The sequence below is a fragment of the Stenotrophomonas sp. Steno-Z4 genome, from assembly GCF_056393145.1.
Genome location: NZ_JBWJPC010000007.1, coordinates 1 through 57671, shown reverse-complemented (window position 1 = coordinate 57671; position 57671 = coordinate 1). Strand labels below are relative to the sequence as shown.

Genomic DNA, 57671 nt, shown 5'->3' with positions numbered 1-57671 from the left:
TGAGACGCTTCGGGCCAAGGAAGCAGCCGAAGAAGCGACCCGCGCCAAGAGCGAATTCCTGGCGAACATGAGCCACGAGATACGTACGCCGATGAACGCCATCATCGGCATGTCCCACCTTGCGCTGCAGACCGAACTCGCGCCACGGCAGCGAAACTACATCGAAAAGGTGAACCGCTCTGCCGAAGCGCTGCTGGGCATCATCAACGACATCCTGGACTTCTCCAAGATCGAGGCCGGCAAGATGGGGATGGAGCGCCTCGACTTCCGGCTGGAGGACGTACTCGACCACGTAGCCAATCTGGTGTCGATGAAGGCGGAGGATAAAGGGCTCGAACTTCTGTTCAGCTGCGCTGCGGACGTCCCTACGGCGCTGGTCGGCGACGCGCTTCGTCTTGGCCAGGTGCTGCTGAACCTGTGCAGCAACGCGCTCAAGTTCACCGAGCGTGGCGAAGTGATCCTGGGCATTGAAACCGCGGCCCGCACCGAGGACGGTATCGCGCTGCACTTCTGGGTGAAGGACACCGGCATCGGGATGACCCCGGAGCAATGCGCCCGCATGTTCCAGTCCTTCAGCCAGGCCGACGGTTCGACAACGCGCCGGTACGGCGGCACCGGGCTGGGGCTGGCGATCTCGCGCACCCTGGTGGAGCTGATGGGTGGCCGGATCTGGGTGGACAGCATGCCGGACCAAGGCTCCACCTTCCACTTCCATGCGCACTTTGGCCTGCAGGCGGACCCTGCCCCGCGCCGCATGTTCCGGGCGGAGGAACTGCAGGGGCTGCGCGTACTCGTGGTCGACGACAACGCGGCCGCGCGCGAGATCCTGTCGACGATGGCCAGGCAGTTCGGGCTGGAGGTGGATACCGCGCGCAACGGCACGCAGGGGCTGCGCATGGTGCGCCAGGCCTACGCAAAGCAGCTTGCCTACGACCTGGTACTGATGGACTGGAAAATGCCGGCGATGGACGGCGTGGAAGTCGTCCGCAGGCTGCAGTCGCTCAGCGAGGGCGAGGCACCGGCGGTCATCATGGTGACCGCCTTCGGGCGGGACGAAGCGATTGCCGAAGCGGCGACCACCGGGGCGCGCCTGAAGGGTGTGCTGACCAAGCCGGTTACGCCGTCAACCCTGCTTGAGTCGATCGGCCAGGCACTCGGCACGGGCACCGTGGGCGATGACCGCATTGAACTCAAGGCGTCAGCCGGTTCAACGCGGTTCGAGCAGCTGCGGGGTTCGCGTGTGCTGCTGGTCGAGGACAATGAACTGAACCAGGAGGTTGCGCGCGAATTCCTTGGCCAGGCGGGCATCGAGGTCACGTTGGCGGTCAACGGGCAGGAAGCATTGGACATCCTGTCGCGCGAATCCACCTTTGATGGCGTGCTGATGGACTGCCAGATGCCGGTGATGGACGGCTACGAGGCGACCCGTCGCCTGCGCGCCCAGCCGCGGTTCCAGCACCTTCCCATCATCGCCATGACCGCCAATGCGATGGCAGGCGACCGCGAAAAGGTCCTGGCCGCTGGAATGGTCGACCATATCGCCAAGCCCCTGCGCATGGAGGCCATGTTTGCCTGCATGGCAAAGTGGATCGGCACCGACCGCGCCTCCAGTGCGGCGTCCGCGGTACGCGTCAGCGACCCACCCGCTTCCGCGTTCCCCCACATCACGGGCATTGATGTCGCCCGGAGCCTGGCCGGCGTCGATAACGATGTGAAGTTCTACCGGCGCCTGCTGGGCCTGTTCCGGACCGAGAACATGAGCTTCCTGCGCGATTTCACCCGGGCCCTGCGCGAGGGCGATGCCGAAGCCACGATGCGCCGTGCCCACACGCTTCGAGGGACGGCCGGAACCGTGGGCGCCATTGGCGTGGCGGAAGCGGCGGCCAGGCTGGAAAGGGCATGCCTCGACCGCGCCGACACGGACAGCCTGGAAGCCCTCCTTGCCGAGACGGCGGGGCGGCTGCAGCCGGTACTTGACGCAATTGCGTCGGCAGGCATCGATGAACGCCAGACAGCAGCCGACGCTCCCGTGACTGGCGTGCCAACGGCCGCTCCCGGGCCAGCCGCAGCGCTGCTGCTGGCGCGACTGCGCGCGCTGCTGTCGGAGAACGATGCCGACGCCCAGGAGGTATTCGAACGCCTCACGCATCAACTGCACGCAGAAGGCAATCCATTGGCGGCAGCGTTGGCGCCAATGGCCCGCTTGATCGACACCATCCGGTTTGGCGAAGCGCTTGACTGTCTGGATGCAGCGATGCGCGCCGATGGGCCATGACCCGTTTCGGCAGGGCGCAGCGGGGCAGAGCCCCGCGCTACCGGGTGGTTACTCCCACTCGATGGTTGCCGGCGGCTTGCCGGAAATGTCGTACACCACGCGCGAGACGCCACGCAGCTCATTGATGATCCGGTTGCTCACCGTGCCCAGGAAGTCATAAGGCAGGTGCGCCCAGTGCGCGGTCATGAAGTCGATGGTTTCCACCGCGCGCAGCGCGATCACCCACTCGTACGCGCGCGCGTCGCCGACCACGCCCACCGACTTCACCGGCAGGAACACCGCGAACGCCTGGCTGGTCTTGTCGTACAGGTCGGCCTTGCGCAGCTCATCGATGAAGATCGCATCGGCCTTGGCCAGCAGCTCGGCGTACTCACGCTTCACTTCGCCCAGGATGCGCACGCCCAGGCCCGGGCCCGGGAACGGATGGCGGTAGACCATGCTGCGCGGCAGGCCGAGTTCGACGCCGAGGCGGCGCACTTCGTCCTTGAACAACTCGCGCAGCGGTTCCACCAGGCCCAGCTTCATGTGCTCGGGCAGGCCGCCGACGTTGTGGTGGCTCTTGATCACGTGGGCCTTGCCGGTCTTGCTGCCGGCCGACTCGATCACGTCGGGGTAGATGGTGCCCTGCGCCAGCCACTTGGCGTTGCTGAGCTTGTTGGACTCTTCATCGAAGATGTCCACGAACAGGTTGCCGATGATCTTGCGCTTGGCTTCCGGGTCGCTCACGCCTTCAAGCTTGGCGAAGTAGCGGTCGGCGGCGTTGACGCGGATCACCTTGACGCCCATGTGCTCGGCGAACATCGCCATCACCTGGTCGCCTTCCTGCCAGCGCAGCAGGCCGGTGTCGACGAACACGCAGGTCAACTTGTCGCCGATCGCCTTGTGCAGCAGCGCGGCCACGACCGACGAATCGACGCCGCCGGACAGGCCCAGGATCACTTCGTCATCGCCCACCTGCTCGCGCACGCGCGCGATCTGGTCGTCGATGATGTTGGCCGCGGTCCACAGGGTCTGGCAGCCGCATACGTCCACCACGAAGCGGCGCAGCAGCGCCTGGCCCTGCAGGGTGTGGGTCACTTCCGGGTGGAACTGCACGCCGTACCAGCGCTTTTCCTCGTTGGCCATCGCGGCCACTGGAATGCGATCGGTGGTGGCGGTGATGGTGAAGCCCGGGGGTGCCACCGAGACGTGGTCGCCGTGGCTCATCCACACGTTCAACTTCGGCTCGCCGCCATGGTCGCTCAGGCCCTTGAACAGCGCGTCCGGGTGCACGACGTTGACTTCGGCATGGCCGAACTCGCGCTGGTCGGCCGCTTCGGTAGCGCCGCCGAGCTGTGCGGCCAGGGTCTGCATGCCATAGCAGATGCCGAAGATCGGCAGCCCGCTGTCGAACACTTCCTGCGGCGCGGCCGGCGCGCCCGGCAGCGTGGTGGATTCGGGGCCGCCAGACAGGATGATGCCCTTGGCGCCGAACGCGGCGATGTCCGCCGGGTTGTGATCCCACGCCCAGATTTCGCAGTACACGCCGAGCTCGCGGATGCGGCGCGCGATCAGCTGGGTGTACTGCGCGCCGAAATCGAGGATGAGGATCTTGTCGTTATGGATGTTGGTCATGGCGCCCGGCAATGCTGGATGGAAAACGGAGAAACGAAAATCAGGCAACGAATGGCAGATAGAGAAAGAGGAACGGGAATCAGCTTCCTCGTTCCTCTTCGCTCATGCCGCGTCAGGCGCGGTAGTTCGGCGGCTCTTTGGTGATCTGCACGTCATGGACGTGGCTCTCACGTTGGCCGGCGCCGCTGATCTTGACGAACTTCGGCTTGCTGCGCATGTCTTCGATGGTGCCGCAGCCCACGTAGCCCATGGTGGCGCGCAGGCCGCCCATCAGCTGGTGGATGATGCCGCCGACCGGGCCGCGATACGGCACGCGGCCTTCGATGCCTTCGGGCACCAGCTTGTCGGCACTGGAAGCATCCTGGAAGTAGCGGTCCTTGGACCCCTTCTCCATCGCCGCCAGCGAACCCATGCCGCGGTAGCTCTTGTACGAACGGCCCTGGAACAGCTCGGTTTCACCGGGCGATTCCTCGGTACCGGCCAGCAGGCCGCCGATCATGATGGTCGATGCACCGGCGGCCAGCGCCTTACCGATGTCGCCGGAGTAGCGGATGCCACCGTCAGCAATCAGCGGAATGCGGTCCTGCAGCGCTTCAGCCACCAGGTCGATCGCGGTGATCTGCGGCACGCCGACACCGGCGACCACGCGGGTGGTGCAGATCGAGCCCGGGCCGATGCCGACCTTGACCGCGTCCGCGCCACTGTCCAACAGCGCCAGCGCGGCTTCGCCGGTACAGATGTTGCCACCGACCACCTGCACCTGCGGGAAGTGCTTCTTGACCCAGCTGACGCGGTCCAGCACGCCCTGCGAATGGCCGTGCGCGGTGTCCACCACCAGCACGTCCACGCCGGCAGCGACCAGCGCTTCGACGCGGCGATCGGTATCGCCGCCGACGCCCACCGCGGCACCCACCAGCAGGCGCGTGGCGACGTCCTTGGCGGCGTTGGGGTAATCGGTGTTCTTCTGGATGTCCTTCACGGTGATCAGGCCGCGCAGGGCGAAATCATCGTTGACCACCAGGATCTTTTCGATGCGGTTGCGATGCAGCAGCTGCAGCACTTCCTCGGACGCGGCGCCTTCCTTGACCGTGATCAGGCGATCCTTCTTGGTCATGATGTGGCGGACCGGATCGTCCAGCTCGGTTTCAAAGCGCATGTCGCGGTGAGTCACGATGCCCACCAGCTGGCCGCCATCGACCACCGGCACGCCGGAGATGTTGCGCGCCTGGGTCAGCGCCAGCACGTCGCGGATGGTGGTTTCCGGGCCGACCGTGATCGGATCGCGGATGACACCCGCTTCGAACTTCTTGACCTTGGCCACTTCGGCGGCCTGCTGGTCCACGCTCAGGTTCTTGTGGATGATGCCCATGCCGCCGAGCTGGGCCATGGCGATGGCCAGGCGTGCTTCGGTGACGGTATCCATGGCAGCCGACAGGATCGGAAGCTTCAGCCGCAGGTCGCGCGTCAGGCGCGTTTCCAGGGTGACATCCTTGGGCAGGATGATGGAATGGGCGGGGACGAGCGAGACGTCGTCGTAAGTCAGTGCTTCAGCCTGGATGCGCAGCATCGGCATACCCGAGATGTGGGGAAGCGCGACATTTTACCCTGATTTCGCCCCGTTGGGCAGGGGGCGGATGCGACGCTGTGTCGCGCCGGCGCAGCGCGTTCATGCAGCGGTTCGGCGGCCGGGCCGCACGACCAACGGTCGTGCGCTACCGGTAGGTGACGACCGTTGGTCGCCACGGTGTCCCGGCGTCAGGATGCTTCGGCGGCTTCTATCGTGTTCTGCATCAGCGTAGCGACGGTCATCGGCCCTACCCCGCCCGGCACCGGGGTGATCCAGCTGGCCCGTGCGGCCGCCGCCTCGAAGCCCACGTCGCCGACCAGGCGGCCATCGTCCAGGCGGTTGATGCCCACGTCGATGACCACCGCGCCCGGCTTGACCCACTCGCCCGGCACGATGCCGGGGCGGCCTACCGCTACCACCAGGATGTCGGCATTGCGCACCGACTGCTCCAGCACGTCCTTGGGGGTGAACTTGTGGCAGCTGGTGACGGTGCAGCCGGCGATCAGCAGCTCCAGGCCCATCGGCCGGCCCACATGGTTGCTCACGCCGACGATGGTGGCGTTGCGGCCGCGCACCGGCTGGTCGGTATGGCCCAGCAGCGTGGTGATGCCACGCGGGGTGCACGGGCGCAGGCCGAATTCGCGCAGGGCCAGGTGGCCGACGTTCTCCGGGTGGAAACCGTCCACGTCCTTGCGCGGGTCGATGCGGTGGATCAGGCGGCTGGCGTCGGGGATCCCCGGCAGCGGCAGCTGGACCAGGATGCCGTGGATCTTCGGGTCTGCATTGAGCTGGTCGATCAGGGTCAGCAGCTCGGCTTCACCGGTGCCGGCCGGCAGGTCGTAATCGAACGCCTCGATCCCGACCTTCTCGGCGGCACGGCGCTTGTTGCGCACATACACGGTCGAGGCCGGATCGCCGCCCACCAGCACCACGGCCAGCCCCGGCCGGCTGCCACCGGCGGCCAGGCGGGCATCTACGCGCACCTTCAAGCTGTCCAGCAGGTCTTCGGCGATGCGGCGTCCGTCCAGGATGCGGGCGGAATGACGGGGGGCGGAATCGTTCATCGAATGCGGGGCGTGCGGCGGCGGAAGGGTATTGTCCCCGATTAACGTGCCGCCGAACACCGTCACAGCCGGGCATGGCCCGGCCCTACGCTGCGGTCGCGCTCACGCGCGTCATTCTTCTTCCGGCACTTCGTCGGCGTTGAGGGTGCGTGCCTTGCGCTTGGGCGCGGTGAACGGGGTCGGCGTGGGCACGCCCGGCAGCGCGCTGCCGAACACCATGTGCGCACCGGCACGCAGGTCGCCGCCGGCCATCTCCAGCTCGAAGCGCTCTGCGTCGCGTTCGCGGATCTGCTCGGCGATGTCGCGTGCGTCGTCCTCATCCGCGCCCAGCTCGACCAGCGCGGCCTGGCCGAACATCAGCGCGGATTCGAAGGTTTCGCGGATCTGGAAGTCCACCCCGGCGTGGATCAGGCGCAGCGAGTGCTCACGGTCGAACGAACGCACCAGCAGCTTGGCCTGCGGGAACTCGTGCGCGACCAGTTCGACGATGCGGTCGGCGTCCTGCGCATTGTTCACGCACACCGCGATCGCACGCGCGGTGGCCGCGCCGGAGGCGTGCAGCACATCCAGGCGGGTGCCGTCGCCGTAGTAGATCTTGAAGCCGAAGCGCTCGGCGTTGTGGATCATGTCCACGTCGTTGTCGATGATGGTCACGTCCACGTCGCGGGCCAGCAGCGACTGGCTGGCCACCTGGCCGAAACGACCGAAGCCGATCATCAGCACGCTGCCGGACATGCCCTCGGCGGTGTCCACGCCTTCCAGCGAGACTTCCCGCGCCGGCATCAGCTTGTCGTGCAGCAGCACGAACAGCGGGGTGAGCGCCATCGACAGCACCACGATGGCGGTCAGGTTGGCGTTGACCTCGATACCGATGACACCGGCAGCAGCGGCGGCCGAGAACAGCACGAAGGCGAATTCGCCGCCCTGTGCCATCACCACGCCACGATCCAGCGCCTGCCGGTGGTCGCTGCCCAGGATGCGCGCCACGGTGTAGATGCACACCGCCTTGGCCAGCATCAGCGCCAGCACGCCGGACACGATCAGCGGCCAGTTGTTGGCCACCACGGTCAGATCCAGCGCCATGCCCACGCTGAGGAAGAACAGCCCGAGCAGGATGCCGCGGAACGGTTCGATGTCGGCTTCGATCTGGTGGCGGAAGGTGGATTCGCTGAGCAGCACGCCGGCCAGGAACGCGCCCATTGCCATCGACAGCCCGCCCAGCTGCATCAGCAGTGCCGCGCCCAGCACCACCAGCAATGCGGCGGCGGTCATCACCTCGCGCGCCTTGGCGGCGGCCAGGATGCGGAACAGCGGGTTGAGCAGGAAGCGGCCCACCAGCACCAGCCCGATGATCGCGCCGGCGGCGATGGCCACGCTGATCCAGCGCGAGCCGGTACCGGCATCGGCCTGCACCGGCGCCATGAAGGCGGCCACCGCCAGCAGCGGCACGATAAGCAGGTCCTCGAACAACAGGATCGAGACGATCTTCTGCCCGGACGGCAGCGCGATATCCCCGCGCTCGGCCAGCAGCTGCATCACCACGGCGGTGGAGGTCAGCACGAAACCGGCCGCACCGATGAAGGCCACCGGCAGCGGGAAGCCGAACAGCATGCACACGCCGGTGAGCACCGCACCGCAGACCACGATCTGCAGCGTGCCCAGCCCGAAGATTTCCCTGCGCAGGCTCCACAGGTGCGAAGGCCGCATTTCCAGCCCGATCACGAACAGGAACATCACCACGCCCAGTTCGGCCGTATGCAGGATCGCCTGCGGATCGGAGAACCAGCCGAAGCCGAACGGACCGATCGCCAACCCGGCGGCGAAATAGCCCAGCACCGAGCCCAATCCCAGCCGGCGGAACAACGGCACCATCACCACTGCCGCACCCAGCAGGGCGACTACTTTCACCAGTTCACTGGCACCTGCTTCCACCGCCATGCGGTTTGTTCCTTGCAACTCCGATCAGCCATCACGATAGGACAAGTTGATGCACGGACATAGCACGCAGGTGCGCAAGATCGTGCTGGGAATGGAACGATCGGTCAGTAAATCGCCATATCGTCCTACGGACCTGCGCAGAATGCGGCGTAGTCGATGTAACCCGGGAACGCCTGCCCGGGCGCACACAGTGGGCAGGCGGGGTCCGGCCCGAGGCGGATCTCGCGGAACCGCATGCCCAGCGCGTCGAAGGTCAGCAGGCGCCCCACCAGCGGCTCACCGATCCCGAGCAGCAGCTTGAGCACTTCCGTGGCCTGCAGCAGGCCGACCATGCCCGGCAGCACGCCCAGCACCCCGGCCTCGGCACAGTTGGGCGCGAACTCCGGCGGCGGCGGCTCGGGGAACAGGCAGCGGTAGCACGGCGCCTGTCCGCGATGGCGGCCGGCGTCGAATACCGACACCTGGCCGGTGAAACGCTCCACCGCGCCGTAGACCAGCGGGATCGCGTGCTGGATGCAGGCATCGTTGAGCAGGTAGCGCAGCGGGAAGTTGTCCGAGCCGTCCAGCACCACGTCCACGCCGTCGAGCAGCGCGTCGATGTTGTCCGAGGTCACCCGCGCCTGCACCGCTTCCACGTCCAGCCGGGGGTTGAGCGCCAGCAGCCGCGCGCGGGCCGACTGCACCTTGGGTTCGCCGATGCTGGCGTCGGTATGCAGGATCTGCCGCTGCAGGTTGCTGCGCTCCACCACGTCGTCGTCGGCGATGCGCAGGTGCCCTACCCCGGCGGCGGCCAGGTAGAAGGCGGCCGGCGAGCCGAGGCCGCCTGCGCCAAGCAGTAGTACCCGCGCGCCGAGCAGCGCCTGCTGGCCGGCAACGCCGACCTGCGGCAGCAGCAGGTGGCGTGAGTAGCGTTCGTTGAAATCCCGCTCGTCGTCGCTCTGCAGCGGCTGCACTAGTGGCAGCCCGGCAGCACGCCAGGCAGTGGTGCCGCCGTGGACCGACGCGATGTGGGTGTAGCCGAGATCGAGCAGGGCCTGCGCCGCTTCCATGGAGCGTTTGCCGCTCTGGCAGATCAGCAGGATCTCGCGGTCGAGCGCTGGGAGCTGCGCGCTGGCTTCGCGCAGGAGATCGCCCTGCGCGATTCCCCTTGCGCCCTCGGCCATGCCGGTGGCGCGCTCGTGCGGTTCACGCACGTCGATCAGCAGCGCGCCGTGGAGGGTGCGTTGGCGGGCGTGCTCGGGGCTGAGTTCGGGTACTGCGGTCATGGCCCATTATGGGCGGGTTGGGTCCGGCTGGGACACGCGTAGCGTGTCGCTACCGTGGGATGGCGTCCCGGCGTGCCGGGACGCCACGGGCTTCAGCGACCCTTGACGTGCTTGATCAGGCGCTTCTTCTTGGCGATCTGACGCTCGCTCAGCACGTTCTTCTTGCCCTCGTAGGGGTTGGCACCCTCGCGGAAGATGAACTGTACCGGCGTGCCGATCAGCTTGAAACGCTTGCGGAAGAAGTTTTCCAGGTAGCGCTTGTACGACTCCGGCAGCTCCTTCAGCCGCGTGCCGTGCACGATGAAGGTCGGCGGATTGGAGCCGCCCGGGTGCACGTAACGCAGCTTGGACACGTGACCACGGATCGCCGGCGGCGGGTTGGTCTCGTAGGCGATTTCAAGCGCCTTGTTGACTTCGCTGGTGCTGAACTCGTGGGTCGCCGAGGCATGCGCCTGGTGGATCGCACGGAACAGCTCGCGCAGGCCCGAGCCGTGCTTGGCCGAGATGCGCACCGTTTCAGCCCACGGCACGAAGCCGAGCTTGCGCGAGACCAGCGCTTCGGCCTGTTCGCGCTGGTAATCGGTCAGGCCATCCCACTTGTTGATCGCCACCACCAACGCGCGGCCAGCATCCAGCACCGCGCCCAGCACGGTAGCGTCCTGGTCGGTCACGCCTTCGCTGGCGTCCAGCATCAGCACCGCCACCTGGCACTGCTCGATGGCCTGCAGGGTCTTGATGACGCTGAACTTTTCCACCACCTCTTCGACACGGCCGCGGCGACGCAGGCCGGCGGTGTCGATCAGGCGGTATTCGCGGCCGTCACGCTCCAGGTCCACCGCGATCGAGTCGCGGGTGGTGCCGGGCACCTCCGAGGCGATCATCCGTTCTTCGCCGAGAATGCGGTTGACCAGGGTCGACTTGCCCACGTTGGGGCGGCCGACGAAGGCAATGCGCATCCGGTTCGGATCGTTGTCCATCTCCTCGCCGCTGCCCTCTTCGGGCAGGCGCTGGACCACTTCTTCAAGCAGGTCGTCCAGGCCTTGGCGGTGGGCAGCGGACACGGTCAGCATTTCGCTGAACCCGTAGCGGGCGAATTCCGCGCGCACGGTGTCTTCGTTGGTGCCATCGATCTTGTTGATCAACAGCAGGGTCGGCCGCGACAGCTTGCGGAGCCACGACAGGATCTCGTCATCCAGCGCGGAGGTCCCGTCACGGGCATCCACCACGAACAGGATCAGATCGGCTTCGCCGGCGGCAGCGCGTGCCTGGTCGGCGGTTGCGCCGGCCAGGCCTTCGTCATCCTCCGAGATACCGCCCGTGTCGACGACGAGGAAAGGGTTGTCCTCGTCCAGACGGCAAACACCATAGTTGCGGTCCCGGGTGACGCCGGGCTGGTCATGGACCAGGGCGTCACGGGTACGGGTCAGCGCATTGAAAATGGTGGACTTGCCGACGTTCGGCCGTCCAACCAGGGCGACCAAGGGCAGCATCGCGGTAACTCCTTATTGTGCCAACCGGAATGCGGTCAGCTTTCCATCAACGTTCTGCACCAGCAGAATCCCATCGGCGACCACCGGCTGCGCCAGCAGGGCATCGCCGCCACTCTTGGCGCGCGCGGCCAGTTCACCATTGTCTGTCCGCAACCAGTGCAGATAACCCTTGTAGTCACCCACCACAACGTAATCGCCGTGGATGGCCGGCCCGGTCAGCGAGCGACGGGCCAGGCCGGTCTGCGACCACATGGCGCTGCCGCTGGCCTTGTCCAGGCCGAACACGCCGCCCTTGTTGTCGGTGACGATCACATTGCCCGAGGTCAGGGCCACGCCACCGGCGCCGCCATGGTCACGTGCCCACAGCGGGCGGCCGGTCGGGCCTTCGATCGCCATGGTCTGGTTCTTGAAGCTGCTCACGAACAGGGTGTTGCCTTCCAGCACCGGCGCGCCGTCCACATCGGACATGCGCTCCAGTTCGGTGCGGCCTTCACCGTTGGAGACCATCTGGTCCCACACGGTACGGCCGTCCTGCATGCCCAGCGCGGCCACGCTGCCGTCATCGTTGCCGATGAACAGCACGCCCGGGCCGGCCACCACCGGCGCGTTGCCGCGCACGGTCAGCATGGGCAGCTCACGCGGGTTGAACCACTTCTGGGTGCCGTTGCCGGCATCGAAGGCGGTCACCCGGCCATCGTTGCTGCGCACGAACACGATGCCCTGGGCGATCGCCGGCGCGGCGATCACTTCGCCCGGCACCTTGGCGCGCCACTTTTCGCTGCCGTCGTTGGCGTCCAGCGCGATGACCTGGCCATCCAGCGTACCGATCACCACCAGTCCTTCGCCGACGCCCGGGCCACCGGACAGACGCAGCTTGGGCTGCTTCTTGACCTTGGCCGGCTCGTAGGTCCAGACCGTCTTGCCGGTCTGCAGGTCCAGCGCATGCACGCCGCCGGTAATCGCGGCCGCGTACACGCGGCCATCGGCCACGACCGGGCCCTGGCGCACGCCGATGCGCTTCTCGCCCTTGCCCAGGTTGGTGCTCCAGATCCGGTCGACCTTGGCGGTCGGCTCGAACTTGACCAGCTCTGCCGGTTCCAGCGCCTTCTTGGCCTCCGCGTCCTTGCCGGCGAACCAGCCCTTGACGGTGGTGCAGCCGGACAACGCCACGCCCATCAACACCAGGGTGGCTACGCGCTTGATCATGACCATCTGCTTCATTACACCGACTCCGCAGGCTCGGTGACGGTGCCACCGGCATCCATCACTTTGGTTTCCAGCACGCGCCGCTGGGGCGCTGCCACATCCAGCGTCTTGAGCGCCTTCTCATACTGCCCGCGGGCTTCGTCACGCTTGCCCAGCGCCATCAAGGCGTCGCCATGGATTTCCAGGCTCGCACTGTCGGTGGCACTGCCCAGCAGCGTGATGGCTTCGTCGCTCTTGCCGGTGGCGATCAGCAGGCGCGCAATGCGCTGGTCGATCGCCGCCTTGTATTCCGGGTCGGCCTTGATGGCACGAAGGGTGGCCAGGGCCTCCTCGTTCTTGCCTGCATCGACCTGCGCCTTGGCCAGCTGCAGCGCTGCCAGGTCGCCGTAGACCTGGACCTTGCCGCCTTCCAGCGTCTTCACGCCCTTGGCCGCTTCGTCCAGCTTCTTGTCCTCCAGCTGCTTGAGCACCACCTGGTACTCACCGTGGGCACCCGCAAGGTGGCTGCCCTGTTCTTTCTGCCACCACTGCCAGCCGGCGATGCCGCCGATGGCAATCGCCACGCCGGCGATGATGCTGACACCATTCTTCCGCAGCCAGCTGCGGACGCGTTCACTTTGTTCGTGCTCGTCGAGCAGGTCGTCGATCGCCATGCGTACTCTCGCCCCTGCCCGTCAGGAGGGACTGTTTGAATTGGATTGTCGAAATGAATCGGAAAACGCGGCTCAGTGTGAAACCGGAGCCACGGAGCCGTCAGAGGATACCGTAAAGCGTGCCACGTTGGCTCGCTGGTAGGGCGAAAGGTCGATGATGGTACCGGCCTGCTGAACCTCCACCGCCGACGCATTGCCGAGCACCATGCGGGCTACCTGGCCCGGGCTGAAGGCGCGGGTTTCACCTGATTTGATCAGGGCTTTCTCGACGGTGCTGCCGTCGGGCGCGACGATATCCACCCAGCTGTCGCCCTTGAACTGCAGGCTGAGCGCACCGGCCGGCGCCGGCGCGGCGGCCGTGGGACGGGGCACCGGGGTCAACGAGGCCAGGTAGGGGGCCGACGGCGCCGTCGACGGCGCAGGCGCCACCACCGGCGCCGCCTGGGCAGCCGGCGCGGTGCCCGCCACCGGTACGGCGGCGGGAATCACATCCAGCGAAGCGGTATTGGGGGTGGTCGAGGCACTGTCGAAGTGGCCGCGGGTGGCGAACCACACCGGAACGGCCAGCACCGCGGTGATGCCGACATACAGGGCGCGGCGGCCGAGGCTCTCGGCGATACGGCGGGCCCGCGGGGTATGGGTGTGGCTGACCAGCTGCGGCGGCACCACCGGCCCGATGTGGGCCTGGTCCAGCACATCGCCCAGGTCGACCTTGAGCAGGCGCGCATAGCTTTTGAGCTGGCCGCGGACGAACACCGGCGCACCAAGGCGGTCCCACTGCTCGGCTTCCAGTGACTTCACCACCTGCACCGGCATGCGCAACTGCTGCCCCACTGCTTCGAGCGTCAGTCCTGCCGCTTCCCGCGCCTGCCGGAGACGTGCTCCACAGCCGGCCGCAGTGTCAAAAGCGTTCACAGTCTGGTCATCAATCACAATGCTTCAACCCCGGGAATTAGGAGCCGCATCCTGCGGAAATTCGTCGCGAATTCGCTGCAGATAACGACCGGATGCCACTGTGTCGCCAAGCTGCGCCTCGATTTGAGAGGCAAGTTGTAACACGGAACGTGTGGCCGGTGCAGCCGCAAGACGACGTTGCACGAAGGCCCGGGCCTCGAAAAAGCGGCCCTGGGCATGCTCGTTGCGGGCCATGGCCTCCAGCGCATAGGGGTTGGCCGGATCCAGCGCCAGGGCCCGGCGCAGGTCACGCACGGCGCGCTCGGGCTGGCCGGCGTCAAGCGCACAGCCCCCTGCGTTGGCCAAGGCTGCGGCCGGCGTGCGGTAACCCGGCGCGGCAACGGCCCGGTCGAACAGTGGCAACGCTTCGGTGGCGCGGCCATGACCACATAACCAGGCGCCATAGTTGTTGAGCACCTCGCCGCTGTCCGGCGCCAGCTCGGCCGCCTTCTGGAACAGCGGACCGGCGGCGGCATCGTCACCGCGCCGGTTGGCCAGCGCCGCCAGCATGATGTAGGCATCCGGCCGGCCCGCGTCGAGCTTGAGCGCGCTTCGGGCGCGCTTTTCGGAAGCATCCAGCGCTCCGGCGCGGAACGCCTCGGCCGACAATGTCATCTGGTCCTGGTAGCTGACCCGGCGACGGGTGTCAGCGTTGTCGCGCGCCACGTATTCGGGCGCTACGCCCAGCGGAGCGGTCATGGGTTTGACGCCTTTGTTGCCACACCCGGCGAGTGCCAGCGCGACGAAAAAAACGGCTGGCAATCGGCGGTCAGGCAGCGGCATCCCGGTTTTTCCCGTCCTGGAGCGTTTTGTTGAACTCGGCCTGGCGGCGGGTACGATCCATCACCTGGCCCTTGAGCTGGCCACAGGCGGCATCGATGTCGTCGCCACGGGTCCGCCGCACCATCGTCAGCACCTGCTGGTCGAGCAGGATCTTCTGGAAGGCGCGGATCTCCGCATCGCCGGAGCGCTCATAGCGGGTACCGGGGAACGGATTGAACGGAATCAGGTTGACCTTGCCCGAATGCGAGGCCTGTACGGCATTGTCGAACTGGCGCATCAGCCGCGCCAGCTGGCGGGCGTGCTCGGGCTGGTCGTTGATGCCCTTCATCAGGGTGTATTCGAAGGTGACCGATTCGCGGCGCTTGTTCGCACGCAGGTAGCGCGCGCACGAGGCCATCAGTTCCACGATCGGGTACTTCTTGTTGAGCGGCACCAGGGTCTCGCGCAGCGCATCGTTCGGCGCATGCAGCGACACCGCCAGCGACACATCGCTTTCGGCCGACAGGCGGTCGATCTGCGGCACCAGGCCGGAGGTCGACAGGGTCACGCGCTTGTTGGCCAGGCCGTAGCCCAGGTCGTCGCGCATCACGCTCATGGCGCGCACGACGTTGTCGAAATTCATCAACGGCTCGCCCATGCCCATCATCACCACGTTGGTGAGGCGACGCTGCTTGTGCGGGATGTTGCCCAGGTGGCGCGCCGCCACCCACACCTGCCCGATGATCTCGGCGGTGGAGAGGTTGCGGTTGAAGCCCTGGGTGGCGGTGGAGCAGAACGTGCAGTTCAGTGCACAGCCCACCTGCGACGACACGCACAGCGTGCCGCGGTTCTTGTCCGGGATGTAGACCGCTTCGATCGCGTTCTTGCCATCGGTGCCCATGGCCAGCAGCCACTTGTGGGTACCGTCGGCCGACGGCTTGTCGAAGACGATGTTCGGGACGCGGACTTCGGCATGCTGCTGCAGCTTGCTGCGCAGCGCCTTGCCCAGGTCGGTCATCTGGTCGAAATCGGTGACGTAGTGGTGGTGGATCCACTTCATGACCTGGTGGGCACGGTAGCGCGCTTCGCCGAGTGTCTCGGCGAAGAAGCGCTCCAATCCCTCGCGATCGAGGTCGAGCAGGTTCTGCTTGGCCACCGGCGCGCCCTGGGCGAGCACGATGGGGATGGCGTTGGGCTGTACGACCTCGTTCACGGCATTACTCTCAGCGCGAGACCACTTCGGTCGCGGCGAAGAAGTACGCGATTTCAATCGCGGCATTCTCGACCGAGTCCGAGCCGTGGGCGGCATTGGCATCGATGGAATCGGCGAAGTCGGCGCGGATGGTGCCCGGCGCAGCGTCCTTCGGATTGGTGGCGCCCAGCAGGTCGCGGTGGGCCAGCACGGCGTTGTCGCCTTCCAGCGCCTGGATCATCACCGGGCCGGAGATCATGAACTCGACCAGCGCGTTGAAGAACGGACGCTCCTTGTGCACGGCGTAGAAGCCTTCGGCTTCACGGCGCGACAGCTGCTTGTACTTGGCAGCCACGACCTTCAGGCCAGCCTTTTCGAAGCGGGCGTAGATTTCACCGATGACGCTCTTGGCGACGGCGTCCGGCTTGATGATGGAAAGGGTGCGCTCCAGCGCCATGGGAATTCTCCGTTGGGCGGGCCACTGATCGGCCCGAGAGTAACATGAAAAAAACCCGCGTCGAAACGCGGGCTTAGCCTATATACGTGGCGTGATTCTACAACCTCTCGGTACGTCTTGCCACGCCCTGCGCGGCAACCTCGCGCTGGCGGCGACTGCCCGCCGTTCAGGTTGATGGGCATGAACGAGGACCAACATCTTGTGCGTCGCAGCATGCCAGCGGCGATGCCGGGGTCTAATATCAAACAATCGTTTGATTGAACCCCTTCCCCGCCCATGGCCAAACCCGCCCACTTCTCCACCAAGGACCGCATTCTCGGCGCCGCCGAGGAGCTGTTCGCCCTGCACGGGTTCGCCGGGACATCGCTGCGCCAGGTGACCAGCCAGGCCGATGTGAACATCGCTGCGGTGAATTACCACTTCGGATCCAAGGAAAACCTGGTCAACGAGGTGTTCCGCCGGCGCATGGACGAAATGACCGCCGCCCGGCTGTCGCAGCTGGACAGCGCCCGTCGCGACCACCCCGGGCAGCTGCGGCCGGTGCTGGCTGCGTTTGTCGAACCGGCGCTGGCCATGGCCCAGGACCGCCAGACCGGGGGCGCGTTCGTGCGTGTCATCGCCCGCGCGTACGCGGAAAAGAACGACAACCTGCGCAAGTTCCTCTCCGACCACTACGGCCACGTCCTGCGCGAGTTCGGCAAGGCGATCGCCGCCAGCGTGCCGGGCCTGAGCAAGGAAGAGCTGTATTGGCGACTGGACTTCCTGGCCGGCGCACTGACCTACGCCATGGCCGATTTCGGGCTGATCAAGCGCCCCCCCGGTGTCACCGAAGCGGCGCATCGTGCCCATGCAGCCCAGGAACTCATCCATTTCGCCGAAGCCGGTTTCCGCGCCAGCGCGGCCACCGCCCCTGCGGCGGCGACCCTTGCCACCCCGTAACGCCGGACCCCATATCACCCCCGTAGAGCCGGGCCCTGCCCGGTTTCCAGACCAACAAAGGCTTATCGACATGTCCAATTCCCTGCTAGTCCGCCGCGCCGCCGTGCTGGGTGCCGGCGTCATGGGTGCCCAGATCGCGGCCCACCTGACCAATGCCGGCGTCGACACCGTGCTGTTCGACCTTCCCGCCAAGGAAGGTCCTGCCGACGGCATCGTGCTCAAGGCCATCGCCAACCTGGGCAAGCTCAGCCCTGCCCCGCTCGCCAGCAAGTCCTACGCCGAAGCGATCACCCCGGCCAACTATGAAACCGGCCTGGAGCAGCTGCGCGACTGCGACCTGATCATCGAAGCCATCGCCGAACGGATGGACTGGAAGCAGGACCTGTACAAGAAAATCGCCCCGTTCGTGGCCGATCATGCCGTGCTGGCGTCCAACACCTCCGGCCTGGGCATCAACAAGCTCGCCGACGTGCTGCCCGAACAGCTGCGCCACCGCTTCTGCGGCGTGCACTTCTTCAACCCGCCGCGCTACATGCACCTGGCCGAGCTGATCCCGGCCACCACCACCGACGCCGCCGTGCTGGAAGGCCTGGAAAGCTTCCTGGTCACCACCCTGGGCAAGGGCGTGGTGTACGCCAAGGACACCCCGAACTTCATCGGCAACCGCATCGGCGTGTTCTCGATCCTGTCCACCATCTTCCACACCCAGCAGTTCGGCCTGGGCTTCGATGAAGTCGATGGCCTGACCGGCCCGCTGGTCGGCCGCCCGAAGTCGGCCACCTACCGCACCTCCGACGTGGTCGGCCTGGACACCATGGCCCACGTCATCAAGACCATGGGCGACACCCTGCCCAACGACCCGTGGCACCAGTACTTCGCCTCGCCGAAGTGGCTGGACGCGCTGATCGCCAAGGGTGCGCTGGGCCAGAAGACCGGCGCCGGCATCTTCCGCAAGGTCGGCAAGGACATCGTGGTGCTGGACCTGGAGAAGCAGGACTACCGCGCTGCCGATCGCACCGCCGCCCCGGAAGTGGTCGAGATCCTGAAGATCAAGAACCCGGCCGAGAAGTTCGCCAAGCTGCGCGAAAGCCAGCACCCGCAGGCGCAGTTCCTGTGGGCGACCTTCCGCGACCTGTTCCATTACAGCGCCTACCACCTGGCCGACATCGCCGAAACCGCGCGCGACGTCGACCTGGCCATCCGCTGGGGCTACGGCTGGTCGCTGGGCCCGTTCGAAACCTGGCAGGCCGCCGGCTGGAAGCAGGTCGCGCAGTGGATCGCCGATGACATCGTGGCTGGGAAGAGCATGAGCAACGCCCCGCTGCCGGACTGGGTGTTCGATGGCCGCGATGGCGTGCACGCCGCCGAAGGCAGCTACAGCCCGACCCGCAACGCCAAGCTGCCGCGTTCGGCGCTGCCGGTGTACCAGCGCCAGCGCTTCCCGGATCCGCTGCTGGGCGAAACCTTCAGCCCGGGCGAAACCGTGTTCGAGAACGACGGCGTGCGCATGTGGCACGACGGCGACGGCATCGCCGTGGTCAGCTTCAAGACCAAGATGAACACCGTGTCCGACCACGTGCTCAACGGCCTGCAGGAAGCCATCAAGCGCGCCGAGCAGGGCTTCAAGGGGCTGGTGATCTGGCAGCAGAAGGAACCCTTCTCCGCCGGTGCCGACCTGGCCGGCGCGCTCGGCCTGCTGCAGGCCGGCAAGGTCGACCAGTTCGAAGAAATGGTGCACAACTTCCAGCGCACCAGCCAGGCCATCAAGTACGCGCTGGTGCCGGTGGTGACCGCCGTGCGCGGGCTGGCCCTGGGCGGCGGCTGCGAATTCCAGATGCACAGCGCCAAGAGCGTGGCCGCACTGGAAAGCTACATCGGCCTGGTCGAAGCCGGCGTCGGCCTGCTGCCGGCCGGTGGTGGCCTGAAGGAACTGGCGGTACGCGCCTCCCAGGCCGCCGGCCCGGGCGGTGATGTATTCGCCGAACTGAAGAAGACCTTCGAAACCGTGGCCATGGCCAAGGTCTCCAACTCCGCGGTCAACGCCAAGGAACTGGGCCTGATGCGCGCCACCGACAAGGTGGTGTTCAACAGCTTCGAAGCGCTGCACATCGCCAAGGCCGAAGTGCAGGCGCTGGCCGAAGGCGGCTACCGTCCGCCGATGCCGGCCCGCCGCATCCAGGTGGCCGGTGACGTGGGTATCGCTACCTTCAAGATGATGCTGGTGAACATGCTCGAGGGCCGTTTCATCAGCCCGTACGACTACGAAATCGCCGTGCGTATCGCCACCGTGCTGTGTGGTGGCGAAGTGGACCGCGGCACGCTGGTGGATGAAGAGTGGCTGCTGACCCTGGAGCGCAAGCACTTCGTCGAACTGGCCCAGCAGGAAAAGACCCAGGCCCGCATCGCGCACATGCTGAAGACCGGCAAGCCGCTGCGCAACTGACCCATAAGAGACCACCACAATGACCAAGCAGATCCAGGACGCCTACATCGTCGCCGCCACCCGTACCCCGGTTGGCAAGGCGCCCAAGGGCGTGTTCCGCAATACCCGTCCCGACGACATGCTGGCCCACGTGCTCAAGTCCGTGGTCGCGCAGGCACCGGGCATCGACGTCAACCGCATCGATGACGCCATCATCGGCTGCGCCATGCCCGAAGCCGAGCAGGGCATGAACGTGGCGCGCATCGGCGTGCTGCTGGCCGGCCTGCCGGACACCATCGCCGCGCAGACCGTCAACCGCTTCTGCTCGTCCGGCCTGCAGGCCGTGGCGATGGCAGCCGACCAGATCCGTCTCGGCAACGCCGACCTGATGCTGGCCGGCGGCACCGAATCGATGTCGATGGTGCCGATGATGGGCAACAAGATCGCGATGGCGCCGAGCGTGTTCGACAACGACCACGTGGCCATCGCCTACGGCATGGGCATCACCGCCGAGAAGGTCGCCGAGGAATGGAAGGTTTCCCGCGAAGAGCAGGATGCGTTCGCCCTGGCCTCGCACCAGAAGGCCATCGCCGCAATCCAGAACGGCGACTTCAAGGATGAGATCAGCCCGTATGACGTGCGCACCCGCCAGCCGGACCTGGCCGACGGCCGCCGCATCATCACCCGCGACCGCATCGTCGACACCGACGAAGGCCCGCGCCTGGACTCGTCCGCCGAAGGCCTGGCCAAGCTGCGCCCGGTGTTCCGCAACGGCCAGTTCGGCGGCACGGTGACCGCCGGCAACTCCTCGCAGATGAGCGACGGCGCCGGTGCGGTGCTGCTGGCATCGGAACAGGCGGTCAAGGACTACGGCCTGAAGCCGCTGGCCCGCTTCGTGAGTTTCTCGGTCGCCGGTGTGCGCCCGGAAGTGATGGGCATCGGCCCGATCGCGGCCATTCCCAAGGCGCTCAAGCAGGCTGGCCTGACCCAGGACCAGCTGGACTGGATCGAGCTCAATGAAGCGTTCGCCGCGCAGTCGCTGGCGGTGATCCGTGATTGCGGGCTGGACCCGTCCAAGGTCAACCCGCTGGGCGGCGCCATCGCACTGGGCCACCCGCTGGGCGCCACCGGCGCGATCCGGACCGCCACGCTGCTGCATGGCCTGCGCCGTCGCCAGCAGAAGTACGGCATGGTCACCATGTGCATCGGCACCGGCATGGGCGCAGCGGGTATTTTCGAATCGCTGTGATCCGGGATCCAGGTACCGACCAACGGTCGGTACCTGCCGGCCGGAAGAGATGGCCGCCTGCCGTTGGCAGGCGGGCGGAGAAGCAAAAAGGCGACCCGTCCGGGTCGCCTTTTTCATGCGCGTGCATGGGACGCGGGGCTTACCCCTCGTCTTCTTCCAGCATCTGCGCCAGCTTCTCACGCGCCGGCTTGCCCAGTTTGTGGCTTTCCAGCGCGAAGCGGATGGTGGCTTCCACCAGCCCGAGGTGGGTGCCGCAGTCGAACCGCGTACCTTCGAAACGGTACGCGTTGACCTCTTCGGTTTTCAGCAGGTCGGCAATGGCGTCAGTCAGCTGGATCTCACCGCCCGCGCCCTTGCCGGTGGCTTCAAGCAGTTCGAAGATTTTCGGGCTGAGCACGTAGCGGCCAACCACGGCCAGATCGCTCGGCGCGTCTTCCGGCTTGGGCTTTTCCACGATCTGCGCGATGCGCCCCTTGCGGCCGTCGAAGGCCTCGGTCGCCACGATACCGTAGCTGGCCGTGTTCTCGTGGGGCACGTCTTCAACCGCAATCACGCTGGCGCCCGTGGCCTGGTTGAGATCGGCCATCTGCTTGAGGGCGCCATCGCCGCGGTTCCAGATCAGGTCGTCGGGCAGCAGCACCGCGAACGGCTCGTCGCCCACCACGGATTTGGCACACAGCACCGCATGGCCCAGGCCCAGCGCTTCGGTCTGGGTCACGAACACCGCGCGCACGCCTTCCGGCAGCACGTTGCGCACCAGTTCCAGCAGCTCGGTCTTGCCCGCGCGCTCGAGCTTCTGCTCCAGCTCGTACGCCTTGTCGAAATAGTCCGCGACCGCGTGCTTGTAACGATTGGTGACGAAGATCAGGGTGTCGCACCCTGCTTCGATCGCCTCATCGACGGCGTACTGGATCAACGGCCGGTCGATGATCGGCAGCATTTCCTTGGGAACCGTCTTGGTTGCGGGAAGGAACCGGGTGCCCAGCCCCGCCACCGGGAAAACCGCCTTGCGAATGCGCTTGTTCGTCACAGCCTGTTGGCCTCTCGTGCCGGAAAGGGAAGCACCTTAGCCGACTCGACGTGAGATTCGTGTTGCAACGGCGCAAATTCCGGCATGGTCGCGAACAGGATGCTGTTGATCGCATCGGTATCGTAGTTGGCGATGGCCTCGCGCAGGCGCGGCACGTTGCCCAGCACCTGCTCGCGGGCGAAGGTGCGCACACCGGCCTCGAGGATCTTGGGATGCGCGGTCGGGCGGTAGTCCTCGTCCGAATAGAACAGGGTCTCGTGCAGCTTTTCGCCGGGACGAAGGCCGGTGTAGATGATGGCGATGTCCTTGTACGGCTGCTTGCCGGCCAGGCGGATCATCTGCTCGGCCAGCACCCGGATCGGCACCGGTTCGCCCATGTCGAGCGTATAGATCGCGCCGTGCGAGGCTGATGCCGCCGCCTGCAGGATCAGCTGGCAGGCTTCGGGAATCGTCATGAAGTAACGGGTTACTTCCGGGTCGGTGACCGTGACCGGGCCGCCCTTGAGGATCTGCTCGCGGAACACCGGCACCACGCTGCCCGCCGAGGCGAGCACGTTGCCGAAGCGCACGGTGACGAAGCGGGTATGGCTGGTCTTCTGGTCCAGGCTCTGGCAGATCATCTCGGCGTAGCGCTTGCTGGCACCCAGCGCATTGACCGGGTCGACCGCCTTGTCGGTGGAGATGAACACGAAATGTTCGATCCGCGCTTCCACGCAGGCCCGGGCCACCGTTTCGGTGGACAGGATGTTGTTGCGCACCGCTTCGCGCAGCTGCCGTTCCAGCACGGGCACCTGCTTGTAGGCCGCCGCATGGAACACCGCATCCACCTGCGACAGCGACAAGGCGTGGCGGATCACCGCCGGGTCGCCACAGTCGCCCAGTACCGCCTCCACGACCAGGTCGGGGAAGCTGCGCTTGAGTTCGGCCTCGATGGTGAGCAGCAGCAGCTCGCTCATTTCCAGCAGTACAACCCGCCCTGCCCCGTGGCGCGCGCACTGGCGGCACAGTTCCGAGCCGATCGAACCACCGGCGCCGGTCACCAGCACGGTGCGCCCGCCCAGCCAGCCGCGGATCAGCGACCAGTCCGGCAGGATCGGCTTGCGCCCCAGCAGGTCCTCGATCGCCACTTCCTTCAGCTCACCGGGCAGCGAATGGCCCAGCAGCACGTCGTTGAGCTTGGGCACCATGCGGAATGGCACCCCGGTGCTTTCGCAGATGGCCACCACCCGCTGCATGCCGGCGGCATCCAGCGACGGAATGGCGATCACCAGCAGCTTGGCCGCGGTTTCGCGTACCACCGAGGCGGCATCGTCCAGCGTGCCCAGGATAGGCAGGCCCTGAAGCTTCGCCCCCTGCAGGTGCGGCGCGTCGTCGAGCAGGCCAACCGGTTCGAAATCCCCCGACCGGCGCAGGTCGCGGACCAGCGCTTCGGCAGCCTGGCCGGCGCCCAGGATGAGCACCCGGCGCGCGGTCGCATCCGACTGCAGCGCCTGGTAGTCCTTCCATGCCCGGTACAGCAGGCGGGGCGCGCCCAGCAGGGCCGACAGCGCGAAGGGATAGATCACCAGCACCGACATCGGCACGCCATTGAAGCGCTTGTAGGCCAGCACCACCACGATGGCCAGCAATCCGATGAAGCTGGATTTGAAGATGTGCAGCAGGTCGGCCACGCTGGCGAACCGCCACAGCCCCCGGTACAGGCCCACGCGCCAGAACACGATGGCCTGGATCACCAGCACCAGCGAGGTATCGATGTTCCACAGCGGCAACGAGGGCGCATCGGCCAGCATCGAATAGCGGCCGGCATGCAGCAACTGCCAGCACGCCCAGACCATGAACAGGTCGTGGGCCACGATGGCGGCACGGGGAAGCAGACTCGTGAAACGGTCCTGCCAAGGCGTCATAAAGCAAACAATCCTTCTAGTAGCGCATTCCATTGCGCAGGAGCAGCCAAAGACCGGTCGCGAGGAACATCCACGCTACGGCTACGGCAGCCTCCCACCTCGGCTGCAAATACGTGCAAGCATTAAACACTGTAATACTGAACAGACCAAAAACAAAGTACGTCCCTGTAACCGAAGTGTGCGTTGCACCACTTTTGACGGCACGTTGATACAGATGTTGGGTGTGGGGCTCCATCCATCTTTGCCCCGACAGCATGCGCGAAAGCAGTGTGAAGCCAGCGTCCACGAGGAAAGCCGTCAGCGGTACCAGCAGCAGCAGCCACGAGATGTCGGTTGCCACGCTGGCCAGGCAGACCAGGGCTGCGACGGCATAACCTAACGCCCCGCTGCCCACATCGCCCATGAAGATCCTTGCATTCGGAAAATTGAACGGCAGGAAACCCAGGCAGGCCAGTGCCAGGACAATCCCAGCCAACGCCAGCGGACCCGGCAGGACAAGCGCGAACGCGGCGCCGGCCAGAATGGCCTGGCTGGTCGCGATCCCGTTGATCCCATCCATGAAGTTCCAGATGTTGATCAGGGATGTCGTAAACAGCAGCGCCAGCAGCGCCTGCCAGGGGTTGCCTGTTGCCTCCCAGACCAGACCTGCCAGCAGGCCGGCGGCCAGCAGATGGACCAGCAACCGGCGCACCGCCGGCAGCGGCCGGTGGTCGTCCCACCAGCCGATCCCGGCCACCAGCACCAGGCCCAGCCCCGACACCAGCAACGGCGTCCGGGCGCCCGGCCAGATGACCGCCGCCGCGGCCAGCGCCAGCAGCAGGGTCACCACGATGGCAATGCCGCCCCCGCGTGGGGTCGCCACGACATGGCTGCGGCGTTCCCCGGGCTGGTCGAACAGCTTGCGCCGCAGCGCGTACCGGCGGGCGCACCACGTGAGCACCGCCGCCACCGCCAGCACGGCTGGCAGCCCCATCCACCACGCCGCCGGCATGGCTCAGAGCACCGCGTAGTTCAACAGCGGCTTGACCGTACCCCACTCCTTGCAGCTGGGGCATTGCCAGTGGTGGGTCCGCGCACCGAAGCCACAGCGCGTGCAGCGATAGGCCGGATTGCGGACCAGCAGCTGGTCGGTGATGTGCTTGAGGTCATGCAGGGTGGCGGTGGAATCGGCACCTTCGGCCAGGGTCAGGTCGATCAATGCCGACTCGCCGCGTACCGACGGGCGATCCTTCAGCTGCCGGCCGAGATAGGCGCGTGCCGGAGCTACGCCCTCCTGCTCTTCCATCAACTGCGTCAGGGCCAGTACCGGGGCGATGCCACGATAGTGCTCGGTCATTTCCGACAGGAACGCGCGCGCGCCGCCCAGATCGCCCACCTTGCGGTAGTTCTGCATCAACGGCTGCAGCACCTCGGGCAGGTATTCGGGATCGTTGCGGGCGGCCCGCTCGAACGCGCGCACGGCGGCTTCGGCGTTGCCGGCATCGGTTTCCAGGCGTCCTTCAATGATGCCGGCACGCACCGACATCGCATCGGCCTGGTAGGCACGGGCAATGGCCGCGCGGGCTTCATCGATCTTGCCGGCGCCACGGAAGCGTTCGGCCAGCTCGCACTCGAACTGCCCCACCAGCTTGCCCATCGGCTCGCCGGTGACTTCTTCGTAACGGGTGGCGTTGTCGATCGCCTTTTCCCAGTCGCGCTCGGCCTGGTAGATGCCGATCAGGTGCTTGAGCGCCTGCGGGGCGCGCTGGTCGATCTGGGCCAGTTCGGTAAAGACAGTTTCGGCACGGTCGAGCAGACCGGACTTCATGTAGTCCTCGCCCAGCGCCAGCAGGGCCTGGACGCGCTGCGCGTCGCTGAGGTCGGTACGGTTGACCAGCCCCTGGTGCAGGCGGATGGCGCGATCAACCTCGCCCCGGCGGCGGAACAGGTGGCCCAGCGCGACCTGGGTCTCGAAGGTTTCCTTGTCCAGTTCGGCAATGTGCAGGAACAGTTCGATGGCCTTGTCGGGCTGCTCGTTGAGCAGGTAGTTCAAGCCACGGAAGTAGGTGCTGGACAGGTGGCTGACCTGGTTGTCGCCATGGCGCTGGCCACCGCGACGGCCGATCACCCAGCCCGACAGTGCTGCCAGCGGCAGGAACAGGAAAAACCAGAACCACTCGGATACAAATTCCATCGGCGCTCAACGTCCGTCGAAAGGTGAAGAAGAAGACGCCACGGGGGCGGCGGCCGGAGCCGCTTTCTGCGCTTTGCGCAGTCGGGAATACAACGGGATCACCACGCCGACCAGGACCAGCCCGGCACCGATGATCGCACCGGTCAACAGGGCCACGGTAATGGCCAGGCCGGTGCTGGAATGGATGGCAGTGAACCCCAGGTTGAGGGTCATGTCCTGCGAATTGAGGGCACCGATGACGAGCCCGGCCACCAGCACGGCGAGCAGGATCAACAGACGTGCGACTTTCATTGTGGCAGCTCCCATTCCCTTTGAGGTAGAGAGTAGCGGACTAACCATCCGCTCTACTAGGCCGGATCGCTTTCCAGCGGCACCACGGCGCTTACGCGCTCACGGAGTTCCTTGCCCGGCTTGAAATGCGGGACATGCTTGCCCGGCAGTGCGACCGATTCCCCGGTCTTGGGGTTGCGCCCCAGCCGCGGCGGCCGGTAGTGCAACGAAAAACTGCCGAACCCGCGGATCTCGATGCGATCCCCGCCAGCCAGCGCCCCGCCCATCATTTCCAGCAACGACTTCACCGCCAGATCGACATCGTCCGACTTCAGATGCGCCTGTCGGCGCGCCAGGATTTCGATCAACTCGGATTTGGTCATTGCGGACTCGCGTCGAGGGTCTCAAACCCTGAAACGGCCCGGACAATTGTCCGGGCCGTCCAGGAAACTACTGCTACGGGTAAAGGCCGATTACTCGGACTTGTTGCCGTTCAGCTGTGCACGCAGCAGCGCGCCGAGCTGGGTGGTGCCGCTGGAAGCCGAAGAGGACTGGTATTCCTCCAGCACTTCGCGCATTTCCGCGTCGTCCTTGGCCTTGATCGACAGCTGCAGGGTACGACCCTTGCGATCCATGCCCACGAACTTCGCTTCAACCTTGTCGCCGACCTTCAGGAACTGGGTCGCGTCGTCGACGCGCTCGTTGGCAACGTCACGCGCAGCGACATAGCCTTCGATGCCGTCAGCCAGTTCGATGGTAGCGCCCTTGGCGTCCACTTCCTTGACCACGCCTTCGACCTTCGAACCCTTCGGGTTGGCAGCCATGTACTGACCGAACGGATCCTGCTCCAGCTGCTTGACGCCCAGGCTGATGCGCTCGCGCTCCGGATCGACGGCCAGGACGACGGCGTCCAGGTTGTCGCCCTTCTTGAAGTTGCGGACCACGTCTTCGCCGGTGGTGTTCCAGCTGATGTCGGACAGGTGCACCAGGCCATCGATACCGCCGTCCAGGCCGATGAAGATGCCGAAGTCGGTGATCGACTTGATCTGGCCCGACACCTTGTCGCCCTTCTTGTGGATGGCAGCGAAGGTTTCCCACGGATTGGCGGCAACCTGCTTCATGCCCAGCGAGATGCGGCGACGCTCCTCGTCGACGTCCAGGACCATGACTTCAACTTCGTCACCGACCTGCACAACCTTGGACGGGTTGACGTTCTTGTTGGTCCAATCCATCTCGGACACGTGCACCAGGCCTTCGACGCCCGGCTCGATCTCGACGAACGCGCCGTAATCGGTGACGTTGGAGACCTTGCCGAACACGCGGCTGTTGGCCGGGTAACGACGGGCGATGTTGTCCCACGGATCCTCGCCCAGCTGCTTCAGGCCGAGCGAAACGCGGTTGCGCTCGCGGTCGAACTTCAGCACGCGCACGTCCAGCTCGTCGCCGACGTTCACGACTTCGGACGGGTGGCGCACGCGCTTCCAGGCCATGTCGGTGATGTGCAGCAGGCCGTCGATGCCGCCCAGGTCCACGAATGCGCCGTAATCGGTCAGGTTCTTGACGACACCCTTCAGGATCGCGCCTTCCTGCAGCTTGTCCATCAGCTGCTCGCGCTCTTCCGAGTGCTCGCTTTCGACGACAGCGCGGCGCGAGACCACGACGTTGTTACGCTTGCGGTCCAGCTTGATGAGCTTGAATTCCAGCTCCTTGCCTTCCAGGTAGGCCGGGTCGCGCACCGGGCGCACATCCACCAGCGAACCGGGCAGGAACGCGCGGACATCCTTGATGTCCACGGTGAAACCACCCTTGACCTTGCCGCTGATGCGGCCGGTGATGGTTTCGTTCTTTTCCAGGGCTTCTTCCAGCTCGTCCCACACCATGGCGCGCTTGGCTTTCTCGCGCGACAGGACGGTTTCACCGAAGCCGTTCTCGATCGAGTCGAGGGCGACCTTGACGACATCGCCTTCGGCGACGTCGATTTCGCCGGCGTCGTTACGGAACTGTTCGATCGGCACGATGCCTTCGGACTTCAGGCCGGCGTTGATCACCACGACGTCGCCGCGGACTTCAACGACAACACCGCTGACGATGGCGCCCGGCTTCAGCTTGGCCAGATTGGCCTGGCTGGCTTCAAACAGTTCGGCAAATGATTCGGTCATTAGATTTACTCTGTTGGACACATGGGCATTGGTCCCCGCGAGGGTTCCGTTTACTGCCCGCCTGTTGGTCGACCCCGGAAACGCAGGTCGTGTGTGAAGTAGGAAAACCGCCACGCATCATTGCGGGACGGAGCTTTTACTGCATTGCATTGGTGCGACTACCGCCGATGGACTGGCGGCCTCCTTGCCACGGATCAGGCACCCGAAACCGGAAGCAGATCCAGTACCTTGGCAACGACTTCGTCGATGCCGATACCACTGGTGTCGATGACGACGGCATCGTCTGCCGGCTTCAGGGGCGCCACTGTGCGCTGTGCATCACGGGCGTCGCGGGCCATGATCTCGCGCAGGAGGTCATCAAAGTTAACAGAAACCCCCTTGTCTTTCAACTGGTTATGCCGGCGCTCGGCGCGCTCCTCGGCACTGGCCGTCAGGAAGACCTTGAATGGGGCGTCGGGGAAGATGACCGTCCCCATGTCCCGCCCGTCGGCCACCAGGCCGGGGAGAACCCTGAATGCGCGTTGACGCTCTTTAAGGGCGGCGCGGACCTCGGGAATGGCGGCAATGGCCGAGGCCAGGGCCCCGGTGGTTTCCAGCCGCAGCTCGTCGGTGGCGTCGGTCTCATTGACGATGACACGCAGGCTGCCATCGTCGGCCTCGACGAAGCGGACATGGGTGTCGAAGGTGCAGCGGACCAGCGCCGAGGCATCGGAGGTGTCGATATCGGCCCAGCTGGCAGCCACGCCCACGGCGCGGTAGAGGGCGCCCGAATCCAGGTAATGCCAGCCCAGCCGGCGTGCGACAATGCGGCTGACGGTCCCCTTGCCGGCCCCGGACGGGCCGTCGATGGTGAGCACGGGAGAAGGCTGGTTCATGGGGTTCCCTGTGGATTTGACCCCCCATTCTAGCCCCTGCCCGGCCCCGTCCAAGACATTTTTAGTGCAAGCACTTGAAAGGATGGAAAAAAGCCCGGTAGAATGGCGGGCTTGAACGGGCGTCACCTGCCGATTGTCATCTGCATATCGCGGCCGCGCTCCAACCGAATCCACGTTTACGCCGAGGTATGCAATGAAAGTCCTGTCTTCCCTGAAGTCGGCCAAGTCCCGTCACCGTGACTGCAAGGTCGTCCGTCGTCGCGGCAAGATCTTCGTGATCTGCAAGTCGAACCCGCGTTTCAAGGCTCGCCAGCGCTGAGCCTGGGCCGTCGCGACCACCGGTCGCGACCTGCCTGAATAAAAAGCCGCCTCCGGGCGGTTTTTTATTGCCAATTTTGTTGTAATCGCCGGGTGCCCCACGACCGCCGGTCGTGGCTGCCTAGCCGGATTCACGGCAGGTCACGACCTTGGTCGTGACTGCCTTGCCGGATTCACGGTAGGTCACGACCGTTGGTCGTGACTCCATTCTTGATAACTGGGGAGTAGATCGAGATGAAGCGTTACCTGACCACACTGCCGTTGCTTGCCCTGCTGGCCTGCGCCAGCGCCCACGCCGACACCCTGCTGATCGACCGCACCAAGGAACAGGTGGCGCCGGTAGTGCCGGTGCGCGGCGAGACCACCAGCCAGGTCCTGAGCCGCTTCGGTGAGCCCAGCGAGAAGCTGGAGCCGCGCGGCGGCCAGAAGCGCCAGTGGCCGACCATCAACCGCTGGGTCTACCCGATGTTCACCGTCTACTTCGAAAAGCAGAAGGTGATCGACGTGGTGGCCAACAAGGCTGACAGCAACGAAGTCGGCCCGAAGCCGCCGATCCGCTGATCCATCAGAACGCCCGCCGCCCGGCGGGCCATCGCACCGAGACCATGAACGATACGCTCCGCTTTCCGGCCGAATGGGAATCCCAGTCCGCCATCCTGATCGCCTGGCCCCACGCCGACACCGACTGGGCCGACCGCCTGGGTGACGTCGAGGACACCTACATCGCGCTGGTCGCGGCCATCACCCGCTTCCAGCCGGTGGTGATCATCGTGGCCGATGACGACCTGGAGGCGTACGCCGACGCGCGCCTGCGCTCCAACCGGATCGACACCGACCGCGTGCGTTTCGTCACCGCGCCGTACGACGACACCTGGCTGCGCGATTCGGGCCCGATCACGCTGCGCCGCGCCGACGGCGGCTTCCGCCTGCTGGACTTCCGCTTCACTGGCTGGGGCGGCAAGTTCGAGGCCAGCCTGGACGACCAGCTGGTGGGCGTGCTGCACGCCGCCAACCTGTTCGCCGACGCGGAGCTGCAGAGCATTCCGTTCGCGCTGGAAGGCGGCGCCATCGAAACCGACGGTGCGGGCACCCTGCTCACCACCTGGAAGTGCCTGCACGAACGCCACCCGGACCGGGATCGTGCGTCGCTGAGCGCGGACATGGCAAGCTGGCTGGCGCAGGACCGGGTGCTGTGGCTGGACCACGGCTACCTGGAAGGCGACGACACCGACGCGCACATCGATACGCTGGCGCGCTTCGCGTCGGTGGACAGCATTGTCTACCAGGCCTGCGATGACGCCAGCGATTCGCACCATGCCGAGCTGCAGGCGATGGGCAACGAACTGGCCGCGCTGCGCACCGCCGACGGCCAGCCGTACCGCCTGTTCCCGCTGCCGTGGGCACGCCCGGTGATCGACGAAGGCCGCCGCCTGGCCGCGTCCTACGCCAATTACCTGATCCTCAACGGCGCGGTGCTGATGCCGGCCTACGGTGACGTGGCTGACGACGCGGCACGCGACGTGCTGGCCCAGGCCTACCCGGACCACGAGATCGTGCAGGTACCCTGCCGCTCGCTGATCTGGCAGAACGGCAGCCTGCACTGCATCACCATGCAGTTGCCGGCTGGGTTGCTGGCGGCGTAACGCGCTTCGGCAATCGTGAGTTTCCCAGGCGCCGGGCTTTGCCCGGCGCTTTTGGTTTTGGGCGAACAGCCGGTGGGCACAGCATGGCCTGAGCTGGGTCGGCGGGTGCGGGTTTGCGGGACACGCCGTAAACCCATCCATGGGGGCTTGGCAAAAACATCCATGTTTTTGACAGTCCCGCAAACCCGCCCCCGCCGACCCTCGACGGTGTGTTGGTGGCCATGGAAGATCAAATGCCAGATCCCAGAACGAAGACGCAGTCGATGTTGGCTGCGGCCGTTGCTTTCCCCTGGCCTCCGGCCAACCGTCGAAGGCGGGTCGGGGCGGGTTTGCGGGGGTGTGAGCCGCATGGATGCGGCGACCAAGCCCCCATGGATGGGTTCACGGCGTCCCCCGCAAACCCGCACCGTCCCGCCAAGCCTCGGAGCCGCTGCCCCAAGGCTGTTCGCCTGAAGCCACCAGCAGCCGGGCAACGCCCGGCGATCCGCAAACCCGGCTACTGAAGGCGTTAACAGCACCGGTTTAACAACCAGCACGCCGCACACACCCATCCGCGATAAACTGCGTTTTTCCCCCTGCAGGACCCGCCCCGGATGAGCTCACGCCACACCCTTTCCGTCGCCCTGATCCAGGAGCGCAACCACGGTGACGCGGCCGCCAACCTGGCCGTGATCGAAACGCGCGTGGCTGAAGCGGCTGCCCAGGGTGCCAAGCTGGTCCTGCTGCAGGAACTGCACAACGGCGCGTACTTCTGCCAGCACGAATCGGTGGATGAGTTCGACCTGGCCGAACCGATCCCCGGGCCGAGCACCGAGCGCCTTGGCGCGCTTGCGAAGAAGCATGGCGTGGTGATCGTCGGCTCGCTGTTCGAGCGCCGCGCCGCCGGCCTGTACCACAACACCGCCGTAGTGTTCGAGAAGGACGGCACCCTGCTGGGCAAGTACCGCAAGATGCACATCCCGGACGATCCCGGCTTCTATGAGAAGTTCTACTTCACCCCCGGCGACATCGGCTTCAAGCCGATCGATACCTCGGTGGGTCGCCTTGGCGTGCTCGTCTGCTGGGACCAGTGGTACCCCGAAGCCGCGCGCCTGATGGCGCTGGCCGGTGCCGAACTGCTGCTCTACCCCACCGCCATCGGCTGGGATCCGGATGACCAGAAGGACGAACAGGGCCGCCAGCGCGATGCCTGGGTGCTCAGCCACCGCGGCCATGCCGTGGCCAACGGCGTGCCCGTGCTGAGCTGCAACCGCGTCGGCCACGAGCCGTCGCCGCTGGGCGCCTCGGGCATCCAGTTCTGGGGCAACAGCCACGTGCTGGGCCCGCAGGGTGAGTTCATCGCCGAAGCCGGTGGCGACCCGACCGTACTGGTCTGCGATGTCGACCTGCAGCGCAGTGAACACGTGCGCCGCATCTGGCCGTTCCTGCGCGACCGCCGCATCGACGCCTATGGCGACCTGCTCAAGCGCTACATCGACTGACCTTCCCACAGGAACCCTGCCCCGTGACCGTGCTGCTGCGCGACGCCACCGATGCCGACATTGCGGCCATCACCGCCATCTATGCGGTGGAAGTAACCGATTTCGTCAACACCTATGAGTACGACGTTCCGGATGCGGCCGAGATGCAGCGGCGCATGCACGACATCGTCGCACGCGGTTTCCCGTACATCGTGGCCGAGGTTGACGGCCACGTGGCCGGCTACGCCTATGCCAACACCTACCGTGGGCGTATCGCCTACCAGTGGACGGTCGAAAACTCCGTCTACGTCGATGCCGCGTTCCAGGGCAAGGGCGTCGGCACCGCGCTGATGCAGGGCCTGATCGACGCCTGCGTCGCGCGTGGCTACCGGCAGATGGTGGCGGTGATCGGTGAACCGACCAACACCGCATCGATCAAGCTGCACGAACGCTTCGGCTTCCACCTGGTCGGCATTTTCCGTGGCCTGGGCCGCAAGCATGGGCGCTGGCTGGATACGGTGCAGATGCAGCGCGCGCTAGGCGACGGTGTCGACAGCGCCCCTTCGAATGAATGATGAAATGACTGAAAACCTGATGGACGACAACGGCGACACCCTGTTCGCCGGCCAGCCCGTGCGCGTGGTCGAGCGCGACGGCGTGCGCTATACCCTGCTGGGCACCGCGCACGTCTCGCAGGCCAGCGTGGAGGTGGTGGAACGGGCCATCAACAGCGGCCGCTTCGATGCGGTCGCGGTGGAGCTTGATCCGCAGCGCCTGCAGGCGCTGACCAATCCCGATGCGTTGGCCAAGCTGGACCTGGTCGAAGTGATCCGCAAGGGCCGCGTGGCGCTGTTCGCCGCCAACCTCGCCCTGGCCGCCTACCAGCGGCGGCTGGCCGAGCAGCTGGGCATCGAGCCCGGTGCCGAGCTCAAGCGCGCGGTCGGCCTGGCCAACGCGCACAACCTGCCGGTGCACCTGATCGACCGCGAAGTGGGCCTGACCTTCAAGCGCGCCTCGCAGCGGCTGGGCTTCTTCGGCAAGATCAAACTGGTCATGGGCCTGGGCGCCGGCCTGTTCGCCTCCGACGACGTCGGCGAAGACGAGATCGAGAAGCTCAAGCAGGGTGACATGCTGGAAGCGAGCTTCGGCGAGTTCGCCAGCGAAAGCCCGGCACTGTACGAAACCATCATCGGCGAGCGCGACCGCTACATGGCCACCCGCCTGCGCGAAGTGCAGGATCCGGCGCAGCGCGAAGTGCTGGCCGTGGTCGGTGCCGGCCACCTGGCCGGGCTGGCGAAGTACCTGGAATCGGACACCGAAGCGCCCGGCCCGCTGCGCGCGTCGCTGGAAGACGTGCCGAAGAAGCGCAACATTCCGTGGATCACGCTGACCATCCTGGCGGTGGTGTTGGCCGGTATTGCCGTGGGGTTCTATCGCGGCGGACTGGGCGTGGGCACCGAGCTGCTGGCGGTGTGGGCGATGTACACCGGCGGCCTGGCCGGGTTGGGCTGCCTGCTGGCCGGCAGCCACCCGCTGAGCATCCTCACCGCGATCGTGGTGGCGCCGTTCAAGCCATTCCGCCTGAGCATCCCGACCGGCGCCTTTGCCGCGCTGGTCGAGGCGCGCCTGCGCAAGCCGGCGTACGAGGATTTCCTCAAGCTGCGCGATGACGCGCAGAGCGTGCGCGGCTGGTACCGCAACCGCGTCACCCGGGTGGTGCTGACCTTCATGCTGACCAACCTTGGCAGCATGCTGGGCTTGTGGCTCACCGGCTTCCAGGTCTGGAACAAGGTCGGCGGCTGACGGCGCCGTACCGACCAACGGTCGGTACCTACCCACGGGGATCGGAACGGTGGATACCCACGGGGATCGGAACGGTAGGTATCGACCGTTGGTCGATACGAAAAAGGGCCACGCATTGCGTGGCCCTTTTCATTCATGCCGGTTCGATCACCGCACCGCTGCCCTTGGGCGGCAATCCCCTCGCCCGCCGCACGATGCGGGCCACGTTGATGCTCATGTCGTCGAGCATGGCGTAGATGGTCGGCAGGAACAGCAGGCTGACCACGGTGGAGAACGCCAGGCCGCCGGCAATGGCGCGCGCCATCGGGTAGTACGGCGGGCCATCGCCCAGCAGCTGGGTGTCGGTGAGCGAGATCGGGACCATCGCCAGGATCGCCGTGCCCATCGTCATCATGATCGGGCGCAGGCGCTCGCGCGAGCCTTCCACCAGCGCCTGGGTGCGCGCCAGGCCGCGCCGGCGCAGGTTGTTGATGTGCTCGATCATCACGATGCCGTTGTTCACCACCACCCCCATCAGCACCAGGATGCCGATGAAGGACATGATGCCGAACGAGGTACCGGTGAGCCAGAACAACCAGAACACCCCGAAGATCGAGAACAGCACCCCGCTCATGATGGCGGCCGGGAACAGCAGCGATTCGAACACCGCCGCCATCACCACGTAGATCATCACCAGCGCGATGACCAGGTTGAACAGCATCTGCTGCATGGCCTCGTTGTCGTCACCGAAGTCGCCGCCGTCGAAGGTGAAGTTATAGCCGGCCGGGAAGCTCATCGGCTTGAGCGTTTCCTCCATCGCCTTGCGGCCTTCCGGCGCAGTCACCTTCTCGGCCAGGTTGGCCTTGATGGTCAACGTGGTCTGGCGGTTGGTACGGCCCACGCGGGTGGCGGAGGGCTTGATGCTGACATCGACCAGGCTCAGCAGCGGTACCGAGCGACCGTCGCCGGTGCGCACGGTGAAGCTGGCCAGGTCTTCCGGGCTGCTCTGTTCGGCACCGGCAAAACGCACCCACACCGGCACTTCGCTGTCACCGCGACGGAACTCGCGCAGCGGTGCACCGCGCAGCGCCAGGCCGACGAAGCTGGCAACCTGCTCGGCATTGAAGCCGAACGCAGCGGCGCGCTCGCGGTCCACATGGATGGACAACTCGCTGCCCTTCTCGCCATTGTCGATGCGTACATCGCGCAGTTCCTTGCGCTGGGCCAGCAACGGCACCACGTCTTCGCCGATCTCCTGCAGCATCTGGGTCGAATCACCCACCAGCTGCACTTCCACGCCCTTGCTGCCACCGCCACCGCCGCCATCGCCGCCCTGGTTGCCGACGATGTAATCGGCGCGCGCCGAGCGCGGCAGTCCCTTGCGCAGCGACTCCTGCACGGCGGCCATGTTGCCCGCGTGCTTCTGGTCCAGAGTGACAATCGTGCTGCTGCCTTCCTGTTCGCTGTACCAGGAATACACCTGGGTGATGTGCAGCTTCTCGCGGTTCTGGTCCAGGTACTGCTCCACCCGCAGGATCTCGTCGGACATCTGCGCGCGGGTGAAGGCCCCCTTCCAGTTGTAGCCGATGAAGACATCGGTGCCACCTTCGCCACCGAACATGTCGATCTTGGTCAGCTTCATCGGCACCAGGCTGACCAGCACCACCATGATGATGCCGAACACGCTCCAGCCGCGGTGTTCCAGCGTCCATTGCAGCAGCTGGGCATAGCGGCGTTGCAGGCGGGCGATCACGCCGGTCTGCGAGTGCACCAGCTTGGGCGTCTGCATGCGCGCGGACAGCATCGGGATCAGGCTCACCGCCACCAGCCACGAGGCCATCAGCGAGACCGAGATGGTGATCGCGATCTGCGCCATGAAGATGCTGATGTTGTTGGTTTCGCCAAACAGGTTGGGCACGAATACGATGCAGTGGCACAGGGTGCCGGCGCTGAGCGCGATGGCCACGTTGCGGGTGCCGATGATCGAGGCCTGCACCGGCTGGTCGGGCATGCGTTCGCGTTCCTGGTAGATGCTTTCCACCACCACCACGGCGTTGTCCACCAGCATGCCGACCGCCAGCAGCAGGCCCATCATGGTCAGGATGTTGAGGGTCACCCCGACGAAGTACATGAAGCCCAGGGTGATCACGAAACAGATCGGGATCGCCAGCGTCACCATCAGCGTCGATGGCCAATGGCGCAGGAAGAAGAACAGCACCGTCACCGACAGCAGCAGGCCGACCGCGCCGGCTTCGGCCAGCTCCAGCAGCGAGGACGTCACCGTCTTGCCCTGGTTGTCGATCACCTTGATGCTCACATCGCGCATCGACGGCTGCCGGCGGATGGCTTCCACCTCGGCCAGCGCGCCTCGCGAGACTTCCACCAGGTTGGCGCTGCGCTCCTTGTAGATGTCCAGGCCCACTGCCGGATTGCCATCCAGGCGACGGCCGTAGTTCATGCGCGCCGCCTTGAGCCGCACGTCGGCAATGTCGCCCAGGCGCAGGCCCTTGGTGTCGATGACCAGGTCGCGCAGTTCCTGCAGGTCGGTGATCTCGCCGACCGGCTGGATCCGGACCCGCTGGCCGTTGTCGTCGATCTGCCCGGCCGAGATGGAGAAGTTGAGCGTGCGCAGGCGGTCGCTGAGTTCGTTGATGCTCAGGTTGTGCGCGGTCAGGCGATCGGCATCGATCGCGATCTCCACCTCATTGGGTGGCGCGCCCGAAATCTCCACCCGGGCCACGCCGGGAATGCGCTCGATCCGCCGCTTGAACTCGCGGTCGAGCATGTCGTAGGCACCGGTCAGGTCCGATGCACTGGCCAGGCGCACCTTGAGTACCGGCTCGTCGCTGCTGGACCACTTGAACACGTTGTAGCGCTGCAGGTCATCGGGCAGGTCGCTGCGGATCGCGTCGATGCGCTCGCGTGCGTCGGAGGCGGCGATGGCGATGTCGCGGTCCCAGTCGGTGAACTCGATGAAGATGCTGGCGCCTTCGGCGGTCGCCTGGGAGCGCATGCGCTTGATCCCGGTCATCGTGGCCAGCGCTTCCTCGGTCGGCCGGATGATGGTGCGCTCCACTTCTTCCGGTGTCGAGCCGGTGTAGGGCACCTGCACGAACAGGAACGGCGCGGAGATGTCCGGCAGCGCCTCCAGTGGCAACCGGAACGAGGCAATCAGGCCCACCACCACCAGTGAGACGAAGCACATGATGGTGGTGATGGGGCGGCGGATGGAGAACTCGGCGATGCTCATGCCGGCTCCTGGGCCGCACCACCGGCGCTGCCGGCATCGGGCGTACCGCGGTGGTGATGGCGGCCACGTTCGCGGTAATAGGCATCGCCACGGCGATCAAGCAGGTCGTACACCACCGGGATCACCAGCAGGGTGAGCAGCGTGGACACCAGCAGGCCGCCGATCACGGTGATCGCCATCGGGGCGCGCACTTCTGCACCCTCGCCCATCGCCACCGCCAGCGGCAGGAAGCCGAACAGCGTGCACAGGGTGGTCATGATGATCGGGCGCAGGCGCGAGCGTGCGCCTTCCACCAGCGCCTCATGCTTGGCCACGCCGGCTTCGCGCAGCTGGTTGACCTTGTCGATCAGGATGATCGCGTTCTTGGTCACCAGCCCCACCAGCAGGATCAGGCCGATGAACACCACCACCGAGATCGGCTTGCCGGTGAGCATCAGCGCCAGGATCGCACCGACCAGCGCCAGCGGGATGGTGAACAGGATGACGAACGGGTGCAGCAGCGATTCGAACTGCGAGGCCATCACCAGGTAGACCAGGAAGATCGCCAGGCCGAAGGCGAAGATCAGCGAGCGCGCGGATTCGGCCAGCTCCTCGCCCTGCCCACCGATGTGCATGCTGACGCCGGCACCCAGCGGGTCGTTGGCGACCATGTCCTGCACTTCGCGCACCGCGCCGCCCAGGTCGATGTCGCGCAGGTTGGCCGACACCACCGCCACGCGGGTCTGGTCGGCCCGGTGGATCTCGCTCGGGCCGTTGGTGGCCACCACGTCGGCCACCGCGTCCAGCGTCACCGGGCGCGTGCTGCCCGGGTTGACGATCAACCGGCGGATGCTCTCCACGCTGGCGCGGTCGCCTTCCTGGGCGCGCACCAGCACGTCGATCTTGCGGTCACGGAAGCTGTAGCGCGTGGCCACGTCGCCGCGCACCTTCTTGACCACCACGTCGGCGATCTGCCGCGTGGTCAGGCCCAGCGCACCGGCGCGCTCCTGGTCGAAGCGGATCTGGATCTCCGGGAAGCCCTCTTCCACGGTCGATTTCACGTCGGCGTAGTGCGGGTTGCTGCGCAGGCGCGCGGCCAGCGCCTGCCCGGCACGTTCCAGGGTGGCCATGTCCTGCCCGCGCAGCTCCACTTCCAGCGGCGTGGAGAAGCTGAACAGTGCCGGCCGCGCGAAGTCGACCTGCACGCCCGGGTGGCCCTGCATCGAAGCGCGCAGGCGCTCGGTGATGGCGGCCTCGGTGCGGGCACTGCCGCCGTCGGCCATCACCACGGTGAGCTTGCCGATGTTCTCGCCGCTCTCGGTCGGGCTGGCGTCCAGCCGCGTGCCGCTGCCGCTCACGCCGTACAGCGAGGTGATGCTGTCGTCCTTGGCGTGGGCCAGCTGCAGCTCGCGCACCAGCGCATCGGTCTGCTTCAGCGGCGTGCCGGCCGGCAGCTTTGCGGTCATCTCAAAGCGATCCTGGGCCAGCTGCGGAATCAGGTCCGCGCCCAGCATCGGCACCAGCGCCAGCGTGGCCACGAAGGCCAGCGCCGCCATGCCCAGTACCTTGCCCGGGTGGGCCAGTGCGTTCGGCAGCAGGCGCAGGTAACCGCGCTCGGCACCGGCGTACGGCTTCATGGCCAGGTCGCTGGCCTTGCGCATCACCGGGCCGATCACCGCCACCAGAAGGCGCCATACGCGCACGATGGCCCACGCGATGCCGAACACGGTCCAGCGGACCAGTGCGCCGAAACCGCGGCGGCTGCCGGCGACCGGCTTGAGCCAGCGACGCTGCGGCTGCCATGCGGCATGCGCGGGCTCTTCCGGGAACGCCAGCGGCGGACGGCCCTTGAGCGAGCTCAGCATCGGGATCAGGGTCATCGCCACCAGCAGCGAGATCGCTATCGCGATCGCCACGGTCAGCGCCTGGTCGCGGAACAGCTGGCCGGCGATGCCGTCGACGAACACCAGCGGCAGGAACACCGCGATGGTGGTCAGGGTGGAGGCGACCACGGCCATGCTGACTTCGCGGGTGCCGGTGATGGCCGCCTGCAGGATGCCCAGGCCGCGTTCGCGCGCCTTGGCGATGCTTTCCAGCACCACGATGGAATCGTCCACCACCAGGCCGGTGGCCAGCGCCAACCCGCCCAGCGACATCACGTTCAAGCTCAGCCCAAGCTGGCCCATGAAGAAGAACGTGGTGATGATCGAGACCGGCAGCGACAGGCTGATCACGAACGTGCTCCAGCCATCGCGCAGGAACAGGAAGATGATCAGGATGGCCAGCAGGCCGCCGATCACCGCGTCTTTCTTGACGTCGCTGATGGCGTGCTCGATGAAGCGCGACTGGTCTTCGATGGTGGTCAGTTCGGCATCACCGGGAATCTGCGCCTTGATCTGCTCAAGCTTGGCGCGCAGTGCTTCGGCGGTGGCCACCGTGTTGGCATCGCCTTCCTTGTAGATGGCCAGTTCCACCGCTTCGCGGCCGCCCAGGCGGATGATCGCTTCGCGTTCCTTGAAGCCCTGCCGCACCGTGGCCACGTCCTTCAGCCGCACCGGCACGCCGTTGGCCACGGTGGTGGAGCTGCTGCTGGACGCGCTCTGCGCGGCGGACGCGGCGGCGACCGCTGCATCCGAACCGGTCGAGGCGGCGATGGCGAACATCTGCTGCATGGCCGCGTCGGCGGCACTGCCGTTGCTGCCCTGGGTGGTCACCAGCAGGTTGCGGATGTCTTCCAGGTCGGCGAACTGGTTGACGGTACGCACCAGGAAGCGCTGCGACCCTTCTTCCAGCCGACCGCCGGAAATGTTGATGTTCTCTTCCTTCAGCCGCTTGATGACGGTATCGATCGGCAGGTTGAGCTGGGCCAGCTTCTGCTGGTCGATGTCGACCTGGATTTCATCTTCCAGGCCGCCACCCACCTTCACCGCCGCCACGCCGGCCACCGGTTCGAGCTTCTTCTTCAGGTCTTCATCGGCATAGCGGCGCAGCGCGGTGAGCTGGCGCACCGCGTCGGCATCACTGGCCGGGTCGTCCTTGGCCGCGATCACCAGGCGCATGATCGGCGCGGTGGAGGGATTGAAGCGCAGCAGCACCGGGGCCTTGGCCTCCAGTGGCAGGTTCAGCGCTTCCATCTTGTCGCGCACCTCCAGGCTGGCCTGGTCCATGTTGGTGCCCCAGGCGAACTCCAGCACCACATCGCTCTGCCCGGTGCGCGAGATCGACTTCAGCTTGCGCAGGTTCTTGACCACGCCCACGGCTTCTTCGACCGGTTCGGTGATCAGCGTTTCGATCTCGGTCGGTGCCGCGCCGGTGTATTCGGTGCGCACGGTCAACGTGGGATAGCTCAGGTCCGGCAGCAGGTTGACCTTGAGGTTGCCCAGCGCGATCAGGCCGAACAGCACCAGCGTGATCATGAACATGAAGATGGTGACGCGGCGGCGGGTGGCGAATTCCACCAGGCCACCACCAGGCGCCGCCGGGCCTTCGCCCGGCTGCGGTTCGTTACCGTGGTCGTGCCCGGCCGAACTCATTGGCGGGTCTCCGCCTTGGCCGGGGCGGCCTTGCTGGCCACCGCGCTGGCCGGCTTGTCGCCGATCACCTGCACGGCGGTGCCGTCGCGCAGGGCGACCTTGCCGGCCGTCACCACCTTGTCTCCCTCGGCCAGGCCCTCGCGGATCTCCACCCACGGGCCTTCGGCGTAGCCCAGCTTGACCGGCACGCGGGCAACCTTGCCCGCGCGCACGCGGAACACCGCCGGGTCGCCGTCGTCGAGCAGCGCCAGGCGCGGCACCACCAGCGCGTCGGCGCGCTGGTCGTAGTCGATGCGGATGCGCCCGAACATGCCCGGCTGCAGGCCGGCGGCATCTTCGCCGAAGCCGCTGACCACGCGGAAGGTGCCGCTGCCGGCGTCGACCACCGGGGAAATACGGTCCACGGTGCCGGGGAAGGATTTACCCGGCAGCGCATCGGCCACCAGGGTCACCGGCTGCCCGGCACGCAGCGTGGCCAGTTCGCGCTCGGGCACGTTGAGCGTGGCTTCCAGCCGCGAGTTGTCGACGATGCGGAAGATCGGCGTATTGATCTGCACGAAGTTGCCGGTCTTGATCGAGCGCGATGCGATCACGCCGGAGATCGGCGCCACCACCGTGGTGTAGGACAGCTCAAGGGTCGCCAGGCGGTACTGCGCGCGCGCGTTTTCCAGGTCGTAGCGCAGCTGGTCGACATCGGCGGCGCTGACCATCTGCTGGCCCACCAGTTTCTGGGCGCGCTGGTAGCTGTTCTCCAGCTTGCGCATCTGCGCTTCGCTCTGGGCCACGGCCAGGCGCGCCCGGTCCGGGTCCAGCCGCACCAGCGGCTGCCCGGCGCGGACCTGCTGGCCTTCTTCGACCATCACGGCCAGGGCCACGCCCGACGTTTTCGCCACCACCTGCGATTCGGCGCGCGCTTCCAGCGCGGCGGTGCCGGTGTAGCTGGCGGCGACCGCACGGCGGCTGGCCGCTACCGCCTCCACCGGGACGGCGTCGGGAGCTTTTTCGGCCTTGGGATCCTTCTCGGCCGCCGCGGCATCGCCGGCGGGGCCACCGGCGCCGCAACCGCCCAGCAGCAGGGTCGTAGTGATCAGCAGCGCCGCGGCGCAGGTTCCGGTGCGGCCGGGCAGAAGAGAGATTCGCAACATCGTCGTGTCCCTGAAGGATGCGTGAGCAGGTGTGGTAGCAAAGTAATGCACCACGTCACGACAACACCATATCCCAAAGGTCATGGTGACCTGCGACCACTCGCCGGCGTTGCCCGGTTTCAGCTAGATGAAAACGCAGGCTATACTCGGGACAGTTCCGTACCCCACGCCGGAACGACCAGAACCCGTATACCGGAAACGACATCATGCGCCCGCAGCCGCTCGCCGCTTGTCTTGCTCTGGCCGTCCTCCTGCCCTTCGGGGTTGCCGTCCAGGCCGCACCTGCTCCTGCCGTACCCGCGCCACCCGCCGCTGCCCCGGCAGCCGCGCCCGCCGCCCCGCCTGCCCTGACCGGCAGCTTCGACAATGGCCGCGTGCTGGCCTACACCTGCCAGGGGTGCCACGGCATCACCGGCTACAAGAACGCGTACCCCAGCTACCGGGTGCCCAAGATCGGTGGGCAGACCCAGCAGTACCTCAGCCAGGCGCTGAGCGAGTACCGCCAGGGCAAACGCCGGCATCCCACGATGCAGGCGCAGTCCATGAGTTTCTCTGAACAGGAGATCGCCGATCTCGCTGTTTACCTGTCCACCGTCAAATAAGCGCGCTCATGACGAAAGCCACGCCCTTCAAGCGTCACGCCATCGCCCTGTCCGTTGCCCTGCTGCTGGCTGCCTGTTCGCAGTCGCAGGTGGAAAACAGCGCAGATTCCGCCGCCGACCCGGGCCACGCCAGTGGCGAGCACGGGTCAGGCTCCTCCGCCGGCCTGCCGGCAGGCCGCATCGCCGCCGGTGAAGCGCGGGCCAAGGTCAAGGGCAAGGCGACCGGGCAGAGCTGCATCGACTGCCACGGCGCCGACGGCAACCAGCCGATCGACCCGACCTACCCGAAGCTGGGTGGGCAGTACGGCGATTACCTGGCCCACGCCCTGCAGGCCTACCGCGCCGGGGACCGCCAGCATCCGCTGATGACCGGGCAGGCCACCGACCTGAGCGACCAGGACATTGCCGACCTGGCCGCGTATTTCGGTTCGCGGCCGAGCCAGCTCAGGGATCTGCACGGGGTCAAATGATCTGCGCGCCATGTGTGATCCCACGGGGTCCGTGGGACACGCATGGCGTGTCGCTACGATCCAACGCCATGGTCCTGCGCACGTAAGAATTCGTAGGGACACGCCATGCGTGTCCACCGCGCGCAGCGCGGCCCAAGCATCCGAAGGCATTACAACGCCGCCCCCGGCACCGGGACCGGCGTTTGGATCCGCCGAAGCCGCGGATCAGGCGTCCAGTTCTTCCCACCGCGCGTAGGCGGCATCCAGCTCAGCCTGCACCGCACCCAGCTTCTGGGTGTGTGCGGCCATGTCCGGCGCGCTGCGCTGGTAGAACGCGGGATCGTTCATCGCGGCGGTCAGGCCTTCGACATCCTTTTCCAGCGTTTCGATCTTCAACGGCAGCTGCTCCAGCTCGCGCGCGTCCTTGTAGCTGAGCTTGCGCTTGGGCGCGGCCGGTTCGGCGCTGGCCGCCGGCGCCGGTGCCGCTGCGGGACGTGGCCCGGCAACCGCTGCCGGTGCTGCTGCAGCCGCCGCTTCCACGCGTGCCGCATGCCGCTGCCAGTCGGTGTAGCCACCCACGTACTCGCCGACCACGCCATCGCCTTCCATCATCATCGTGGAGGTCACCACGTTGTCGAGGAAGTCGCGGTCATGGCTGACCAGCAGCAGCGTGCCGGTGTAATCACCGAGCAGCTCTTCGAGCAGCTCCAGCGTTTCCACGTCGAGATCGTTGGTCGGTTCGTCCATCACCAGCAGGTTGGAGGGCTGCGCGAACAGCTTGGCCAGCAGCAGCCGGTTGCGCTCGCCACCGGACAGCCGGGTGATCGGCGCGCGCGCACGCTCGGGCGTGAACAGGAAATCCTGCAGGTACGCATGCACGTGCTTGCGCTTGCCGTTGACCTCGAGGAAATCGCGGCCTTCGGCCACGTTCTCGATCGCGGTCCAGTCCTCGCGCAGCACCGAACGGTACTGGTCGAAGTAGGCGATCTGCAGGTTGGTGCCGGCGCGCACTTCGCCGCTGTCCGGCGCCAGGTCGCCCAGCAGCAGCTTGAGCAGCGTGGTCTTGCCGCTGCCGTTGGGACCGATCAGGCCGATCCGGTCGCCGCGCAGGATGGTGGTGCTGAAATCCTTGACCATCACCCGCTCGCCGAACGCGAACGAAATGTCCTTGACGTCGATCACCTTCTTGCCGGAATTCTCCGCCTGCGACGCTTCCATGCGCACGTTGCCGCCGAGTTCACGGCGCTGCGAACGCTCGCTGCGCATCGCCTTCAGGCGGCGCACGCGGCCTTCGTCGCGGGTGCGGCGGGCCTTGATGCCCTGGCGGATCCAGACTTCTTCCTGCGCCAGCATCTTGTCGAAGCGCGCGTTTTCCTGTGCCTGCGCGTTCAAGCGCTCTTCGCGGCGGCGTTCGTAGTTGGCCCAGTCGCCCGGCCAGCTGGTGACCTGGCCGCGATCGATCTCGACGATGCGGGTGGCCAGCGCACGCAGGAAGCGGCGGTCATGGGTGACGAACACCACGCTGCCGTTCCAGTTCTTGAGGAACATTTCCAGCCAGTCGATGGCTTCGATGTCCAGGTGGTTGGTCGGTTCGTCCAGCAGCAGCAGGTCCGGCGCGGACACCAGCGCGCGGCCGAGCAGCACGCGGCGCTTCATGCCGCCGGACAGGCGCGCGAATTCGGCATCGCCGTCCAGGTCGAGCTTGGTCAGCGTTTCGCTCACACGCTGGTCCAGTCCCCAGCCGTTGGCGGCATCGATCTTGGCCTGCACCGCCGACAGCGCATCGCCATCGAACTCGTCGGCCACGCTGAGGTGGTGGAATTCGGCCAGCCACTGGCCCAGCTCGCCCAGGCCATCGGCGACCACGTCGAACACGCTGCCGGCCGCGCCGTGCGGCACTTCCTGCTCCAGCCGGGTGATGCGCACCCCCTGCTGCACGCGCACTTCTCCGTCGTCGGGCTTGTGGTCGCCGGACAGCAGCTTGAGCAGGGTGGATTTGCCGGCGCCGTTGCGGCCGATCAGGGCGATGCGTTCGCCCGGCTCGATCGACAGTTCGGCTTTTTCCAGCAACAGCGGGCCGCCGACGCTGAAGTCGACGTTTTGCAGAGTAATCAGAGGCATCCCGCCATTGTACGGGCTGGCGGCCTGCGGCGTCGCTCAGCCGGACGCAAAAGCGGATGCCGGCAGCCCCAGCAGTGCGACCAGTTCCGCCGGCACCCGCTTGCCCGGGTGGCGCACCACCCACAGTTGGCGCGACAGGGGCGGCAGCGGGGTCTGCAGGACCCGCAGGCTGCCCAGCGCGATCAGGTCGGCCACCGCGTGCCGCGACAGGCAGGCCAGGCCCAGCCCCGCCGCCGCGGCCTGCTTGATCGCCTCGGTGCTGCCCAGCTGCATGGCGCGCCCGAAGTGGTGCAGGTGCGGCAGCAGGGCCTGTTCAACCGCCTCGCGGGTGCCCGAACCGGGCTCGCGCAGCAGCCAGCGCGCCGCGGCCAGTGACGCGACATCCACCGCATCCGGCAACGGCGAGGCGGCCGCAGCCACGATGACCAGGGCATCGCGCTGCCAGGGCAGCACCTCCAGGCCGCTTTCGTGGCACGGTCCTTCGATCACGCCCAGGTCGACCTCCAACCGCTGCACCGCCGCCACCACGTCGGCGCTGTTGCCGATGCGCAGGTCCACCTGGGCCTGCGGATTGGCCGCCAGCAACGAAGCCACCCGGGTAGGCAGCAGGTAATTGCCGATGGTGGTGCTCGCGCCTATCCGCAACTGCAGGGCCAGTGTGCCGGCCGCGTGCGACTGCCCTGCCCCGGCCTGCTGTTCCAGCTCCCTCGCCGCCACCAGCAGCGCGCGGGCTGGGTCCAGCAGCGCGCGCCCGGTGGCGTTGAGCACCAGCCGGCGCCCGATCCGGTCAAACAGCGGTGCGGGAAGCTGCCCCTCCAGTTCGTTGAGCGCGGCGCTGGTCGCCGACTGCGACAGCTGGAGCTGGGCGCCTGCCGCTGCGGTGGATCCGGCATCGGCCACGCTCACGAAAACCTGCCATTGGCGCAGCGTCAGACGCATCGTGGCGTAACCTTCTTTATAGGTTGATTTGACACAAACAATGCGTTTTACCAATTGATTGGTCAAGGGCACGCTGTAGCCCTGTTTCGACGAGAGCGAACCGTGACCACTTCAATGGCGAGCGCCCCCACCCCGGGTGCATTCCAACGCTGGCGCAGCCGGCTGCCCGGCCTGCTGCTGACCGCCATCCTTGCGGCGGCGGGCATCGGCCTGTCCTCCGTGCCATGGCTGCAGGCGCACGGCATCAGTGCACTCACCCTAGCCATCGTGCTGGGCATCGCACTGGGCAACACCGTGTACCCGCACCTGGCGGCATCGTCGGCAGACGGCGTGGGCTTCGCCAAGCACTGGCTGCTGCGCGCCGGCATCGTCCTGTACGGCATGCGCCTGACCTTCCAGGACATCGGCCAGGTCGGCGCAGGCGGCGTGCTGATTGACGCACTGGTACTGACCAGCACCTTCGGGCTGGCGTGGTGGGCCGGAACCCGCTGGTTCGGGATAGACCGCGATACCGCGATGCTGATCGGCGCCGGCAGCGCCATCTGCGGAGCGGCCGCGGTGATGGCCGCCGCGCCGGTGGTACGCGGCCGCGCCGAACAGGCCACCGTGGCGGTGTCGACCGTGGTGGTGTTCGGCACGCTGGCGATGTTCCTGTATCCGGCGCTGTACCGGCTGAACCTGGAACACGCCTGGCTGGCGCTGGGCGAACAGGCCTATGGGGTGTTCACCGGCTCGACGGTGCATGAAGTGGCCCAGGTGGTGGCGGCCGGGCGCGCGGTCAGCGAAAGCGCCGCCGATACCGCCGTGATCGCCAAGATGGTGCGCGTGATGATGCTGGCCCCGTTCCTGGTGGCGCTGTCGCTGCTGCTGGCGCGCGGCCATGCGACGCAGCCCGGCGCGGCGCGGGCGAAGATCGTGGTGCCCTGGTTTGCGTTCGGTTTCGTGGCCGTGGCGGGCATCAACTCGCTGCACCTGCTGCCGCCCGCCGTGGTCGGCGCGGCCATCGATCTGGATACCGTGCTGCTGGCCATGGCGATGGCCGCGCTGGGCCTGACCACCCACGTGTCCGCCCTGCGCCGGGCGGGGCCGAAGCCACTGCTGCTGGCGCTGCTGCTGTTTGCATGGCTGCTCGGCGGTGGGTTGGGGATCAACCTGGCGGTTCACTGGCTGATCGGCTGAGCGGGTAGAATGTGGCATGAACGAATTCTCCGAACTGCCCCTGTCGGCCTCGCTGGCGGCGGGCATCGACGCGCTGGGCTATACCCAGATGACTCCCGTGCAGGCGCAGGCGCTGCCCGCCATCCTCGCCCGTCGCGACCTGATCGCCCAGGCGCCCACCGGCAGCGGCAAGACCGCCGCCTTCGGACTGGGGCTGCTGCAGGCGCTGGACCCGGCGGTGATCCGCGCGCAGGCGCTGGTGCTGTGCCCCACCCGCGAACTGGCCGACCAGGTCGGCAAGCAGATCCGCAAGCTGGCCACCGGCATTCCCAACCTCAAGCTGGTGGTGCTGACCGGTGGCATGCCGCTGGCGCCCCAGCTGGCGTCGCTGGAAGCACACGACCCGCACGTGGTGGTCGGCACACCCGGTCGCATCCAGGAACTGGGCCGCAAGCGCGCCCTGAAGCTGGGCGGGGTGACCACGCTGGTGCTGGACGAAGCCGACCGCATGCTCGACATGGGCTTTGAAGAACCGATCCGCGAAATCGCAGGGCGCACCAGCAAGGACCGCCAGACGCTGCTGTTCTCGGCCACCTACCCCGACGAGATCCGCGAGATCGCGCGCGTGCTGCTGCGCGATCCGGTGGAAGTGACCGTGGAAGGCGCCGACCACGCCCCGGCGATCCGCCACCTGTTCTGCGAAGTGGACCTGGCCAGCAAGCAGAAGGCGCTGGCCGGCCTGCTGCTGAAGTACACGCCGGAATCGACCGTGGTGTTCTGCAACACCCGCCGCGACGTGGATGACGTGGCCGTATCGCTGCAGCAGTTCGGCTTCTCCGCGTTGCCGCTGCATGGCGAAATGGAGCAGCGCGACCGTGACGAAGTGCTGGTGCGCTTCGCCAACCGCAGCTGCAACGTGCTGGTGGCCAGCGACGTGGCCGCGCGCGGGCTGGACGTGCAGGACCTGGCGGCGGTGATCAATTACGAGCTGCCCACCGACATTGAAACCTACGAACACCGCGTGGGCCGCACCGGCCGCGCCGGCGCCACCGGGCTGGCGATCAGCCTGGTGACCCACCGCGAGCGCAACCGCGCCGATTCGCTGGAAGCGGCGCAGGGCAAGCCGCTGGACTGGCAGAAGACCCCGCTGGCCACCGCACGCCCGGCGGTACTGCCGCAGGCGGCGATGGAAACGCTGCGCATCGACGGCGGCAAGACCGACAAGCTGCGTCCCGGCGACATCCTGGGTGCATTGACCGGCGATGCCGGGCTGTCGGCCAAGGTGATCGGCAAGATCGACATCTACGCCACCCGTTCCTACGTGGCGATCGCCCGCGAACACGTGGGCAAGGCCATCGCCCGCCTGGAAGCGGGCAAGATCAAGGGCCGGCGTTTCCGCGTGCGGAAGATGTAATCAGTACACCAGGTTCGCGACCAGCGGCACATCGCTGGTCCAGCGTTCGCGGCCGCCGAGGCCGGCCAGTTCGACCAGCACGGCGGCGCCGAGCACCTCGACCTGCAGCTGCCTGGCCAGCGACAGCGCGGCCAGCAGCGTGCCGCCGGTGGCGAGCACGTCGTCCACCACCAGCACGCGCGCGCCGGGCGGCAATGCATCGGCATGCACTTCGATGCTGTCGGTGCGGTATTCCAGGGTGTAGTCCTGCTTCAGCGTGCGGCCGGGCAGCTTGCCCGGCTTGCGCACGGGCACGAAGCCCACGCCCAGTACACGGGCCATCGCCGCGCCGAGGATGAAGCCGCGCGACTCGATGCCCATCACCGCATCCAGCCGTGCCTCGCGCCACGGCGCGACCATCGCATCGATGGCGGCGGCGAAATCATCGCCATCGGCCAGCAGCGGCATGATGTCCTTGAACAGGATGCCCGGCTTGGGGAAATCAGCGACGTCGCGCAGGCGGCCGGCCCAGGCGGGCGTGGCGGGAAGATCGGTCATGGCGGAAGACAACGAATGGGTGGCATAGGGTAACCCGGCCTCATGAACTGCAGGACAGCGTCGAGCAGCCGGCCTTGTTGCGCGCCCACTCCGGCCGCTTGGCCGCGTAGTGTTCACGCCCGGGCTGGACCTCATACGGACGCCGCAGCACCTCCTGCAGCGTGTGCACGCCACTGAGGTCGCCCTGCCCGGCCAGTTCGATGGCTTCCTGCGCCAGCCAGTTGCGCAGCACGTACAGCGGATTGGCCACGGACATGCGCTCCCTGCGCTGCACGGAGTCGAGGGCGTCCGCCTGCAGCCTGGTCGCATACCGATGCAACCACTGCTGGAGCGCAGGCAGCACGGCCTCACGTCGCGCCTCGCTGTAGAACGCCTCTTCCAGTACGGCGAGCCGGGGCGCCTGCGGATCGAGGTCGATCAGGCCACGGAACGCGAGCGTCATGTCCATCTCGCCATCGTGCAGGAGCGTCAGCCAGTCGGCCATCAATGCCAGGTCCGCATCCTGGCACTCGGCGAGGCCGAGCTTGGCGGAAATGTCGTCACGCTCGCAGCGCGCATGCACGGCCTGGAAACGCGCCAGACCTTCGTGCAGCGGCGCCACGTCCTCGAACAGCGGCGACAGCGCCTGCGCCAGCCGGGTCAGGTTCCAGTACGCCACCTGCGGCTGGGTGCCGAAGCGGTAACGGCGGCCCTGCGCATCGGTGGTGTTGGGGGTCCAGTCGGGATCGTAGTCGTCCACCCAGCCATACGGGCCGTAATCGATGGTGAGGCCGAGGATGGACAGGTTGTCGGTGTTCATCACCCCGTGCACGAAGCCCACCCGCATCCAGTGCGCCACCAGCACCGCCGTGCGCTCGCAGACCTGCGCGAACCAGGCGGCGTACCGTTGTTCGCCGGCATCGTCCAGTTCGGGAAAATCGCGCGCGATGCACAGGTCGGCCAGCTGCCGCAGCAATGTCAGGTCACCGCGCGACGCGGGCAGCTCGAAGCTGCCAAAGCGCAGGAACGAGGGCGCCACCCGGCACACCACCGCGCCCGGTTCCGCTTCGGGATGGCCGTCGTAGAACATGTCGCGCACCACGCTGTCACCCGTGGCCACCAGGCTGAGCGCGCGCGTGGTCGGCACGCCCAGGTGATGCATCGCTTCGCTGCAGAGGAATTCGCGGATCGACGAGCGCAGCACGGCGCGGCCGTCGGCGCCGCGCGAATACGGTGTGCGTCCCGCCCCCTTCAGCTGCAGCTCCCAGCGCGCACCCTCCGGCGCCAGCAGCTCGCCCAGTGAAATGGCGCGACCGTCGCCGAGCTGGCCGGCCCAGTGCCCGAACTGATGCCCGCCATAGTTGGCGGCCCAGGGCTGCATGCCGTCATACAGGGCGTTGCCGCCGAACACGCGGGCAAAATCCGGGCTGTCCAGCAGATCCTGGCCCAGACCCAACTGCTCCGCGAGTCCAGGCGAGTACGCCAGCAGCGTGGGCGCGGCCACCGGCGTGGGCATCACCGCCGACCACGCCGCGCCGCGCACCTCGCGCACGCGGGGGCCGGTTTCGTCGTCGCCGGGCAGGTCCCGGATGAATCGGTTGTCGAAGCGCAGCGGTTCAGTGCTCATCACGACAAGGTGGGGGCACCGGCACGCCCCCGCAAGCTCAGGCCGCGCCCGCGCCCAGGTCGAGCGGGCCACCGCGCTCCACGGCACGCTGGAACGCGGGGCGCTGTGCGATCCGGGCCAGGTATGCCTGCAGCTTGGGGTAGCGCTCCATGCTGCCGGCGCGTGCGGCCGCGGCCTGGATCGGGAAGCTCATCTGGATGTCGGCGGCGGTGAAGCGCTCACCCGCGAACCAGGGCGAGCTGGCCAGTTCGCGCTCCATCCAGTCCAGGTGCAGCTTCAACTGCGGGCCAACGAAGCCCTTCATCACCTTGTCGGCGATTCCGCGCGCGATGGGTTTGGCGAAGAACGGCATCGGCGCCTTGCGTACCCGCGCGAACACCAGGCTCATCAGCAGCGGTGGCATTGCCGACCCTTCGGCGTAATGCATCCAGTAGCGGTAGCGCACGCGCTCGGCGGCCTGCGCCGGCATCGGCTCGGGCGACAGCTGGCGGCCACTGTCGTAGCGGTCAGCGAGGTATTCCAGGATCGCGCCGGATTCGGCCATGACCAGGGCATCGTCCTGCAGCACGGGCGATTTGCCCAGCGGATGGATGTTGCGCAGCGCCTGCGGGGCCAGCCAGGTTTTCGGGTCACGCTGGTAGGTAACCAGCTGGTATGGCAGGTTCAGCTCTTCAAGCATCCACAGCACGCGCTGTGAGCGCGAGTGGTCCAGATGGTGCACCTTGATCATCGGCAGGTCCGCAGGGGGGCAAACGCCCATGCTACCCGCAATAAAAAACGCCGGAAGCTTTCGCTCCCGGCGTTCTTGGCACCTTGCGGTGGCAGGAGCCTATTAGGCGGCCTGCACCTGGTCAGCCTGCATGCCCTTCTGGCCCTGCACGGCGACGAAGGTCACCTTCTGGCCTTCCTGCAGCGACTTGAAGCCGGTGCCCTGGATGGCACGGAAGTGCACGAACAGGTCCGGGCCGCTTTCCGGGGTGATGAAGCCGAAGCCCTTGGCATCGTTGAACCACTTGACGGTACCGCTCTGACGATCAGACATGTAACTAACTCCTGAAACATAAGTTGAAATAATCGCGACCACCGGATTTCCGGAGCCGAGACTGAGTTGCAGGCGTTGGTAAAGCGGATCGATGAGCGGATCGTGAGATCAACCGCATCAGGCCACGATTCACGGTGACCCTAGCAAACACAGTGTGGGGGACGATACGCGTCTTTTACCGAAAAAGCGATAGCTGGGTTATTCAGCCACCTCCCCCCTCCCGCCTGACAGGACAAGGGATTGGGGAATCCTACACGAATTCCGACACCCTATTCATGTATTTACCGCCTTAATTTCAGCCAAACGGCAGTCCCACCGGCCCTAAAGGTTCAGACCGCTGCTGAACTGTCTTGGCTCGCGGGTCAACGGATCCTCGAACGCGAGGGCCTTCGCCAGCAGTTGAAGCGCAGGTGCGGAAGCGCCCTGCCCGGCCGGGTTCAGTTCCGGATACAGGTCATCCCCGCAGATCGGCGCCCCCAACGCGGCCATATGCACCCGCAGTTGGTGCTTGCGGCCGGTCTCTGGAAGCAGGCGATAGCGCCAGAACGGGCCCGCCGCGTCGATCACCTCCACCCGGGTCCGCGCATTCGGCTCGCCCGGGGCCTCGGTCATGCGCAAGAACGGCTCGCCCGGCACCAGCCGGCTGTGCCGCTCCAGCGGAAACGCCAGCCCGGGCAGTCCCGGCGCGATGGCCTCATAGGTCTTCACGATGCGCCGCTCACGGAACAACCGCTGGTACGCATCGCGCGTCTCAGGGCGCGTAGAGAACAGCACCAGACCCGCCGTCAGCCGGTCCAGCCGATGCAACGGCACCAGGTGGGGATTGCCGGTCCGCGCAACGAGCCGCGCCAGCAGGGTCTGCTGCACGTACCCGCCAGCCGGGGTCACCGGCAGAAAGTGCGGTTTGTCCGCCACCAGCAGGTGCGCGTCGACATGCACGATGGCCTCCTGGCGCGGAATCACCGGCTCGTCCGCCACCTCACGGAAGTAGTGGATCTCCAGCCCCACCTGCCAGGGGTGGTCGGCCGCCAGCGCCCTGCCCTGCGCATCGCGCACCCGGCCCCGCGCGAACCGGTCCTGCCATTGGGTACGGTCGATGCGCGGGAACCGCGCACACAGCCCATCCAGCAGGCAGCGCCAGTCGCCCGGGGGCAACTGCAGGCGGCTGGCGGCAACGTGGCCGGTAATCGGATCGGACGGGTGCATACCCCACGCATTATCATGGTGCTCTTTGTTTACGGTACCCCCATGGCCCTCACCGCCACCATCCGCAAGGCCCAACTGCAGATCAGCGACATGGATCGTGGCTACTACGCCACCCATAACCTGACCCTGGCCCAGCACCCGTCGGAAACCGATGAGCGCCTGATGGTGCGCATGCTGACCTTTGCCCTGAACGCCGACGAACGGCTGGAATTCGGCCGCGGACTGAGCGTGGACGACGAGCCGGACCTGTGGCGCCGGGACTACACCGGCGACATCGAACTGTGGATCGATCTGGGCCAACCGGACGAATCCCGCCTGCGCAAGGCCAGTGGGCGTGCCCGCGCGGTGCAGCTGGTGATGTACGGCAGCAGCAACCTCACCGACACCTGGTGGAAGCGCAACAGCGCGGCGTTGAACAAGCTGGCGTCGCTGGAGGTCATGGACCTGCCGGGCGACCTCGTCACCGAGCTTGGCGAGCAGATCGAGCGCACCATGCGCTGGGACGTGATGATCCAGGACGGCGAAGTGCGGCTGATCTCGGACACGAAGGAACTGACCTTCACCCCGACCTGGCGCAAGCAGAAGCCGCAGGCCTGATCCAGCGCCGATGAGTACGATCCGCTGCGATGTCCTGGTGATCGGTGCCGGCGCTGCCGGGCTGATGTGCGCGCTTACTGCCGGCCGGCGCGGGCGCATGGTGCAGGTGATCGACCATGCCAACAAGGTCGGCAAGAAGATCCTGATGTCCGGCGGTGGCCGCTGCAACTTCACCAACACCGGCACCACCCCGGCCAACTTCCTGTCGGCCAACCCGCACTTCTGCAAGTCCGCGCTGGCGCGCTACACGCCATGGGACTTCATCGACTTGGTCGAGCGGCACGGCATCGCCTACCACGAGAAGGAGCTGGGCCAGCTGTTCTGCGACATCTCGTCCAAGCAGATCGTGCGCATGCTGGTGGACGAATGCACGGCCGCCGGCGCGCAGATCCGGACCGACTGCGCGGTGGAGAAGGTCGAGCGCGGTGCGGACGGCTTCCACGTGCAGACCGCGCAGGGCCGCTTCCATGCCGCCTCGCTGGTGGTCGCCACCGGCGGCCTGTCCATCCCCAGCCTGGGGGCCACCGGCTTCGGCTACGAGCTGGCCCGCCAGTTCGGCCACGAGGTGCTGCCGACCCGCGCCGGGCTGGTACCACTGACCCTGAGCGGCAAGCACCAGGAGCGCTTCCATGACCTGAGCGGGGTCGCGCTGCCGATCGCGGCGCGCTGCAACGACATGGAGTTCCGCAACTCGATGCTGATCACCCATCGCGGCATCAGCGGCCCGGCGATCCTGCAGATCTCCTCGTTCTGGCAACCGGGCGACGACCTGCGCCTGGACCTGCTTCCGGGACAGGATGCCGAAGACTGGCTGCGCACCATGAAACGCGACCGGGGCGCGGCCGAGCTGCGCACGGTATTGTCCGAGGTGCTGCCGCGCCGGTTGGCGCTGCGCCTGTGCGAACACTGGCTGCCGGACCGTCCGGTGCGCCAGATCGACGAGCGCGAGCTGCGCCAGGCCGCCGCCCTGCTGCAGGATTTCCCACTGGTGGCCAGCGGCACCGAAGGGTACCGTACCGCGGAGGTCACGCTGGGGGGCGTGGACACCCGCAAGGTGTCGTCCAGCACGTTCGAGTCGCAGCTGGTGCCGGGGCTCCATTTCGTCGGCGAAGTGCTGGATGTCACCGGCTGGCTGGGGGGATACAACTTCCAGTGGGCCTGGGCCAGCGGCCATGCCGCCGGCCAGGTCGTGTAGCGGCCCTTTCATTCCGTGATCGGCGCCCGCCGCCGGCATGGACGAAGTCACATGCATCGTGTATCAAGTTTGCAGTCCGGGGAGTAGTGAATGCAGAACGCGAATGACATCACCGTCCGCCTGCTGATCGTGGATGACAGCGGCGAGAACGCCGAAACCATCGTCAGCATGCTGCGCAACAGCGGCATTGCCGTGCGCCCGGCGCGCCCGCAGAACGTCGAGGAGCTGGGCCAGATCATCGGCGGCCAGCCGATCGACCTGGTGCTGGCCGCGCCCGCGCAGAGCATCCCGCTGCTGCAGGTGACCCAGCAGATCGCGGCCAGCGGCAAGGACATTCCGATGATCCTGCTGGCCGAGACCATCAACGAAACCGAATGGGTGGAAGCCAGTGCCAACGGCATCCGCGCGGTGGCCCTGCGCAGCCGCCCCGAGCACCTGCTGGCGGTGGTGCGCAACGAGTGGACCGACCTGCACGCGCGCCGTGGCCTGCGCCGCATCGAGGCGCAGATGCGCGAGACCGAGCGCCGCTGCGACGCGCTGATCTCCTCCTCGCGCGACCCGATCGCCTACGTCCACGAGGGCATGCACATCCGCGCCAACGAGGCGTACCTGGAGATGTTCGGGTTCGAATCGTTCGACGACGTGGAAGGCATTTCGCTGCTGGACATGGTCGCCCCGCAGCACGTGGACGGCTTCAAGCAGCTGCTCAAGTCGCTGAGCAAGGGCGAAGCGCCGCCGCCGCAGTACCAGGTGGACGCGCGCAACCAGGACGGGGCGGTGTTCGCCGCCACGATGGAATTCACCCCGGCCACCTATGAAGGCGAAAGCTGCCTGCAGGTGGTGTTCCGCCGCCGCATGGAATTCGACCCGGAGCTGGCCCGCGAGGTGGAGGACCTGCGCCAGCGCGACCAGGTCACTGGCCTTCTCAACCGCCAGACCTTCATGCTGCACGTGGAAAACGCGGTGGCCCAGGCCGGCCGCAGCGAGGGCCGGTTCGGCCTGCTGCTGATCGAACCGGACCACTACGCGCGCCTGCTGCCGGACATCGGGCTGGACTCGGCCGATGCCCTGATCGCAGCGCTGGCGCGGGTGCTGGCCGACACCGTCGGCGACACCGCGCAGTTGGCCCGCTTCGGCGAGCACAGCCTGGCGGTGCTGACCGAAGGTGCGTTCGCCCAGACCGAGGCACTGGCGGACCGGATCCGCGAGGCGTTCGCGGCGCAGGTGTTCAGCATCGGCGAGCGTTCGGCCACGGTCACGGTCAGCATTGGCGGTGTACAGGTCGGCGAGAAGATCGCGAGCATCGGCCAGGTGCTGGCGCGCGCCACCGAATGCCAGCAGGCTGCATCGGAGCTGGGCAACACCAGCCGGATCTTCGATCCGGCGGCAGTGGACCGCGTGGAAGAAGAACGCATCCAGCGCTGGGTGGCCCGGATCAACGAGGCGCTGGCCGGCGACGGCTTCCAGCTGCATTACCAGCCGGTGCTCAACCTGGGCGGCGAACCGCTGGAGCTGTACGAGGCGTACCTGCGCCTGGACAACAACGGCGAGCTGCTCAGCCCGACCGCTTTCCTGGGCATTGCCGAGGAGCACGGGCTGCTGGCGGACATCAACCGCTGGGTGGTGGCGCATGCGATCAGCGTGCTGGGCGAGCGCGCGCGCGCGGGCCATGCCACGCACATGATGGTGAAGATCACGCCGGAGTCGTTCAACGACCCGCAGATGGTGGCCACCATCCGCCGCGAGCTGGAGGCGCACGGCGTACCGGGCGAGCGGCTGTGGCTGCATGCACCGGAAGCGAAGGTGTTCACCCATCTGCGCAACGCGCAGCAGTTCCTGGCCGACGTGGCACCGCTGGGGTGCCGGATCGGCCTGGAGCAGTTCGGCTCGGGCCTGGATTCGTTCCAGCTGCTGGCGCACTTCCAGCCGCAGTTCCTCAAGCTGGACCGCGACTTCACCAGCGACTTCGCCCGCACCCGCGAGAACAGCGAGAAGATTGCCGAAATCACCACCCGCGCGCAGGAGGCCAACATCCGCACCATCGCCGAGTTCGTCGCCGACAACGGCTCGATGAGCCTGTTGTTCAGTGCCGGGGTTGATTACGTGCAGGGTGAATTCGTGGGGCCTGCCGCGCCTGCGATGAACTTTGATTTTGGTTGATTGCTGACAGCAAAAGCAGGGGCCTGCGGTTTCACTGTTTTGGGCCGGCGGGGGTGGGTTTGCGGGACACGCCGTGA

Annotated in this window: 47 protein-coding genes (1 of these 47 running past the window's edge); 17 read left to right on the top strand and 30 right to left on the bottom strand. The window is 66.7% G+C overall.

The genetic code is table 11. The features are described 5' to 3' along the window. Positions 1-2275, top strand: partial view of a response regulator gene (locus AC06E7_RS15950; protein ID WP_478065384.1) — the 3' portion only. Its footprint begins 1562 nt before the window's first position; 2275 of the gene's 3837 nt are visible here — the last part of the coding sequence; its start codon lies beyond the left edge, outside the window; it ends in the stop codon at positions 2273-2275. Between the two features lie 48 nt (positions 2276-2323). On the opposite strand, the gene guaA is transcribed toward AC06E7_RS15950, so the two are convergent. From guaA to ndk, 12 genes are all read right to left on the bottom strand, one after another. Further along, positions 2324-3889, bottom strand: a complete 1566-nt coding sequence (gene guaA, locus AC06E7_RS15945) for a glutamine-hydrolyzing GMP synthase (protein WP_093534421.1) — start codon at positions 3887-3889, stop codon at positions 2324-2326. 112 nt (positions 3890-4001) lie between these two features. Beyond that, positions 4002-5456, bottom strand: a complete 1455-nt coding sequence (gene guaB / locus AC06E7_RS15940) for an IMP dehydrogenase (protein ID WP_068854633.1) — start codon at positions 5454-5456, stop codon at positions 4002-4004. Positions 5457-5644: 188 nt separating this feature from the next. Continuing rightward, the gene (folD, locus tag AC06E7_RS15935) at positions 5645-6520 is read right to left on the bottom strand and encodes a bifunctional methylenetetrahydrofolate dehydrogenase/methenyltetrahydrofolate cyclohydrolase FolD (RefSeq protein WP_068851333.1); all 876 of its coding nucleotides are present in this window, start codon (positions 6518-6520) and stop codon (positions 5645-5647) included. A 111-nt stretch (positions 6521-6631) separates the two neighbouring features. Then, entirely contained in the window at positions 6632-8458 is a 1827-nt protein-coding gene (locus tag AC06E7_RS15930) for a monovalent cation:proton antiporter-2 (CPA2) family protein (protein WP_478065304.1), read from the bottom strand. Between the two features lie 125 nt (positions 8459-8583). Continuing rightward, positions 8584-9723: a molybdopterin-synthase adenylyltransferase MoeB gene (gene moeB / locus AC06E7_RS15925; RefSeq protein WP_478065303.1), complete on the bottom strand. Its 1140-nt coding sequence runs from the start codon at positions 9721-9723 to the stop codon at positions 8584-8586. Between the two features lie 92 nt (positions 9724-9815). After that, positions 9816-11213 (bottom strand): ribosome biogenesis GTPase Der, encoded by a 1398-nt coding sequence (gene der / locus AC06E7_RS15920; RefSeq protein WP_068851324.1) that lies wholly within the window; start codon positions 11211-11213, stop codon positions 9816-9818. A 12-nt stretch (positions 11214-11225) separates the two neighbouring features. Continuing rightward, the gene (bamB, locus tag AC06E7_RS15915; protein WP_095364619.1) at positions 11226-12434 is read right to left on the bottom strand and encodes an outer membrane protein assembly factor BamB; all 1209 of its coding nucleotides are present in this window, start codon (positions 12432-12434) and stop codon (positions 11226-11228) included. Then, positions 12434-13072: a YfgM family protein gene (locus AC06E7_RS15910; RefSeq protein WP_478065302.1), complete on the bottom strand. Its 639-nt coding sequence runs from the start codon at positions 13070-13072 to the stop codon at positions 12434-12436. The genes bamB and AC06E7_RS15910 overlap by 1 nt, the downstream gene beginning before the upstream one ends. Before the next feature lie 72 nt (positions 13073-13144). Continuing rightward, positions 13145-14005 (bottom strand): helix-turn-helix domain-containing protein, encoded by an 861-nt coding sequence (locus tag AC06E7_RS15905; protein WP_478065301.1) that lies wholly within the window; start codon positions 14003-14005, stop codon positions 13145-13147. Positions 14006-14011: 6 nt separating this feature from the next. Further along, positions 14012-14809 (bottom strand): tetratricopeptide repeat protein, encoded by a 798-nt coding sequence (locus AC06E7_RS15900; RefSeq protein ID WP_068851312.1) that lies wholly within the window; start codon positions 14807-14809, stop codon positions 14012-14014. After that, entirely contained in the window at positions 14796-16001 is a 1206-nt protein-coding gene (gene rlmN / locus AC06E7_RS15895; RefSeq protein WP_093534407.1) for a dual-specificity RNA methyltransferase RlmN, read from the bottom strand. Before rlmN ends, AC06E7_RS15900 begins: the two co-directional genes overlap by 14 nt. 10 nt (positions 16002-16011) lie before the next feature. Beyond that, the gene (gene ndk / locus AC06E7_RS15890) at positions 16012-16437 is read right to left on the bottom strand and encodes a nucleoside-diphosphate kinase (protein ID WP_478065300.1); all 426 of its coding nucleotides are present in this window, start codon (positions 16435-16437) and stop codon (positions 16012-16014) included. A 276-nt stretch (positions 16438-16713) separates the two neighbouring features. Between ndk and AC06E7_RS15885 the strand changes: the two genes are divergently transcribed. The 3 genes from AC06E7_RS15885 to AC06E7_RS15875 all read left to right on the top strand — a co-directional run bounded on the left by AC06E7_RS15885 (position 16714) and on the right by AC06E7_RS15875 (position 21047). Continuing rightward, entirely contained in the window at positions 16714-17376 is a 663-nt protein-coding gene (locus tag AC06E7_RS15885) for a TetR/AcrR family transcriptional regulator (protein WP_478065299.1), read from the top strand. Between the two features lie 70 nt (positions 17377-17446). Further along, entirely contained in the window at positions 17447-19819 is a 2373-nt protein-coding gene (locus tag AC06E7_RS15880; protein WP_217538379.1) for a 3-hydroxyacyl-CoA dehydrogenase/enoyl-CoA hydratase family protein, read from the top strand. Between the two features lie 19 nt (positions 19820-19838). Continuing rightward, on the top strand, positions 19839-21047 hold the full coding sequence (locus AC06E7_RS15875) for an acetyl-CoA C-acyltransferase (RefSeq protein ID WP_068851296.1): 1209 nt from the start codon (positions 19839-19841) through the stop codon (positions 21045-21047). Between the two features lie 139 nt (positions 21048-21186). On the opposite strand, the gene galU is transcribed toward AC06E7_RS15875, so the two are convergent. From galU to cmk, 8 genes are all read right to left on the bottom strand, one after another. Beyond that, complete coding sequence (gene galU / locus AC06E7_RS15870) at positions 21187-22077, bottom strand: UTP--glucose-1-phosphate uridylyltransferase GalU (RefSeq protein ID WP_068851293.1); 891 nt, start codon at positions 22075-22077, stop codon at positions 21187-21189. Then, positions 22074-23981: a polysaccharide biosynthesis protein gene (locus AC06E7_RS15865; RefSeq protein WP_184123889.1), complete on the bottom strand. Its 1908-nt coding sequence runs from the start codon at positions 23979-23981 to the stop codon at positions 22074-22076. The genes galU and AC06E7_RS15865 overlap by 4 nt, the downstream gene beginning before the upstream one ends. A 16-nt stretch (positions 23982-23997) precedes the next feature. Continuing rightward, positions 23998-24972 (bottom strand): MraY family glycosyltransferase, encoded by a 975-nt coding sequence (locus tag AC06E7_RS15860; protein ID WP_184123892.1) that lies wholly within the window; start codon positions 24970-24972, stop codon positions 23998-24000. Between the two features lie 3 nt (positions 24973-24975). After that, the gene (gene lapB, locus AC06E7_RS15855) at positions 24976-26154 is read right to left on the bottom strand and encodes a lipopolysaccharide assembly protein LapB (RefSeq protein ID WP_068851284.1); all 1179 of its coding nucleotides are present in this window, start codon (positions 26152-26154) and stop codon (positions 24976-24978) included. Between the two features lie 6 nt (positions 26155-26160). Then, positions 26161-26445 carry a LapA family protein gene (locus tag AC06E7_RS15850; RefSeq protein WP_068851282.1) on the bottom strand — a complete coding sequence of 95 codons (285 nt, stop codon included), beginning with the start codon at positions 26443-26445 and terminating at the stop codon, positions 26161-26163. A gap of 56 nt (positions 26446-26501) precedes the next feature. Continuing rightward, positions 26502-26807 carry an integration host factor subunit beta gene (locus tag AC06E7_RS15845; RefSeq protein ID WP_017355596.1) on the bottom strand — a complete coding sequence of 102 codons (306 nt, stop codon included), beginning with the start codon at positions 26805-26807 and terminating at the stop codon, positions 26502-26504. A gap of 90 nt (positions 26808-26897) precedes the next feature. After that, complete coding sequence (gene rpsA, locus AC06E7_RS15840) at positions 26898-28583, bottom strand: 30S ribosomal protein S1 (RefSeq protein WP_068851279.1); 1686 nt, start codon at positions 28581-28583, stop codon at positions 26898-26900. Between the two features lie 194 nt (positions 28584-28777). Then, complete coding sequence (gene cmk / locus AC06E7_RS15835) at positions 28778-29458, bottom strand: (d)CMP kinase (RefSeq protein WP_068851276.1); 681 nt, start codon at positions 29456-29458, stop codon at positions 28778-28780. A gap of 193 nt (positions 29459-29651) precedes the next feature. Between cmk and ykgO the strand changes: the two genes are divergently transcribed. The 6 genes from ykgO (at position 29652) to AC06E7_RS15805 (ending at position 34682) form a co-directional block, all read left to right on the top strand. Beyond that, positions 29652-29777, top strand: a complete 126-nt coding sequence (gene ykgO / locus AC06E7_RS15830; RefSeq protein WP_017355593.1) for a type B 50S ribosomal protein L36 — start codon at positions 29652-29654, stop codon at positions 29775-29777. Positions 29778-30010: 233 nt separating this feature from the next. Next, positions 30011-30337, top strand: a complete 327-nt coding sequence (locus AC06E7_RS15825) for a hypothetical protein (RefSeq protein ID WP_068851273.1) — start codon at positions 30011-30013, stop codon at positions 30335-30337. 44 nt (positions 30338-30381) lie between these two features. Then, positions 30382-31419, top strand: a complete 1038-nt coding sequence (locus tag AC06E7_RS15820) for an agmatine deiminase family protein (protein WP_068851270.1) — start codon at positions 30382-30384, stop codon at positions 31417-31419. 593 nt (positions 31420-32012) lie between these two features. Then, positions 32013-32900 (top strand): carbon-nitrogen hydrolase, encoded by an 888-nt coding sequence (locus tag AC06E7_RS15815; RefSeq protein WP_068851268.1) that lies wholly within the window; start codon positions 32013-32015, stop codon positions 32898-32900. 23 nt (positions 32901-32923) lie between these two features. Next, positions 32924-33454 (top strand): GNAT family N-acetyltransferase, encoded by a 531-nt coding sequence (locus AC06E7_RS15810; RefSeq protein ID WP_210132333.1) that lies wholly within the window; start codon positions 32924-32926, stop codon positions 33452-33454. Then, positions 33447-34682 carry a TraB/GumN family protein gene (locus tag AC06E7_RS15805; RefSeq protein ID WP_478065298.1) on the top strand — a complete coding sequence of 412 codons (1236 nt, stop codon included), beginning with the start codon at positions 33447-33449 and terminating at the stop codon, positions 34680-34682. The genes AC06E7_RS15810 and AC06E7_RS15805 overlap by 8 nt, the downstream gene beginning before the upstream one ends. Before the next feature lie 133 nt (positions 34683-34815). Here the strand turns inward: AC06E7_RS15805 and AC06E7_RS15800 are convergent, their stop codons facing one another. From AC06E7_RS15800 to AC06E7_RS15790, 3 genes are read right to left on the bottom strand one after another with little or no spacing between them, the layout of a single operon-like run. After that, a complete protein-coding gene (locus tag AC06E7_RS15800; protein ID WP_478065297.1) occupies positions 34816-37911 on the bottom strand; it encodes an efflux RND transporter permease subunit in 3096 nt (1031 codons plus the stop codon). After that, positions 37908-41423, bottom strand: a complete 3516-nt coding sequence (locus AC06E7_RS15795; protein ID WP_478065296.1) for an efflux RND transporter permease subunit — start codon at positions 41421-41423, stop codon at positions 37908-37910. Before AC06E7_RS15795 ends, AC06E7_RS15800 begins: the two co-directional genes overlap by 4 nt. Beyond that, positions 41420-42568 carry an efflux RND transporter periplasmic adaptor subunit gene (locus AC06E7_RS15790; RefSeq protein WP_478065295.1) on the bottom strand — a complete coding sequence of 383 codons (1149 nt, stop codon included), beginning with the start codon at positions 42566-42568 and terminating at the stop codon, positions 41420-41422. The genes AC06E7_RS15795 and AC06E7_RS15790 overlap by 4 nt, the downstream gene beginning before the upstream one ends. A gap of 206 nt (positions 42569-42774) precedes the next feature. Here AC06E7_RS15790 and AC06E7_RS15785 point away from each other — a divergent pair, with 206 nt between their 5' ends. After that, a complete protein-coding gene (locus tag AC06E7_RS15785; protein WP_068851249.1) occupies positions 42775-43170 on the top strand; it encodes a c-type cytochrome in 396 nt (131 codons plus the stop codon). 8 nt (positions 43171-43178) lie between these two features. Beyond that, positions 43179-43640: a c-type cytochrome gene (locus tag AC06E7_RS15780; protein ID WP_320458534.1), complete on the top strand. Its 462-nt coding sequence runs from the start codon at positions 43179-43181 to the stop codon at positions 43638-43640. 204 nt (positions 43641-43844) lie between these two features. Here AC06E7_RS15780 and AC06E7_RS15775 read toward each other — a convergent pair whose 3' ends face one another. Continuing rightward, a complete protein-coding gene (locus AC06E7_RS15775; RefSeq protein ID WP_478065294.1) occupies positions 43845-45740 on the bottom strand; it encodes an ATP-binding cassette domain-containing protein in 1896 nt (631 codons plus the stop codon). A gap of 36 nt (positions 45741-45776) precedes the next feature. Then, positions 45777-46679 carry a LysR family transcriptional regulator gene (locus AC06E7_RS15770; RefSeq protein WP_478065293.1) on the bottom strand — a complete coding sequence of 301 codons (903 nt, stop codon included), beginning with the start codon at positions 46677-46679 and terminating at the stop codon, positions 45777-45779. 114 nt (positions 46680-46793) lie between these two features. On the opposite strand from AC06E7_RS15770, the gene AC06E7_RS15765 reads away from it, so the two are divergent. Beyond that, on the top strand, positions 46794-47858 hold the full coding sequence (locus AC06E7_RS15765) for a YeiH family protein (protein ID WP_478065383.1): 1065 nt from the start codon (positions 46794-46796) through the stop codon (positions 47856-47858). Positions 47859-47874: 16 nt separating this feature from the next. Further along, the gene (gene dbpA / locus AC06E7_RS15760; protein WP_478065292.1) at positions 47875-49251 is read left to right on the top strand and encodes an ATP-dependent RNA helicase DbpA; all 1377 of its coding nucleotides are present in this window, start codon (positions 47875-47877) and stop codon (positions 49249-49251) included. Here the strand turns inward: dbpA and AC06E7_RS15755 are convergent, their stop codons facing one another. The 5 genes from AC06E7_RS15755 to AC06E7_RS15735 all read right to left on the bottom strand — a co-directional run bounded on the left by AC06E7_RS15755 (position 49252) and on the right by AC06E7_RS15735 (position 53642). Next, positions 49252-49788 (bottom strand): adenine phosphoribosyltransferase, encoded by a 537-nt coding sequence (locus AC06E7_RS15755; RefSeq protein ID WP_068851231.1) that lies wholly within the window; start codon positions 49786-49788, stop codon positions 49252-49254. 40 nt (positions 49789-49828) lie between these two features. After that, positions 49829-51394, bottom strand: a complete 1566-nt coding sequence (locus AC06E7_RS15750) for a protein adenylyltransferase SelO (RefSeq protein WP_478065291.1) — start codon at positions 51392-51394, stop codon at positions 49829-49831. Between the two features lie 37 nt (positions 51395-51431). Then, complete coding sequence (locus AC06E7_RS15745; RefSeq protein WP_478065290.1) at positions 51432-52124, bottom strand: glutathione S-transferase family protein; 693 nt, start codon at positions 52122-52124, stop codon at positions 51432-51434. Between the two features lie 102 nt (positions 52125-52226). Beyond that, a complete protein-coding gene (locus AC06E7_RS15740; RefSeq protein ID WP_068851222.1) occupies positions 52227-52436 on the bottom strand; it encodes a cold-shock protein in 210 nt (69 codons plus the stop codon). Positions 52437-52757: 321 nt separating this feature from the next. Next, positions 52758-53642: a pseudouridine synthase gene (locus AC06E7_RS15735; RefSeq protein ID WP_478065289.1), complete on the bottom strand. Its 885-nt coding sequence runs from the start codon at positions 53640-53642 to the stop codon at positions 52758-52760. A 42-nt stretch (positions 53643-53684) separates the two neighbouring features. Here AC06E7_RS15735 and AC06E7_RS15730 point away from each other — a divergent pair, with 42 nt between their 5' ends. From AC06E7_RS15730 to AC06E7_RS15720, 3 genes are all read left to right on the top strand, one after another. Further along, positions 53685-54239, top strand: coding sequence for a YaeQ family protein (locus AC06E7_RS15730; RefSeq protein WP_184123933.1), 555 nt, complete (start codon positions 53685-53687; stop codon positions 54237-54239). A gap of 10 nt (positions 54240-54249) precedes the next feature. After that, positions 54250-55434, top strand: coding sequence for a BaiN/RdsA family NAD(P)/FAD-dependent oxidoreductase (locus AC06E7_RS15725; protein WP_478065288.1), 1185 nt, complete (start codon positions 54250-54252; stop codon positions 55432-55434). 90 nt (positions 55435-55524) lie between these two features. Continuing rightward, positions 55525-57594 (top strand): GGDEF/EAL domain-containing response regulator, encoded by a 2070-nt coding sequence (locus AC06E7_RS15720; RefSeq protein WP_478065287.1) that lies wholly within the window; start codon positions 55525-55527, stop codon positions 57592-57594. Positions 57595-57671: the final 77 nt, after the last annotated feature.

What these genes read in the sequence shown, in the direction of transcription:
- der (WP_068851324.1), bottom strand. Translation starts at nt 11,213, where the DNA reads ATGCTGCCCTTGGTCGCCCTGGTTGGACGGCCGAACGTCGGCAAGTCC.
- AC06E7_RS15720 (WP_478065287.1), top strand. Translation starts at nt 55,525, where the DNA reads ATGCAGAACGCGAATGACATCACCGTCCGCCTGCTGATCGTGGATGAC.
- AC06E7_RS15865 (WP_184123889.1), bottom strand. Translation starts at nt 23,981, where the DNA reads ATGACGCCTTGGCAGGACCGTTTCACGAGTCTGCTTCCCCGTGCCGCC.
- dbpA (WP_478065292.1), top strand. Translation starts at nt 47,875, where the DNA reads ATGAACGAATTCTCCGAACTGCCCCTGTCGGCCTCGCTGGCGGCGGGC.
- AC06E7_RS15910 (WP_478065302.1), bottom strand. Translation starts at nt 13,072, where the DNA reads ATGGCGATCGACGACCTGCTCGACGAGCACGAACAAAGTGAACGCGTC.
- AC06E7_RS15880 (WP_217538379.1), top strand. Translation starts at nt 17,447, where the DNA reads ATGTCCAATTCCCTGCTAGTCCGCCGCGCCGCCGTGCTGGGTGCCGGC.
- AC06E7_RS15795 (WP_478065296.1), bottom strand. Translation starts at nt 41,423, where the DNA reads ATGAGTTCGGCCGGGCACGACCACGGTAACGAACCGCAGCCGGGCGAA.
- AC06E7_RS15775 (WP_478065294.1), bottom strand. Translation starts at nt 45,740, where the DNA reads ATGCCTCTGATTACTCTGCAAAACGTCGACTTCAGCGTCGGCGGCCCG.
- AC06E7_RS15805 (WP_478065298.1), top strand. Translation starts at nt 33,447, where the DNA reads ATGAATGATGAAATGACTGAAAACCTGATGGACGACAACGGCGACACC.
- AC06E7_RS15790 (WP_478065295.1), bottom strand. Translation starts at nt 42,568, where the DNA reads ATGTTGCGAATCTCTCTTCTGCCCGGCCGCACCGGAACCTGCGCCGCG.
- AC06E7_RS15725 (WP_478065288.1), top strand. Translation starts at nt 54,250, where the DNA reads ATGAGTACGATCCGCTGCGATGTCCTGGTGATCGGTGCCGGCGCTGCC.
- AC06E7_RS15735 (WP_478065289.1), bottom strand. Translation starts at nt 53,642, where the DNA reads ATGCACCCGTCCGATCCGATTACCGGCCACGTTGCCGCCAGCCGCCTG.
- AC06E7_RS15770 (WP_478065293.1), bottom strand. Translation starts at nt 46,679, where the DNA reads ATGCGTCTGACGCTGCGCCAATGGCAGGTTTTCGTGAGCGTGGCCGAT.
- AC06E7_RS15860 (WP_184123892.1), bottom strand. Translation starts at nt 24,972, where the DNA reads ATGCCGGCGGCGTGGTGGATGGGGCTGCCAGCCGTGCTGGCGGTGGCG.
- bamB (WP_095364619.1), bottom strand. Translation starts at nt 12,434, where the DNA reads ATGAAGCAGATGGTCATGATCAAGCGCGTAGCCACCCTGGTGTTGATG.
- guaB (WP_068854633.1), bottom strand. Translation starts at nt 5,456, where the DNA reads ATGCTGCGCATCCAGGCTGAAGCACTGACTTACGACGACGTCTCGCTC.
- AC06E7_RS15745 (WP_478065290.1), bottom strand. Translation starts at nt 52,124, where the DNA reads ATGATCAAGGTGCACCATCTGGACCACTCGCGCTCACAGCGCGTGCTG.
- AC06E7_RS15930 (WP_478065304.1), bottom strand. Translation starts at nt 8,458, where the DNA reads ATGGCGGTGGAAGCAGGTGCCAGTGAACTGGTGAAAGTAGTCGCCCTG.
- AC06E7_RS15785 (WP_068851249.1), top strand. Translation starts at nt 42,775, where the DNA reads ATGCGCCCGCAGCCGCTCGCCGCTTGTCTTGCTCTGGCCGTCCTCCTG.
- moeB (WP_478065303.1), bottom strand. Translation starts at nt 9,723, where the DNA reads ATGACCGCAGTACCCGAACTCAGCCCCGAGCACGCCCGCCAACGCACC.
- AC06E7_RS15765 (WP_478065383.1), top strand. Translation starts at nt 46,794, where the DNA reads ATGGCGAGCGCCCCCACCCCGGGTGCATTCCAACGCTGGCGCAGCCGG.
- lapB (WP_068851284.1), bottom strand. Translation starts at nt 26,154, where the DNA reads ATGGAATTTGTATCCGAGTGGTTCTGGTTTTTCCTGTTCCTGCCGCTG.
- cmk (WP_068851276.1), bottom strand. Translation starts at nt 29,458, where the DNA reads ATGAACCAGCCTTCTCCCGTGCTCACCATCGACGGCCCGTCCGGGGCC.
- ykgO (WP_017355593.1), top strand. Translation starts at nt 29,652, where the DNA reads ATGAAAGTCCTGTCTTCCCTGAAGTCGGCCAAGTCCCGTCACCGTGAC.
- AC06E7_RS15875 (WP_068851296.1), top strand. Translation starts at nt 19,839, where the DNA reads ATGACCAAGCAGATCCAGGACGCCTACATCGTCGCCGCCACCCGTACC.
- AC06E7_RS15750 (WP_478065291.1), bottom strand. Translation starts at nt 51,394, where the DNA reads ATGAGCACTGAACCGCTGCGCTTCGACAACCGATTCATCCGGGACCTG.
- AC06E7_RS15820 (WP_068851270.1), top strand. Translation starts at nt 30,382, where the DNA reads ATGAACGATACGCTCCGCTTTCCGGCCGAATGGGAATCCCAGTCCGCC.
- guaA (WP_093534421.1), bottom strand. Translation starts at nt 3,889, where the DNA reads ATGACCAACATCCATAACGACAAGATCCTCATCCTCGATTTCGGCGCG.
- AC06E7_RS15850 (WP_068851282.1), bottom strand. Translation starts at nt 26,445, where the DNA reads ATGAAAGTCGCACGTCTGTTGATCCTGCTCGCCGTGCTGGTGGCCGGG.
- AC06E7_RS15885 (WP_478065299.1), top strand. Translation starts at nt 16,714, where the DNA reads ATGGCCAAACCCGCCCACTTCTCCACCAAGGACCGCATTCTCGGCGCC.
- folD (WP_068851333.1), bottom strand. Translation starts at nt 6,520, where the DNA reads ATGAACGATTCCGCCCCCCGTCATTCCGCCCGCATCCTGGACGGACGC.
- AC06E7_RS15825 (WP_068851273.1), top strand. Translation starts at nt 30,011, where the DNA reads ATGAAGCGTTACCTGACCACACTGCCGTTGCTTGCCCTGCTGGCCTGC.
- AC06E7_RS15800 (WP_478065297.1), bottom strand. Translation starts at nt 37,911, where the DNA reads ATGAGCATCGCCGAGTTCTCCATCCGCCGCCCCATCACCACCATCATG.
- AC06E7_RS15730 (WP_184123933.1), top strand. Translation starts at nt 53,685, where the DNA reads ATGGCCCTCACCGCCACCATCCGCAAGGCCCAACTGCAGATCAGCGAC.
- AC06E7_RS15755 (WP_068851231.1), bottom strand. Translation starts at nt 49,788, where the DNA reads ATGACCGATCTTCCCGCCACGCCCGCCTGGGCCGGCCGCCTGCGCGAC.
- AC06E7_RS15740 (WP_068851222.1), bottom strand. Translation starts at nt 52,436, where the DNA reads ATGTCTGATCGTCAGAGCGGTACCGTCAAGTGGTTCAACGATGCCAAG.
- AC06E7_RS15815 (WP_068851268.1), top strand. Translation starts at nt 32,013, where the DNA reads ATGAGCTCACGCCACACCCTTTCCGTCGCCCTGATCCAGGAGCGCAAC.
- AC06E7_RS15900 (WP_068851312.1), bottom strand. Translation starts at nt 14,809, where the DNA reads ATGCCGCTGCCTGACCGCCGATTGCCAGCCGTTTTTTTCGTCGCGCTG.
- rpsA (WP_068851279.1), bottom strand. Translation starts at nt 28,583, where the DNA reads ATGACCGAATCATTTGCCGAACTGTTTGAAGCCAGCCAGGCCAATCTG.
- AC06E7_RS15780 (WP_320458534.1), top strand. Translation starts at nt 43,179, where the DNA reads ATGACGAAAGCCACGCCCTTCAAGCGTCACGCCATCGCCCTGTCCGTT.
- AC06E7_RS15845 (WP_017355596.1), bottom strand. Translation starts at nt 26,807, where the DNA reads ATGACCAAATCCGAGTTGATCGAAATCCTGGCGCGCCGACAGGCGCAT.
- ndk (WP_478065300.1), bottom strand. Translation starts at nt 16,437, where the DNA reads ATGGCGCTGGAGCGCACCCTTTCCATCATCAAGCCGGACGCCGTCGCC.